Consider the following 53,520-nt stretch of genomic DNA (forward strand, 5'->3'; position numbering starts at 1 on the left):
CCGCGCACCGCGACGGCGCTCGCGCGGCCCGTCTCGTCGGGACACACGGCGTCGAGGTGGCGCGCGGCCGGGACCTGGTGGCGGCGGCGGCCCGAGCGGGGGCCGCCGAGGCGGATGTCGAGGCGGCGCGGGACCGCGTCGGGCGCGAGGTCGTCGACGAGCCACAGCTCCCCGGCGCACTGGTAGACGATCCGCTCGCCGTCGCTCGCCGCGTTGCGGGCGTAGAAGGCGTCGTGGTCGGTGTGGCGGCGCAGGTCGGAGCCGTCCGGGCGGCAGGAGTAGACGTTGCCGACGCCCTCGTGGTCGGAGAGGAAGGCGACGCGGTCGCCGACGAACAGGGGGCAGTCGAGGTGCCCGTCGAGGTCGGCGAGGAGGCGTTCGCCGTGCAGCCACAGGCGGCCGGTGGCGCCGCCCCGGTAGCGCTTCCAGGCGGCCGGTTCGTGCGGGGGCGTACCGGTGAGCAGGAGGGTGCGTTCCTCGCTCTCGTGGCCGCGCTGCGCGAACGCGGCGACGGGACCCCAGGGCAGGGGGCCGCCGGGGGAGCCGTCGGTGGGGACCTTGTAGGCCCACGAGAAGTACGAGAACGGCTGGGCCTGCGAGGAGACGGCGAGGATGTCGCTGCGCCCGTCCGCGTCGGGCGGGCTCCAGCCGCACACACGGGTGTCGCGCCCGGCCCAGTAGGTGAGCTGGCGCACCGGGGTGTCGCCCGCGACCTCGGCGAGGTGGATCTCGGGGTCGAGACTGCGCCAGGAGACGAAGGCGAGGTGCGAGCCGTCCGGGGAGAACCGGGGATGGCTCAGCTTCGTGCGGTCCGCCGTGAGCCGGCGGGCGAGGGAGGGTTCCGTCGCGCTGGGGGCCGGGAGCGGGGCGAGCCACAGGTCGTCCTCGGCGACGAAGCAGAGGAGGTCGGCGTGGAGGGCGGGATGGCGGAGGTAGGCCGCTCCGCCCCGCGAGTACGGGTCCCTCGGGTGCGCGGTCACCTCTCCCATGCTCTACGCGCGACGGCACGTGGCAACTCGGGAACGGGCGGGGGTGGGGCGGGACGGGGCCGTACGGGGACGGGCGCGCCCCGTGCTCGTCCCCGTCCCCGTACGCCTACGGCCGGTCGCCGCCCCCGGTCGTCCGCCACCACCCGTACCGGCGCGCGAGGAGCGTCAGGCACGTGCCGCACACGACGCCGATCGCGAGGTTGTGCGTCGCGACGACGACGGCGACCGTCAGGACCATGACGGCGCTCTCGCCGACGGGCGCGCGGCGCAGCGTGCCGGGGGCGATCGAGCGCCAGTCGAAGGTGGTCAGGGAGACCATGACCATGATCGCGACGAGCGCCGCCATGGGGATGTCCGAGACGACGGGCCCGAGCGCGAGGCACAGCGCCATGAGGAAGGAGCCCGCGAGGAAGGTCGAGACGCGGGTGCGGGCCCCGGAGACCTTCACGTTGATCATCGTCTGGCCGATCATCGCGCAGCCGCCCATGCCACCGAGGAAACCGGAGACGACGTTGGCGATGCCCTGGCCGACCGACTCGCGCTTCTTCGACGACGGCGTCCCGGTCAGCTCGTCCACGAGGCGCGCGGTCATGAGCGATTCCATGAGCCCGACGAGCGCCATGGCGAGGGCGTACGGGAGGACGATCCGCAGCGTCTCGGCCGTGAACGGCACGTCGGGCAGCCCCGGCGTCGGCAGCGAGGACGGCAGCGCGCCCTTGTCGCCCACGGTCGGCACGGCGAGGCCCGCGCCCACCGTGAGCGCGGTGAGCACGGCGATCGACACGAGCGGCGCGGGGACGATCCGGCTCAGCCTCGGCAGCAGCACCATGAGCGCGAGCCCGCCGCCGAAGAGCGCGTACACCGCCCACGGCACGTGCCGCAGCTCGGGCAACTGCGCCAGGAAGATGAGGATCGCGAGCGCGTTGACGAAGCCGGTCATCACCGTGCGCGGCACGAACCGCATGAGCTTCGCGACGCCGAGCGCGCCGAGGACGACCTGGAGGAGCCCGGCGAGGATCACGCCCGCCACGAGGTAGCCGAAGCCGTGCTCGCGGTTGAGCGGGGCGGTCACGAGGGCGACGGCGCCGGTCGCGGCGGAGATCATCGCGCGGCGCCCGCCGACGAGCGCGAGCGTCACGGCCATCGTGAAGGACGTGGTGAGGCCCACGGCCGGGTCGACGCCCGCGATGACGGAGAAGGAGATCGCCTCGGGGATGAGCGCGAGCGCGACGACGAGCCCGGCGAGCACCTCGGTGCGCCACACGCGCGGGTCGGAGCACCAGGCGGGGAGGAACCGGCGGGGGCCGGGACGGGGAGCGGGTCCGGGTTCCAGGCCGGAGGGAGCGGGGCCGGGAGGGGAGGCGGGCGGGGCTGCGGGTGCGGCGGCGAACGCGGCTGCGGGGTCGTCGGGGTGCGCGTCCGCGAGGCCGGGCGAGGAGGTCACGAGGGGGAGGTACCTGTCGGGGACGAGGGGACGGGTGAGCCTCCACACTCTACCCTTACGTAAGGGTAGGGATGATCGGGCGGAGGGGCGCCGGTGCGACAATGCCCGCGTGACGGGCGAACACATGCGGATCGGTGAGGTGGCGGAGCGTACGGAGTTGTCGCTGCGCACGATCAGGCACTACGAGGAGACCGGTCTCGTCATTCCCTCGGCCCGCTCCCAGGGCGGCTTCCGCCTCTACACCGAGGCCGACGTCGCCCGGCTGATGGTGATCCGGCGCATGAAACCGCTCGGCTTCACCCTGGAACAGATGCGCGAGCTGCTCGCCGCGACCGACCGCCTCGACGCGGGCGCCGGGGCCCTGCCGCCGGAGGAGCGCGAGGTGCTGCTCGGGCGCGTACGGGCCTACGAACGCGAGGCGAGCGCGCAGGTCGAGCGGCTGCGGGTGCAGCTCGCGCGGGCCGAGGAGTTCGCCGAGACCCTGCGCGGCAGGCTCCCCGGCCCGGCCGCCGAAGGGTGAGTGGCACGGAGCCCGCGCGGCCCCTGCCCCGTACCGCCCGCCCCCGTACCGTCCGCGTCGCCCCGTCGCAGGCCAGCGTGTACGCGCCGGATAAATAAGCCCTGCGCAGCACGCGTGGTCCACCTCACGTACGAAACTGTTTCGTTTCGCTTGACGGGCGGGTAGGCTCAGAGCGTGCGAGAGCGCATCCGGCTCCTCCATCGGGGGCTAGGGTGCGTGGACCGACGTGTGTCGTTCGCCCGTCCCTGCCCGGGACGGGACAGGCGCGCGGGAGCGAGCAGGAGGTGGGCCGGATGGCTGGAGCAGCGGGCGCGACGACGCGTCGCAGCCGTCTGACGCCGGAGCGCGAGGCCGAGTTGTACGGCGCCGTGCTCGACCTGCTCCGCGAGGTCGGCTACGAGGCGCTCACCATGGACGCCGTGGCTTCCCGCACCCGGTCCAGCAAGGCCACCCTCTACCGCCAGTGGGGGAGCAAGCCCGAGCTGGTCGTGAAGGCGCTGCGCCATCACAAACCGCACTCGATCGCCGACATCGACACCGGCAGCCTGCGTGGGGACCTCCACGCGGTAGTGGGCGACCAGGACGATTGCCGCATGGCGGAGGACGCCGCGCTGATGCGCGGGATCGCCATGGAGATGAAGAGCAACCCCGATCTGCACCGTGCCTTCCGCGAGCTGCTGATCGAGCCCGAGATCACGGGGCTCGGCCAGGTGCTGCGGCGTGCGGTGGAGCGCGGCGAGCTGGACGCGGACAGACCCGCGATCGACTTCGTCGTGCACATGATGGTCGGCGCTTTCGTCGCGCGGCAGATGATCGACGCGCGGCCCTTGGACCGGGACTTCCTCATTCGCTACCTCGACGCCGTGGTGCTCCCCGCCCTCGGCGTCTGACTCCGCACGACCCTCGCACGACCCGCGCAGACTGACGCGCGCCCCTCGATTCCCCCTCCCCACCGGGCCAGGACGCCCTGCGACGCGTACCCCGCGCCGCCGGACCGGCCTGCCCGGACCAGGGTGAGCCGGGCGGGCACCGGTCCGCGCACCGCGCCCCCGTACCGCCGCGTACGAGCCGCCGCGACCCGTACCACCTGACGTGACCGCCTCCCGTCAGGGCCGGACGCACCGCGAAGCCTTGTCCCTTTTCCGCCCCTGATCGAACGGGAGTTCCACCCCCGTGGCCACATTCCTCTACCGGCTCGGCCGGTTCGCCTTCAGGCGGCGCCGCGTCGTCGCCCTCATCTGGGTCGCGCTGCTCGCGCTCGTCGGCTTCGGCGCCGCCACCGCGAGCAGCCCGGGACCGACGCAGTTCTCCATACCCGGCGTCGAGGCCCAGAAGGCCTTCGACCTCCTCGACCAGCGCAACCCGGGGGGCAACGCCGACGGGGCGAGCGCCCGCGTCGTCTTCAAGGCGCCCGAGGGCCAGAAGATCACCGACCCGGCGAACAAGGCCGAGGTCACCAAGACGATCTCCGCGATCGAGCACGGCTCGAAGGAGGTCGCCCACGCGGCGAACCCCTTCGAGAACAACGCGGCCGTCTCCAAGGACGGCACGATCGCCTACTCCACCGTGAGCTACAAGGTCAGCTCGATGGAGCTGAAGGACGCCACCCAGGACTCGCTGGAGCACTCCGCCGAGCAGGCCCAGGACAAGGGCCTCACCGTCGAGATCGGCGGTGACGCGCTCCAGGCCGAGGCGGAGTCGGGCTCCACGGAGGTCGTCGGCATCGTCATCGCGGCCGTCGTCCTCGTCATCACCTTCGGCGCGATCGTCGCGGCCGGGCTCCCGCTGCTCACGGCGATCATCGGCGTCGGCATCGGCGTCGCCTCGATCACCGCGCTCGCCTCGGCCCTGAACCTCGACTCGACGACCTCGACCCTCGCGATGATGATCGGCCTCGCGGTCGGCATCGACTACGCGCTCTTCATCGTCTCCCGCTACCGCGCCGAACGCGCCGAGGGCAAACTGCCCGAGGAGGCCGCCGGACGCGCGACGGGCACGGCGGGCTCCGCCGTCGTCTTCGCCGGGCTCACCGTGATCATCGCCCTGTGCGGACTCGCGGTCGTCAACATCCCGATGCTCACCAAGATGGGCGTCGCCGCCGCCGGTACGGTCGCGGTCGCGGTGATCGTCGCGCTCAGCCTCATCCCCGCGCTGCTCGGCTTCGCGGGCGACAAGGTGCTCGGCCGCAAGGCCCGCAAGGCCGCCAAGGCCGTCAAGGACCAGGGCCCCGAGGCGCAGGCCCGCGCCGTCGCCGCCGCCTCCCGCGGCGCGGACGGGGAGCACAAGGTCAACGGCGGCACCCGCTGGGCCCGCTTCGTGCTCCACCGCCCCGTGCTCGTCCTCGTCCTCGGCGTCCTCGGCCTCGGTGTCATCGCCGTCCCGGCCACCCAGCTCGAACTCGGCCTGCCCGACGACGGCTCGCAGCCGACCGACACGACGCAGCGCCGGGCCTACGACCTGCTCTCGGACGGCTTCGGCCCCGGCTTCAACGGCCCGCTCATGCTCGTCTACGACGGCAAGGGCATCGCCGACCCGCAGGCGGAGGCGGCCCACGTCGCCGCCGAGGTCAAGAAGCTCCCGGACGTGGCCGCGGTCTCCCCGGCCAACTTCAACAAGGCCGGCGACACGGCGACCATCAGCGTCGTCCCGGGCTCCAAGCCGTCCTCCAAGCAGACCGAGGACCTCGTCCACTCCATCCGCGACCTCGGCAAGGACATCAAGGCCGGCAAGGACGGCGAGGTGCTCGTCACCGGCACGACGGCGATGAACATCGACGTCTCGCAGAAGATGAACGACGCCCTGCTGCCGTACCTGGTGCTCGTCGTCGGCCTCGCCTTCCTGCTCCTGATGCTCGTCTTCCGCTCGATCCTCGTGCCCCTCAAGGCGGCGCTCGGCTTCCTCCTCTCGGTGGTCGCGGCGCTCGGCGCGGTCGTCGCGGTCTACCAGTGGGGCTGGCTCGGCTCGCTCTTCGGCGTCGAACAGACCGGCCCGATCATGAGCATGATGCCGATCTTCATGGTGGGCGTGGTCTTCGGTCTCGCGATGGACTACGAGGTGTTCCTCGTGACCCGGATGCGGGAGGCGTACGTCCACGGCGAGAGCCCCCGGCAGTCGATCGAGACCGGCTTCCGGCACGGGGCGCGGGTCGTCACGGCCGCCGCCGTCATCATGATGGCCGTCTTCGGCGGCTTCATCGGCTCCAGCGAGCAGATGGTCAAGATGATCGGCTTCGCCCTCGCGATCGCCGTCCTCTTCGACGCCTTCGTGGTGCGCATGACGATCGTCCCGGCGGTACTCGCCCTGCTCGGCCGCCGCGCCTGGTGGCTGCCGAAGTGGCTCGACCGGATTCTGCCGAACGTCGACGTCGAGGGCGAGAAGCTCCACAAGGCGCTGGGGGACACCTCGTCCTCCGGTGAAGGACCCCAGGACCCGGACGCGGAACGGGAGTTGACCCGCGTCTGAGCAGTCCTGGCCCCGGGCGGGGCGAGCGGCCCCAGGGCCGTGTCCCGCCCGGTGACCGGGTGGCCGGCTTCGCGCCGCGCACCACCCGGCAACCGTGCCGAGGTCCGTGGGGACGGGGCCGGCACGGCGGGCCCGGCGAGAGGGCAAGGCTCTCGCCGGGCCCCTTCCCGTGTACGGCAGGGCCGGTCTCCGCATGGCGCGGAGACCGGCCCTGCCGTTCGTGGCGCGCCGCGCGATGAGTTTTCGCCGCCGCACCGGTCTTCAGTGCGGGCGGACCGCCACGCGGCTTCGGGGGACGTGGCGGCCCGCCCGTCCCGGCACCGCCACGGATCACGACCCCAGGGGACCCTTTCGATGCGCACGCTCATCAGCACCGCCTTCGTCTCGCTCGACGGCGTCATGGAGGCCCCCGGCGGCGAGACCGGCTACCGCAACGCCGGCTGGACCTTCGAGGACGTGGAGTTCCTCCCCGAGGCGTACGCGATCAAGGGCCGCGAGCAGGAGGAGGCCGGCGCCCTGCTCCTCGGCCGCCGCAGCTACGAGGCGTTCAGCGCCGTGTGGCCGGGCAGGGCGGAGTTCGCCACGTACAACGCGCTGCCCAAGTACGTCGTCTCGACCACGCTCGGCGAGGACGCCCTCGTCCCCGGCTGGGGCCCGACGACGCTCCTGCGCTCGCTCGACGAGGTCGCCGCCCTCAAGGAGGGCGAGGGCGGCCCGCTCCTCGTCCAGGGCAGCGCCCGCCTCCACCACGCCCTCGCCGACGCGGGCCTCGTGGACCGCTACCACCTGCTCGTCTTCCCGCTGCTGCTCGGCGCGGGTCTGCGCCTCTTCCCCGCCACCGACGCGGACACCCGCAAGCTCCGCCTCGTCGAGCACGCGGCGTACGCGAACGGCGTCCAGCTCAACGTCTTCGACGTGGTGCGGTGAGACGGGGTGCGCTGAGCGGGGGCTGGGGGCTGGGGGCCGGGGGCTCCACCTGCGAGAAACGCCCCGTGACCAGCACCCCGTCCCCGCCCCCCGCCGCCCGCGACCGCCTCCGCGCCGCCGTCGCGCTCCGCGAGGCCGGTAACGCCGAGGACGCGCGCACCGCGCTGCTCGCGCTGAGTGCCGCGTACCCGCGCGATCCCGAGATCGCGTACCAGACCGCGTGGGCGCACGACGTGCTCGGCCGGGAGGCCGCCGCCGTGCCCTTCTACGAAACCGCGCTCGCGGGCGCCGACGCGCTCGGCGCCGAGGACCGGCACGGTGTGTACCTCGGGCTCGGCAGCACGTACCGGATTCTCGGGCGGTACGAGGACGCCGTCGCGACCCTGGAGGCCGGTCTCACCGCCCACCCCGGGGACGGCGCGCTCACCGTCTTCCTCGCCATGGCCCGCCACAACACCGGCGCCCACCACGAGGCCCTGAGCGCCCTGCTCACGCTCCTCGCCGACACGAGCACCGACCCGGGCGTGCGCGCCTTCCGCAAGGCCATCGCGTACTACGCCGAGGACCTCGACCGCGTCGAGACCGGCGAACCGGACGAGCCGGGCGGAACCGTCGGCTGACCCCCGGCCTCCGGCCGTCCTGCCGCTTCCGCCCCCGCCCCCTCCACCGCCCTCGGCGCCTCCCGCACCGGTCCCGTGAGCCCCGCCTCGTAGTGGGCCGCCGCCGTGTACGTGCGGCGCAGGAAGCGGATCAGGTCCGTGCTGTCGAACTGGAGGATCAGGAGGTGCCCCGCCGCGCGGCGCAGTTCGAGGACCGTCTGCGCGCGCCCGCAGGGCCAGATCCGCAGGGCCGCCGTCTCGGCCGGGCTGCGCAGGCCCTCCTCCAGGAGAGCGCGCGCGAAGACGTGGTCGTGCGCGCCTTCCGTACCGGGGAAGCCGAGGCCGACGAGCGTCGCGTCGGTGGCGGGGTCGTACCGCAGGAGCACGGGCAGCGTCTCCGCCTCGTCGGGGCCGCTCGCGCACACCCGTACCCGTACGTACTGCTCGATGCCTGTCACGGTCGCAGACTCGCACGAATGCGGGGAATCCGCCCGGCGGGGGACGCGGCCTGGGAGCAGCTGCGAGGCATGCACTCTTGCAAGTCGCTCGCAACTGGGCACTATGATCGTACGGTTTTGCGACAACCCAGCTCTGTGATCACCGTCCCCGCCGCGTCCCCGCCCCCGCAGGAAGCGAAGTCCCCGCCATGCATGTCCCTGACGGATTCATCAACGCCCCCGTCTCCGCCGCGACCGGCGTCCTCGCCGCCGCGGCCGTCGCCGTCTCGCTGCGTGGCGCCCGCCGGGAACTCGGCGCCGCCGGTGCCGAGCGCACCGCGCCGCTCGCCGGTCTCGTCGCCGCGTTCATCTTCGCGGTGCAGATGCTCAACTTCCCGGTCGCGGCGGGCACGAGCGGGCACCTGCTCGGCGGCGCGCTCGCCGCGATACTCGTCGGCCCGTACACCGGCGTGCTGTGCGTGTCCGTCGTCCTGCTCATGCAGGGCGTCCTCTTCGCGGACGGCGGCCTCACCGCGCTCGGCGTCAACATCACCGACATGGCGATCGTGACGACCGTCGTCGCGTACGCCCTCTTCCGCGGCCTCGTGAAGGTCCTGCCACGCCGCCGCTCCTCGATCACGGCCGCCTCCTTCGTCGCCGCGCTGATCTCCGTGCCGGCCGCGGCGGTCGCGTTCACGCTCATGTACTGGATCGGCGGCACGACGGACATCTCGATCGGCAAGGTCGCGAGCGCCATGATCGGCGTGCACGTCCTCATCGGGATCGGCGAGGCGGTCATCACCGCGCTGACGGTCGGCGCCGTCGTCGCCGTACGCCCCGACCTCGTGCACGGCGCGCGCGGCCTCGAAGCGCCGCTCAAGCTGCGCGTGAACGGCGAACTCGTCGACGCCGCCCCGAAGACGCCCGCCCCGGCCCCCGTCGCCGCCCGCTCCACCCGCAAGATCTGGATCACCGGCATCGTCGCCTCCCTCGTCCTCGCCGGTTTCGTCAGCTTCTACGCCTCCGCGAACCCCGACGGGCTGGAGAAGGTCGCGCACGACAAGGGCATCGACAAGCAGGAGAAGGACCACGCCTCGAAGGACTCCCCGCTCGCCGACTACGGTGTCAAGGACATCGCCAACGCCCGGATCTCCGGCGGCCTCGCCGGCGTGATCGGTGTCGGCGCGACGATCGTCGTCGGCTCGGGCGTCTTCTGGGCCGTACGCAAGCGCCGCACCGACGAGGACCACGGCACCACTACTTCCGCAGGGACCGTTTAAGCACATGGGAGCGGGCCACGCCCATCGCCTTTACCGGCACGGGCACTCCGTCGTGCACCGGCTGCCGCCGCACACGAAACTCGCCGCCGCCTTCGCCTTCGTCGTGGTCGTCGTCTCGACCCCGCGCGAGGCGCTGTGGGCCTTCGGCGTGTACGCGCTGCTGCTCGCCGCCGTCGCGACGGCGGCCCGCGTCCCGGCCGGGTACCTGCTGAAACGGCTGCTCATCGAGGTGCCCTTCGTGGCCTTCGCGGTGCTCATGCCGTTCGTCGCGGAGGGCCCGCGCACCGACTTCCTCGGCCTGTCCCTCTCGGTCAACGGCCTGTGGGGCGCCTTCAACGTCCTCGCGAAGGGCACGCTCGGCGTCGCCGCCTCCGTCCTGCTCGCCTCCACGACGGAACTGCGCGCCCTGCTCCTGGGCCTGCAACGGCTCCGGCTGCCCTCGATGCTCGTCCAGATCGCCTCGTTCATGATCCGCTACGGGGACGTCATCACGGACGAGATGCGCCGCATGAAGATCGCCCGCGAGTCGCGCGGCTTCGAGGCGAAGGGCGTACGGCAGTGGGGCGTCCTCGCGAAATCCGCGGGCGCGCTCTTCATCCGCTCCTACGAACGCGGCGAGCGCGTCCACCTCGCGATGCTCAGCCGCGGCTACACGGGCAGCATGCCCGTCATCGACGAGATCACCGCGACGGGCACGCAGTGGGCGCACGCGCTCACCCTGCCCGCCGCGGCGCTCGTGATCTGCCTGTTGGGATGGACCCTGTGACGAACTCAGCCACCGACCCGGTACCGACGAGCCCGGCCACCGACCCCGTACCGGCGAAACCCGCCACCGACCCCGTACGCGGCGACAGCGGGGCCGGAACGCCGCCGCCCTCGCTCGACGTGAGCGGCCTCGCCTACGCCTACCCGGACGGCCACCAGGCGCTCTTCGGCGTCGACCTCCGGATCGGCAAGGGCGAACGCGTCGCGCTCCTCGGCCCCAACGGCGCGGGCAAGACGACGCTCGTCCTCCACCTCAACGGCATCCTCGAAGCCGGCGCGGGCAGCGTCACCGTCGCGGGACTGCCGGTCGGCAAGAAGCACATGGCGGAGATCCGCCGCCGCGTCGGCCTCGTCTTCCAGGACCCCGACGACCAGCTCTTCATGCCCACCGTCCGCGAGGACGTCGCCTTCGGCCCGGCGGCGGCCGGACTGCGGGGCGCGGAGCTGGAGGCGCGGGTACGGGAGGCGCTCGACGAGGTCGGCATGGGCGAGTACCTCGACCGTCCCCCGCACCACCTCTCCTTCGGCCAGCGCCGCCGCGTCGCCGTCGCCACCGTCCTCGCGATGAAGCCCGAGATCCTGGTCCTGGACGAGCCCTCCTCGAACCTGGACCCGGCTTCGCGCCGCGAACTCGCCGACATCCTCCAGCGCCTCGACGTGACCGTCCTGATGGTCACCCACGACCTCCCCTACGCCCTCGAACTGTGCCCGCGCGCGGCGATCCTGAGCGAGGGCGTCATCGCGGCGGACGGCCCGACCGGCGAGCTGCTGAGCGACGCCGCCCTCATGCGCGCCCACCGTCTCGAACTGCCCTTCGGCTTCGATCCGCGGTCTGTGACCATGGAGAGGTGAACGAGAGTGTGCGGCAAGCCGGGGACGTGACGGTCGAAGGACTCGTCGCCCCGGGATACGAGCAGGTCAGGGACGCCTTCGTCGGGAACTTCACCCGGCTCGGGGAGCGCGGCGCCGCCGTCGCCGTCTACCACGACGGGCGCAAGGTCGTGGACCTGTGGGGCGGTACGAGGGACGGGGACGCCCCCGCCGCGGGCGGCGAGCCCTGGCGCCGGGGCACGGCGCAGATCGTCCGCTCCGCGACGAAGGGCGTCGCGGCGAGCGTCCTGCTCCTGCTGCACCAGCGCGGCGCCCTCGACCTGGAGGCCCCGGTCGCGACGTACTGGCCCGCGTACAAGGCACACGGCAAGGACGCCACGCGCGTCCGCCACCTCCTCGGCCACCGCGCGGGCGTGCCCGCGCTCGACACGCCGCTCACCCCCGAGGCCGCCCGCGACCTCGACCGCGCCGCCGCCGCGGTCGCCGCGCAGACCCCCTTCTGGGAGCCCGGCACCGACCACGGCTACCACGCGCAGACGTACGGCTTCCTCACCGGCGAACTCGTGCGCCGCCTCACCGGCCGCACGCTCGGCTCCTGGGTCGCCGAGCACCTGGAACGGCCCCTCGGCCTCGACCTGTGGATAGGACTGCCCGAGGACGAGGAGTGGCGCGTCGGCCGGATCACGCCGCTCGCCCCGCCGCCCGCGGCGAACGGCCTGCGCCTGCGCCCGCGCAGGGACATCGCCGCCGCGTACGCCGACCCGGACTCGCTCACGAGCCGCGCCTTCGCCGCCGTGCGCCCCGAGGCCGACGAGAACACGCGCGCCCACCGCGCCGCCGAACTCCCCGCCGCGAACGGCATCGCGACCGCGCGCGGCCTCGCCCGCTTCTACGCGGCGCTCATCGGCGAGGTCGACGGCGGCCGCCGCCTGTTCACCCCCGCGACCCTCGCGATGGCCCGGACCCAGGAGTCCGAGGGCCCCGACCGCGTCCTCGTCGCCCGCACCCGCTTCGGCGCCGGCTTCATGCTCCACGGCCCCGCGAGCCCCCTCCTCGCCCCGGGCTCCTTCGGCCACCCGGGCCGCGGCGGCTCCCTCGGCTTCGCCGACCCCGAGTCGGCCATCGCCTTCGGTTACGTGACGAACGGCCTGCGCAAGGGCGTCACGGCCGACCCACGGGCGCAGGCGCTGGTGAAGGCGGTGCGGGCGGTGGTGGGGGACTGAGGTGGGCCGAGGCGGACCGAGGCGGGCGGTCCCACCTCTGTACCCACCCGCCGTCCCCCCGGTAGCTTCCGCGCCATGACACAGCGATTCGAGGGTCACGTCGTCCTGATCACCGGTGCCGCGCGCGGGATCGGGGCCGCGAGCGCGCGGCGGCTCGCCGCCGAGGGGGCGCGGGTGCTGCTCACCGACGCGGACGAGGTGGCCGCGCGCGCGACCGCCGCAGGGATACCGGGCGCGGAACCGTACCGCCTCGACGTGCGGATACGGGCCGAGGCCGAAGCCGCCGTCGCGTACGCGGTGGAACGCTTCGGGCGCCTCGACGTGCTCGTCAACAACGCCTACGCGGCGGGCGAGGACGCGGACCTCTTCGAGGACGAGAGCGACGAGGTCTGGGAGCGGGACATCGACGTGTGCCTCGGCGGCGCCTTCCGCTGCTCGCGCGCCGCGCTCCCGCACCTCGTCGCCTCCGGCCGGGGCGCGATCGTGACGATCGGCTCGGTCAACGCCGAGGCCGACTTCGGCGGCCACGCCTACAGCGCCGCCAAGGCCGCGCTCACCTCCCTGACCCGTACGCTCGCCGGTCACGCGGGGCCGCGCGGCGTCCGCGTCAACCTCGTCGAGCCCGGCACGGTCCGCACGACCGCCTGGGCCGACCGCCCCGCCCACCTCGAAGCCCTCGCCGGCCTCTACCCGCTCGGCCGCGTCGGCGAACCGGAGGACATCGCGGCGGCCGTCGCCTACCTCGCCTCGGCCGACGCGGCCTGGGTCACGGGCACGACACTGCGGGTGGACGGCGGCATCCTGGCGGTCCAGTCGGGATTCCGGCAGCGGAAGGCGGAGGTGGACGCGGCGGAGGCGGACGCGGCGGCTGACGGGGCGGCTGACGGGGCGGCTGACGGGGCGTAGGCGGACCCGCCCCGCCGCCCCCTCTACAGCTCCAGCAGGTCCAGCGCCTGGTCCATGTTGCGGCGGACGAGGGCCTGGCGCGTCGGGTCGAGGCCGGGGTCGGCGTAGCGGACCGCGGACTGTTCGAGGTACCACTCGACGCGCCAGACCCGCAGCCAGGCGAGCGCCCAGCGCTCGGCGGAGAGGCCCGCGCGGCGGTCGAGCGTCGCGGCGGGGCCGCCGAGGTCCACGTACCTCTCCAGGAACGCGCGCGCCTCGCGGGGGCGCGGGCGGTCGAGGCCGTCGCCCCAGGAGACGAGGTCGAAGAGGACGGGGCCGACGTAGGAGCGCGCGAAGTCGATGAGGCGGATGCCCTTCGGCCCGACGTGCACGCCGTTGCCCGCGATCTCGGTGTGCACCCAGCCGAAGGGCTCCTGGTCGGCGCCCGCGCACCGTTCCTCGGAGACCTTCCGCACCTTGTCGAGGTCGTCGCCGAGCCTGCCCGCCAGTGCGGTCCAGCGCCCCGCCTCCTGGAGCCGGTCCAGGTGCCAGCGCGCCCGGTCGGGCAGCGTGATCATCGTGGACTCGGTGAGCGAGGGGCTGCCGTGCGGCGCGGGCGTCCGGTGGAGGACGAGGAGCAGTTCGAGCACCTCGTCCTCGGTGGCGGGGCGTTCGGGCTCGCCCAGGTCCTCCATGACGATCGTCATGTGCTTGTCGCGCACCTCGCTGGAGTGCAGCGTCGCCACCGGCACCCCGGCGGCCTGGAACACCCGGTGCGTCGCCGCCTCCTGCGTGAGCGGCGCGTGCCCGTACTTGTGGATGAGCGTCAGGCCGTCCGCGAAGACCAGCCGCTCGACCCCGCCGTGCGTCCAGGCGCGCACCTTCTCGCGCCGGGGCTCCGGGGCGAGCCCCAGCCGGTCCAGGTGCTCCGCGAGGACCGTATTCAGGAGAGCGAAGTCGAGCACGGGACGTCCCGGGGGGAGGCGGTACGGGGTACGGACCGCCACATCGTGGCCCACACCCCCGTACCACCCCAAGCCCGCGACCGATCGCGACCGCTATCGACTCGACGGGTCCGGACGGCGGCTGTTCCCGCGCGGAGTTGGCCGTACGGGTCCGCCGGCCGATCGGCAACGGTCGGCGTCCGGGTCCGTCACCCCGTCGCGCGCAGCACCGCCGCCACGATCGGGCCCGCCACGTCGCCCCCGTGCCCGCCCTGCTCGGCGTACGCGGCGGCCGTGAAGTCGCCCCGGTAGCCGGCGAACCAGCTGTTCGACTGCGTCTGCCCGTCGACCTCCGCCGAGCCGGTCTTCGCGCCGACGTCGGGGCCGAGCCCGCTCATCGCCGTCGCCGCCGTGCCGCTCGTCGCGGTGAGGTTCATCATCTGCCGCAGCTGCGCCGACGTGCTGGGGCTCAGCCCGGCGGCCGTGGCCAGCGGCCTCTTGTCGAAGGACGCGGGGACGAGGACGGGCTGGTGGAAGGCCCCGTTGCGGATCGTCGCGACGACGGAGGCGAGGTTGAGCGGGTTGAGCTGCACCTTGCCCTGCCCGATGAGCGAGACGCCCTTGTCGTCGCCCTCGGCGACCGGCACCTTCCCGTCCGCCGAGGCGATGCCCGTCTTCCAGTTGTCGCGCCCGAGCCCGAACTTCTCGCTCGCCTCGCTACCGAGGTCGCCGGGCTGGAGCTTCGGCGCGAACGAGACGAAGGAGGTGTTGCACGAGATCGCGAAGGCCCGCGCGAGCGTCGCGCCCGGATCGGCCTTCATCCCCGTCAGGTTGTGCACGGTCTGCCCGCCCGACAGCGCCGTGTCCGGACAGGGCGCGGGCCCGTTCGCGCTGGTCAGGCCCTTGTCGATGAGCATCGCCGCCGTGATCATCTTCATCGTGGAGCCGGGTGCCACGGTCCCCTGGAACGCGGCGTTGAACTGGTCGTCGCGGTGGTTGGCGACGGCGAGTATCTCGCCCGTCCCGGCCCGCTCGACGACGACGGAGGCGTTCGCGTACGCCGCCACGGCCTTCTCGGCGGCGGCCTGCACCCCCGCGCTGAGCGTCGTCGGCACCCGCCCCGGCTTGCCCTTCTCCAGCGTGAGCAGCGTCGTGTCCGGCGTGTCGTCGGAGTGCTTGATCATCAGCTCGACGGCCCCCGAACCGCCCGCCTGCTCCCCGTACCGCTCCCTGAGCTGGGCGAGGACCGGCGCGAGCGAGGGGTAGTCCTCAGCGTCGAGCGTCTTGCCGTCGCGGTCGACGAGCGCGACGGGCGGCGCGTCGGCGTCCCCGGTGACGAGCAGGTCGCCGTCCTTCATCCGCGGATGCACGAGCGTGGGCGTCCACTTGACGACCGGCTGACCGGTCGTCTCCGAGCGGACGACCTTCAGTTCCGTGTCGTACGCGAGCGACTTGCCGCGCACGGCGAGCTTCACGTGGTACGGCAGCCGCGTACCCGCCGCGGTGCCGGGCGTCAGCGTCACCTTGCTGACGTGCGCCTTGTCCCGTACGCCCTGGAGCGCGACCCCCGCCGGGGCGGGCTGGCTGGTCAGCGCGGCGGCCGCGGTGACGCGCCCGGCGCCCCACGTACGGAGGAACTTCTCCCCCGTCTCCCGTACGTCCTTCGCCGTCAGGGGCGTGTCGAGGCGCTTGGCGACCGCCTCGGCCGAATTCTCGTCCGCCGTGCCCGAGGTGACGGCGTGCACGAGGTTGTACGCCCCGTACCCGCCGCCACCGAGCAGCACGACGAGCGCCCCCGACACCACCGATACCTTCACCCCGGTGCGCATGACAGCACTCCCCCCTCCGCACGTGTGGTCGTCGGGAGCCTATGCGGCGGACGGGACTTGTGGAGATCCCGTTACGGGATTGCGACGATCATGCGACCGACGGTAGCCCTCGCCGCGGTCGGGGGAGGGCCGCTTGGGGGTGGTCAGCTCAGGTGGCGTTCCGCCTCGGCCTGGTCGAGGAGTTCGGGGTACGCCTCCCGCGCCTCCTGGGTGGAGAGGCCGAGCAGCATCGCCGACCAGGGGACGGGGCAGGGCGGGGCGTGGCCGGGATCGGGGCACAGCAGGTGCTCGATCCGCCGCTTGATCTCCTCGGCCCGCGCCGGGGTGGCGTACAGGCCCAGGCGCAGTTCCTGGACGCTTCGCTCTTCGGTCATCGCTCACCTTTCCCGCAGTTCGGCTTCGCCGCGCTTCCGGCCGTACTCCCGCGCTCAGATCCAGGAATTGAGCCACATCCGGTCGTGCCAGGACCCGTAGGGAATCGCCGTGCCCGTGTAGAGGGGCCAGAAATACACGAAGTTCCACGCGATGAGGAGGAAAAGCACGCCCGCCGCCGTCGCCCCGACCGTCCTGCGTCGCTCCGTGGCCCCCGCCGGGCCGAGCACGGCCCCGACGAGCATGGTCAGCGCGAGGCACAGGAAGGGCACGAAGACGACCGCGTAGAAGTAGAAGATCGTGCGCTCCTGGTAGTGGAGCCAGGGCAGCCAGCCGACGGCCACCGCGCCGAGGATCGCGCCCGCGCGCCAGTCGCGGCGGAAGACCCACCGCCACAGCACGTAGACGAGCGCGGCGCACGCCGCCCACCACAGCGCGGGCGTGCCGAGCGCGAGCACCTCGCGGGCGCAGTCGCCCGTCGTAGCGCGCGGGCAGCCGTCGCTGCCGGGCGGCGGGGACTCGTAGAAGTACGAGACGGGACGGCCGTCGACCATCCAGCTCCACGCGTTCGACTGGTAGCGGTGGCCGTCCGTGAGGCCGACGTGGAACTTGTAGACCTCGTGCTCGTAGTGCCACAGGCTGCGCAGCCAGTCGGGCAGCCAGGTGAAGTGGCCGCCCTGCCCGGCCGTCTTCGCCCAGTCGCGCAGGTAGCCGCCCTTGCCGTTGTCGGGCGAGGCGATCCAGGCGCTCCAGGAGGCCAGGTAGACGGCGAGGGCGACCGGGACGAGGGAGAGGAAGGCGAGAGGCGAGTCGCGCAGCAGCATGCCGCGCCAGGCACGCCCCGGGCGCGCGCCCGCGACCTTGCGCGCGCCGACGTCCCACAGCACCGTCATGACGCCGAACGCGGCGAGTACGAAGAGCCCGTTCCACTTCGTGCCGAGAGCGAGACCGAGGCAGATCCCGGCGGCCCAGCGCCAGGGCCGCCAGCCGAGGAACGCGGTCTCGGCGACCGCGGCATCCGCCCGTACGATCCCGTCCGCGTCGACCGGGAGCGCGGCGAGCAGCCGGGCGCGGGCGCGGTCGCGGTCCAGGAGCAGGCAGCCGAAGGCGGCGAGCACGAAGAACATCAGCACGAGGTCGAGGAGCGCGGTGCGGCTCATCACGAGGTGCAGGCCGTCGATCGTGAGCAGCGCGCCCGCGAAGCAGCCGAGGAACGTCGAGCGGAACATGCGCCGCCCGATCCGGCACAGCATCCACACGGACGCGGTGCCGAGCACGGCCGTCATGAAGCGCCAGCCGAAGGGCGTGAGGCCGAAGAGCCACTCGCCGATCCCGATGACGTACTTGCCGACCGGCGGGTGCACGACGTACGCGGCCTGCGTCGGGATGTCGACCGTGGACGGGTCGGCGAGGATCTGCTTGTTGGCCTGCTCGCCCCAGCTCACCTCGTAGCCGCGGTGGATGAGCGCCCAGGCGTCCTTCGCGTAGTACGTCTCGTCGAATATCACCGCCTTCGGCGAGCCGAGGTGCCAGAAACGGGTGACCCCGGCGACGAGCGTGATCAGCAGCGGGCCGAGCCAGCTCGCGGAGCGCACGAGGAAGGCGGAGAGGCGGTACGGGAGACCGATCGCCGTCCACAGCCCCGGGTCGGCGGGCCCCGCCCACGGCGGGTCGAGCCGCTCAGCGACGCTCGCCTCGCGGCGCCGGGGGACGTAGCCGAAGCGGCGCAGCCGCCGCTGCCAGGGCGGCGGGGCCTGGGGATCGGCGGCTTGCCCCTGGCTGGCCTCGGTCGAGGACGCGGTACTGGTCACCGGGTCATCGTAGGGAACGGTCATGTGGGCGGGAGCGAATGCTTCCCGTTCTCGCGGCCGGCGTCGCGGGGCTCCGCCCCTCACCCCGCTCCTCAATCTCCCCCAGCCTCCGGCCGGGAGGTCCCCCCGGAGGGGCTTGATTTTCGGGCCGGTGCGGGTGGGGCGTCATCATGGTGGGGTGACTTCCGAGACCTCCCCCGCCCCGTCCGCCGCCCCTGCCTCCGCCGGGCTGCTCGTCCTCGCCGGTACCCCCATCGGGGACGTGGCGGACGCGCCGCCCCGGCTCGCCCGCGAGCTGGAGACGGCCGACATCGTGGCGGCCGAGGACACGCGGCGGCTGCGGCGGCTCACGCAGGCGCTCGGGGTGCGGGTGGGGGGCCGGGTCGTGTCGTACTTCGAGGGCAACGAGGCGGCCCGTACGCTGGAACTCGCCGACGCGCTCGCGGGCGGCGCGCGGGTGCTGCTCGTCACGGACGCCGGGATGCCCTCGGTCTCCGACCCGGGCTACCGGCTGGTCGCGGCGGCGGTGGAGCGCGACGTCCGCGTCACGGCCGTGCCGGGGCCCTCCGCCGTGCTCACCGCGCTCGCCGTGTCGGGGCTCCCCGTCGACCGCTTCTGCTTCGAGGGCTTCCTGCCGCGCAAGGCGGGCGAACGCCGCGCGCGCCTGACCGAGGTCGCCGAGGAGCGCCGCACCCTCGTCTACTTCGAGGCCCCGCACCGCATCGACGACACCCTCGCCGCGATGGCGGAGGTCTTCGGCGCCGGGCGCCGCGCTGCCGTGTGCCGCGAACTGACGAAGACGTACGAGGAAGTGCGGCGCGGCCCGCTCGCGGAGCTGGCTGCGTGGGCGGCGGAGGGCGTACGGGGCGAGATCACGGTCGTCGTCGAGGGCGCCCCGGAGCCGGACCCGGCCGGTCTGGACGCGGCCGAGCTGGTGCGCAGGGTGCGGGTGCGGGAGGAGGCGGGGGAGCGGCGCAAGGAGGCCATCGCGGCGGTGGCGGCGGAGGCGGGGCTGCCGAAGCGGGAGGTGTTCGACGCGGTGGTGGCGGCGAAGAACGCGGAGAAGGGCGGGGCCTGAGGCGGGGCCCGCGGCGGGGCGTGGGGCGGGGCGGGGCGGGGCGTGGCGCGGCTTGCGGCGGACCGTGGGCGCCGCGCGGCACGTCACCGTTTCCTCGCGCCAAACGCGGGCAAAGTGTCCCGGGCTTTCGGCAAAGTCCGGGTCGCGGTGAAGGGCCCGAAGTGCACGGGTTCGCCAAATCCGGTCCAACGTTCGGCAGCCCCCATGGTGCGGGCCGCCGGGCGGGCGCGGGTGCGGGGCGTCGTCACGACGCACTGGGCGGGGCGCGTACGGGCGGGGGAGTCGGCGCGGGTGCGGGAGGCGGGGGTCGCGGCGCAGAGCGTGGACGTGTGGCTCGACGGGCGCGGACGGCTCGTGAAGCGGGTCGAGTCGGGGCGCGGGAAGGCGGGACTGGTGCGGGTCACGACGTACTGGAGCGGGTTCGGGACGGCGGTGGAGGTGCCCGAGGTGCCGGGTGGGCGGAACTGAATCGGGTGCGGGAGTGTCCTACCCCTCGGGTAAAGTGCGGCAAAAATCGGGGGCACGCACAGTGTCGGCATGGGGTGGGGAAATGAACAGGACAGCTTGGAGCCGGGGGCGTACGGGGCGCGTCGTGGGCGCGGCGATCACGGTGGCGCTCCTGGGCGGGGCGGCGACGGCTTGTGGCGGGGACGACGACAAGAAGAGCGACGCGCAGCCGGCGGCGGAGAAGTCGGCGCCCGCGAAGAGTGGTCTCACGCCCGCCGCGGCGATCAAGGAGGCCGTCGGCAAGAGCGGGAAGCTGACGTCCTTCCGGTACACGATGGACGTCAAGGTGCCCGGCGAGGAGACGATGCAGGGCGAGGCGGCCATGAGCGTCGACCCGCGGGCCCTGTCCATCACGATGGAGCAGGACGGCCAGCCGGTCGAGTTCCGCGTGGTCGGGAACTCGATCTACATCAACGGCGGGCCCGAGGCGAAGATCGAGGGCAAGCACTGGATGGCGCTGCCCATGGAGGAGCTGAACGAGGCCGCCAAGGACATCCCCGTGGGCGGCTCCGCGGCGACCTTCGCCGAGCAGAGCCCCGCCGACCAGACCGGCATGCTGCTGGGCTCCGAGGACGTCAAGAAGGTCGGTACGGAGAAGATCGACGGCGTCGAGACGACCCACTACCAGGGCACCGTCTCGCTCGACGAACTGACCAAGTCCTCGGCCCTCGACAAGGCGCAGCAGGACGAGGCGGTCAAGCAGTTCAAGGCCCTCGGGATCAAGAACGATCTGACGATGGACCTGTACCTGGACGCCGACCAGCTCACCAAGCGCATGCGCATGCAGTCGAAGACGTCCACGGGCGACCTCGACATGACCATCACCTTCAAGGACTACAACAAGCCCGTCACGGTGAAGAAGCCGGCCGCTTCGGACACCGCGGACTTCGGGAAGATGATGGAACAGCTCAAGGGGCTCGGGGACGACGCGGGCGCCGAGATGAGCGACGAGGACATGAAGGACCTGGAGGACGCGCTCGGCGACATGTGAGCGCGAGCGGTTCCGCGGGCCCGTCCCGGGGCGATTTGCTCCGGGCGGGTCCGCTCCCGTACTCTCCCTTTCGTAGCCGAAGACCGCTGGTCGCCCCTGTGCCGCAAGGCGCGGTGGCCGAAGGACTCGCAGATACGCGAGCGACCCGCGCAGGTGCGAATGAGGACCGCAGCTCCCGGACGTCCAGTCCGGTCGAGCCACGCCCCGAGCGCCCTGCGCCGGGGCGTTTCGTTTGTTCTCCACTCTCCTTCCGAGCCCGGTGGTCCACGGCTCGTCTGCGGCTGATCGCGAGGTCAGTCGAAGCTCATCACCCCGGAAGGAGGCCGAGGCACATGGCGACCGCTGACAAGGTCGATGCCGTTGAGGAGATCACGGAGAAGCTCCGTAACTCCAACGCTGCCGTCGTTACCGCGTACACGGGTCTGTCCGTCGCGCAGCTCAAGCAGCTGCGCCGTTCTCTCGGCGAGAACGCTCAGTACCGTGTGGTGAAGAACACGCTGACCAAGATCGCGGCCAAGGAGGCCGGGTTCTCGGAGCTGGACGAGCACCTCAAGGGCTCGACGGCCGTCGCTTTCGTCACCGGTGACCCGGTCGAGGCGGCGAAGGGTCTCCGTGACTTCGCCAAGGACAACCCCGCGCTTGTCATCAAGGGCGGTGTTCTCGACGGCAAGGCGCTCTCCGCCGACGAGATCAAGAAGCTTGCGGACCTCGAGTCCCGCGAGGTTCTGCTGGCCAAGCTGGCGGGCGCCATGAAGGGCAAGCAGTCGCAGGCTGCCGCGCTCTTCCAGGCGCTTCCCTCGAAGTTCGTCCGCACCGCGGAGGCGCTTCGTGCCAAGAAGGCCGAGCAGGGCGGTGCCGAGTAATTCGGCTCGTTTTCTGACCCGAGCCCGCTGAGCGGGCAGAGGTCGACGCGGGCCGTACGTACGCCCGCCGACATGTACATCCGGCACCAGCCGAAGAGTGGAAGGACCGCCATCATGGCGAAGCTCAGCCAGGAAGAACTCCTCGCCCAGTTCGAGGAGCTGACCCTCATCGAGCTCTCCGAGTTCGTGAAGGCCTTCGAGGAGAAGTTCGACGTCACCGCCGCCGCGCCCGTCGCCGCCGCTGTCGCGGGCCCGGGTGCCCCGGCCGCCGAGGCCGCCGAGGAGCAGGACGAGTTCGACGTCATCCTCACGGGCGCCGGCGACAAGAAGATCCAGGTCATCAAGGTCGTGCGTGAGCTGACCTCGCTGGGTCTGAAGGAGGCCAAGGACCTCGTCGACGGCACCCCGAAGCCCGTCCTGGAGAAGGTCGACAAGGCCGCCGCCGACAAGGCCGCCGAGTCCCTCAAGGGCGCCGGCGCCTCGGTCGAGGTCAAGTGATTCGAGGTCCGCGAGGACCTTTCGTACGCGCCCTGTGCGCGGCCCTGAGGGGCCCGCACGGGCACGTACGTACGAAGGCTGCCCCGGCCGGATGACGGCCGTGGCAACCTCTCCACGACGTTTTCACCCTGGGGTGTAACGCCGAGGGGCTGAAGGGCGATCACCCAACCGGGTGGTCGCCCTTTGGCGTTGCCGTGGCGGGTGCTGCGGGCGTTCCGCCCCTGCGGGTAGGGTGATCTTCGTTGTGCGCCCGGTCCCGGGCCCCGGCCTCCTGTGGTCCCCACGGCGGCCGAGCGGCGGGACGCGGGGGCCTTGACGAACGGCACGCAGCGCGCAATTCTCAGGACGCGTCGTCACAACGATCCTCAATCCGAGGCATGGATCGGTGGCGGAGAGGGCAGTATCGGAGTGCGTCGCCAGGCGCACGGAACGCGCAGGAGTTGTGATCAGCGAGAGTCTCGCGCATCCGGGAGTAAACCCGGACTGGACATCAGTGGGCCATATGGCTACACTGTCCCTTTGCGCTGCCTGTTAGCTGCCTCCTGCCCGTCACCAGGGGCATCCCCGAGCCGAGCACCGATCGAAGAAACAGGCCCTGACCAGGGCTTTCACTCGGTGCGTCCAGCCCGGGACCGGTACGCGCGTAGTGAGTCCGAGCCCTCGGAAGGACCCCCTCTTGGCCGCCTCGCGCACTGCCTCGACCGCACAAACGAACAACGGTGCCAGCACCGCCCCGCTGCGCATTTCTTTCGCAAAGATCCGGGAGCCCCTTGAGGTTCCCAACCTGCTCGCCCTTCAGACCGAGAGCTTCGACTGGCTGCTCGGCAACGACGCCTGGAAGTCCCGCGTCGAGGCGGCCCTCGCGGGCGGCATGTCCGTCCCCACCAAGTCCGGTCTGGAGGAGATCTTCGAGGAGATCTCGCCGATCGAGGACTTCTCCGGGTCGATGTCGCTGACGTTCCGTGACCACCGCTTCGAGCCGCCGAAGAACTCCATCGACGAGTGCAAGGACCGCGACTTCACGTACGCGGCGCCGCTCTTCGTCACCGCCGAGTTCACCAACAACGAGACCGGCGAGATCAAGTCCCAGACGGTCTTCATGGGCGACTTCCCGCTCATGACCAACAAGGGCACCTTCGTCATCAACGGCACCGAGCGTGTCGTGGTCTCCCAGCTGGTCCGCTCGCCGGGCGTCTACTTCGATTCCTCGATCGACAAGACCTCCGACAAGGACATCTACTCCGCCAAGATCATCCCCTCCCGGGGTGCCTGGCTGGAGATGGAGATCGACAAGCGCGACATGGTCGGTGTCCGCATCGACCGCAAGCGCAAGCAGTCGGTGACCGTACTGCTCAAGGCGCTCGGCTGGACGACCGAGCAGATCCTTGAGGAGTTCGGCCAGTACGAGTCGATGCGCGCCACCCTGGAGAAGGACCACACCCAGGGCCAGGACGACGCGCTCCTCGACATCTACCGCAAGCTGCGCCCGGGCGAGCCGCCCACCCGTGAGGCCGCCCAGAACCTGCTGGAGAACCTCTACTTCAACCCGAAGCGCTACGACCTCGCGAAGGTCGGCCGCTACAAGGTCAACAAGAAGCTCGGTTCGGAAGCGCCGCTGGACGCCGGCGTGCTCACCACCGACGACATCCTCGCCACGATCAAGTACCTCGTGCAGCTGCACGCGGGCGAGACCGAGGCGGCCGTCGGTGACGAGGGCAAGACGATCGTCGTCGAGACCGACGACATCGACCACTTCGGCAACCGCCGCCTGCGCAACGTGGGCGAGCTGATCCAGAACCAGGTCCGCACGGGTCTCGCCCGTATGGAGCGCGTCGTGCGCGAGCGCATGACGACCCAGGACGTCGAGGCGATCACGCCGCAGACGCTCATCAACATCCGGCCGGTCGTCGCCTCCATCAAGGAGTTCTTCGGCACCAGCCAGCTGTCCCAGTTCATGGACCAGAACAACCCGCTGTCCGGGCTGACGCACAAGCGTCGTCTGTCCGCGCTCGGCCCGGGTGGTCTCTCCCGTGAGCGGGCCGGCTTCGAGGTCCGCGACGTGCACCCGTCCCACTACGGACGCATGTGCCCGATCGAGACCCCGGAAGGCCCGAACATCGGCCTGATCGGCTCGCTCGCCTCCTACGGCCGCGTCAACGCCTTCGGCTTCGTCGAGACCCCGTACCGCAAGGTCGTCGAGGGTGTCGTCACCGACGACGTGGACTACCTGACGGCCGACGAGGAGGACCGCTTCGTCATCGCCCAGGCGAACGCGCCGCTCACCGACGACCTCCACTTCGAGGAGGCCCGCGTCCTGGTGCGCCGCCGCGGCGGCGAGGTCGACTACGTCCCCGGGGACGATGTCGACTACATGGACGTCTCGCCGCGCCAGATGGTGTCCGTCGCGACCGCGATGATCCCGTTCCTGGAGCACGACGACGCCAACCGTGCCCTCATGGGCGCGAACATGATGCGCCAGGCCGTACCGCTGATCAAGTCCGAGGCGCCCATCGTCGGCACCGGCATGGAGTACCGCTCCGCGACCGACGCCGGTGACGTGCTCAAGGCCGACAAGGACGGTGTGGTCCAGGAGGTCTCCGCGGACTACATCACGACCGCGAACGACGACGGCACGTACACCACGTACCGCCTCGCGAAGTTCTCGCGCTCCAACCAGGGCACCTCGGTCAACCAGAAGGTGATCGTCAACGAGAACGACCGGGTCATCGTCGGCCAGGTCCTCGCGGACGGTCCCGCGACCGAGAACGGCGAGATGGCGCTCGGCAAGAACCTTCTTGTCGCCTTCATGCCGTGGGAGGGTCACAACTACGAGGACGCGATCATCCTGTCGCAGCGCCTCGTGCAGGACGACGTCCTCTCCTCGATCCACATCGAGGAGCACGAGGTCGACGCCCGTGACACCAAGCTCGGCCCCGAGGAGATCACCCGGGACATCCCGAACGTCTCCGAGGAGGTCCTCGCCGACCTCGACGAGCGCGGCATCATCCGTATCGGTGCCGAGGTCATCGCCGGCGACATCCTCGTCGGCAAGGTCACGCCCAAGGGCGAGACCGAGCTGACCCCCGAGGAGCGCCTGCTGCGCGCGATCTTCGGCGAGAAGGCCCGTGAGGTCCGTGACACCTCGCTCAAGGTCCCGCACGGCGAGATCGGCAAGGTCATCGGCGTCCGCGTCTTCGACCGCGAGGAGGGCGACGAGCTTCCCCCGGGCGTGAACCAGCTGGTCCGCGTCTACGTCGCCCAGAAGCGCAAGATCACCGACGGTGACAAGCTCGCCGGGCGTCACGGCAACAAGGGCGTCATCTCCAAGATCCTCCCGATCGAGGACATGCCCTTCCTCGAGGACGGCACCCCGGTCGACATCATCCTGAACCCGCTCGGCGTGCCCTCGCGCATGAACCCGGGCCAGGTCATGGAGGTCCACCTCGGCTGGCTCGCCAGCCAGGGCTGGGACGTGTCGCAGGTCCCCGAGCAGTGGGCGCAGCGCCTCCAGGCGATCAGCGCCGACCAGGTCGCCCCCGGCACCAACGTCGCGACCCCGGTCTTCGACGGTGCCCGCGAGGACGAGCTGACCGGTCTGCTCCAGCACACCATCCCCAACCGGGACGGTGAGCGCATGGTGCAGCCCACCGGCAAGGCACGGCTCTTCGACGGCCGCTCCGGCGAGCCGTTCCCGGACCCGATCGCCCTCGGCTACATGTACATCCTCAAGCTCCACCACCTCGTGGACGACAAGCTCCACGCGCGCTCCACCGGCCCGTACTCGATGATCACGCAGCAGCCGCTGGGTGGTAAGGCGCAGTTCGGTGGCCAGCGCTTCGGTGAGATGGAGGTGTGGGCGCTGGAAGCGTACGGCGCCGCCTACGCCCTCCAGGAGCTGCTGACGATCAAGTCCGACGACGTGACCGGCCGCGTGAAGGTCTACGAGGCCATCGTCAAGGGCGAGAACATCCCCGAGCCCGGCATTCCCGAGTCCTTCAAGGTGCTCATCAAGGAAATGCAGTCGCTCTGCCTGAACGTGGAGGTGCTGTCCTCGGACGGCATGTCCATCGAGATGCGTGACACGGACGAGGACGTCTTCCGTGCCGCGGAAGAGCTCGGTATCGACCTGTCCCGGCGCGAGCCGAGCAGCGTCGAAGAGGTCTGACGGGCCCACCCGGTCCCGCCGGACACCCTGGGAGGGGTGCCGGCGGGCCGGGTGGTGACCCCAGCCCCGTACGACCGGGGCGCAGGACCCCGTACAGACCACCTTTGACACAACCCTGAGAGGGATTGACGCATAGTGCTCGACGTCAACTTCTTCGACGAGCTGCGGATCGGCCTCGCCACCGCGGACGACATCCGGACCTGGTCGCACGGCGAGGTCAAGAAGCCGGAGACCATCAACTACCGCACCCTCAAGCCGGAAAAGGACGGGCTCTTCTGCGAGAAGATCTTCGGCCCCACCCGGGACTGGGAGTGCTACTGCGGCAAGTACAAGCGTGTCCGCTTCAAGGGCATCATCTGTGAGCGCTGCGGCGTCGAGGTCACTCGCGCCAAGGTGCGCCGGGAGCGCATGGGCCACATCGAGCTCGCCGCTCCGGTCACGCACATCTGGTACTTCAAGGGCGTGCCCTCGCGCCTGGGGTACCTGCTCGACCTGGCGCCGAAGGACCTGGAGAAGGTCATCTACTTCGCCGCGTACATGATCACGTACGTGGACGAGGAGCGCCGTACCCGCGACCTGCCCTCCCTGGAGGCGCAGGTGCAGGTCGAGCGCCAGCAGGTCGAGAACCGGCGCGACTCCGATCTGGAGAACCGTGCCAAGAAGCTGGAGAACGACCTCGCCGAGCTGGAGGCCGAGGGCGCCAAGGCCGACGCGCGCCGCAAGGTGCGCGAGGGTGCCGAGCGCGAGATGAAGCAGCTCCGTGACCGCGCCCAGCGCGAGATCGACCGCCTCGACGAGGTGTGGAGCCGCTTCAAGAACCTCAAGGTCCAGGACCTGGAGGGCGACGAGCTGCTCTACCGCGAGCTGCGCGACCGCTTCGGCACGTACTTCGACGGCTCGATGGGCGCCGCCGCGCTCCAGAAGCGCCTGGAGTCCTTCGACCTGGAGGAGGAGGCCGAGCGCCTCCGCGAGATCATCCGCACCGGCAAGGGCCAGAAGAAGACCCGTGCCCTCAAGCGGCTCAAGGTCGTCTCGCCGTTCCTCCAGACCGCCAACAGCCCCAAGGGCATGGTCCTGGACTGCGTCCCGGTCATCCCGCCGGACCTGCGTCCGATGGTGCAGCTCGACGGTGGCCGCTTCGCGACCTCCGACCTCAACGACCTGTACCGCCGTGTCATCAACCGCAACAACCGCCTGAAGCGGCTTCTCGACCTCGGCGCGCCCGAGATCATCGTGAACAACGAGAAGCGCATGCTCCAGGAGGCCGTCGACGCGCTCTTCGACAACGGCCGCCGCGGCCGCCCGGTCACGGGCCCCGGCAACCGTCCGCTGAAGTCGCTCTCCGACATGCTCAAGGGCAAGCAGGGCCGCTTCCGCCAGAACCTCCTCGGCAAGCGCGTGGACTACTCCGCGCGTTCCGTGATCGTCGTCGGTCCGCAGCTCAAGCTGCACCAGTGCGGTCTGCCGAAGGCGATGGCGCTGGAGCTGTTCAAGCCGTTCGTGATGAAGCGCCTGGTGGACCTGAACCACGCGCAGAACATCAAGTCGGCCAAGCGCATGGTCGAGCGCGGCCGCACCGTCGTGTACGACGTCCTCGAAGAGGTCATCGCCGAGCACCCGGTGCTGCTCAACCGTGCCCCGACCCTGCACCGCCTGGGCATCCAGGCCTTCGAGCCGCAGCTCGTCGAGGGCAAGGCCATCCAGATCCACCCGCTCGTCTGCACCGCCTTCAACGCGGACTTCGACGGTGACCAGATGGCCGTGCACCTGCCGCTCTCCGCGGAGGCGCAGGCCGAGGCCCGCATCCTGATGCTGTCCTCGAACAATATCCTCAAGCCGGCCGACGGTCGGCCGGTCACCATGCCGACCCAGGACATGGTGCTCGGCCTCTTCTTCCTCACCACGGACGAGGAGGAGCGCAAGGTCATCGGTGAGGGCCGGTCCTTCGGCTCGACCGCCGAGGCGATCATGGCCTTCGACGCCGGTGAGCTCTCGCTCCAGGCGAAGGTGGACATCCGCTTCCCGGTCGGCACCATGCCGCCGCGCGGCTGGACCCCGCCGGAGCCCGCCGAGGGCGAGGAGGACTTCGGTACCGCCGAGTACCAGCCGGGGGACTCCTTCCGGCTGCGTACGACGCTGGGCCGGGCGCTCTTCAACGAGCTCCTCCCCGAGGACTACCCCTTCGTCGACTACTCGGTCGGCAAGAAGCAGCTCTCGGAGATCGTCAACGACCTCGCCGAGCGCTACCCCAAGGTGATCGTCGCCGCGACGCTGGACAACCTCAAGGCGTCCGGCTTCTTCTGGGCGACCCGTTCCGGTGTCACCGTCGCCATCTCGGACGTCGTCGTCCCCGAGGCGAAGAAGGGCATCGTTGCCCAGTACGAGGCCGAGGACGAGAAGGTTCAGAAGCAGTACGAGCGCGGTCTCATCACCAAGGACGAGCGCACCGGTGAGCTGATCCGGATCTGGACCCGCGCGACCAACGAGGTCGCCGAGGCGATGAACGAGAACTTCCCGAAGACGAACCCGATCGCCATGATGGTGAACTCGGGCGCCCGAGGGAACATGATGCAGCTCCGTCAGATCGCCGGTATGCGTGGTCTGGTGTCGAACGCCAAGAACGAGACGATTCCCCGTCCCATCAAGGCGTCCTTCCGCGAGGGCCTGTCCGTGCTGGAGTACTTCATCTCCACGCACGGTGCCCGTAAGGGTCTCGCCGACACCGCCCTGCGTACCGCCGACTCCGGCTACCTCACGCGTCGACTCGTCGACGTCTCGCAGGACGTCATCATTCGCGAGGAGGACTGCGGCACCGACCGCGGTCTGCGCCTCAAGATCGCCGAGCGCGGGGCGGACAACGTCCTGCGCAAGACGGAGGACGTCGAGACCAGCGTGTACGCGCGCTGCCTCGCCGAGGACGTCGTCGTCGGGGACGTCGTACTGGCCCCGGCCGGTACCGACCTCGGTGACGTGCTCATCGACGAGCTGGTCCGCCACGGCATCGAGGAGGTCAAGACCCGTTCGGTCCTGACCTGCGAGTCCGCCGTCGGTACCTGCGCGATGTGCTACGGGCGTTCGCTCGCCACCGGCAAGCTCGTCGACATCGGTGAGGCGGTCGGCATCATCGCCGCCCAGTCCATCGGTGAGCCGGGCACCCAGCTCACGATGCGTACCTTCCACACCGGTGGTGTGGCCGGTGACGACATCACGCAGGGTCTGCCGCGTGTCGTCGAGCTCTTCGAGGCGCGTACCCCGAAGGGTGTCGCCCCGATCTCCGAGGCCGCGGGCCGTGTCCGCATCGAGGAGACCGAGAAGACCAAGAAGATCGTCGTCACCCCGGACGACGGCAGCGAGGAGACTCCTTACCCGATCTCCAAGCGCGCCCGTCTGGAGGTCGCCGAGGGCGACCACGTCGAGGTGGGCCAGAAGCTCACCGTGGGTGCCACCAACCCGCACGACGTGCTCCGCATCCTCGGTCAGCGCGCGGTGCAGGTGCACCTCGTGGGCGAGGTCCAGAAGGTCTACAACTCGCAGGGTGTGTCGATCCACGACAAGCACATCGAGATCATCATCCGGCAGATGCTCCGCCGGGTGACGATCATCGAGTCGGGCGATGCCGAGCTGCTGCCCGGTGAGCTGGTCGAGCGCTCGAAGTTCGAGACGGAGAACCGGCGGGTCGTCACCGAGGGCGGTCACCCCGCCTCCGGCCGTCCGCAGCTCATGGGTATCACCAAGGCCTCGCTCGCGACCGAGTCGTGGCTGTCGGCGGCGTCCTTCCAGGAGACGACCAGGGTCCTCACCGACGCGGCGATCAACGCCAAGTCGGACTCCCTGATCGGCCTCAAGGAGAACGTCATCATCGGTAAGCTCATCCCGGCCGGTACGGGTCTGTCCCGCTACCGCAACATCCGGGTCGAGCCGACCGAGGAGGCCAAGGCCGCGATGTACTCGGCCGTCGGCTACGACGACATCGACTACTCGCCCTTCGGTACGGGTTCCGGCCAGGCCGTCCCGCTGGAGGACTACGACTACGGGCCCTACAACCAGTAGGACCTGCCGGTTGGTGTGACAACGGCCGCCTCGCTCCCTTCGGGGATGCGGGGCGGCCGTTTTTCGTGCGCGTCGGGGGGCTTTTCGGCGGGCCGGGGCGGGGCGTTTCCGGCGGCTCACGGGGCCGGTGGCAGCGGCGGGGTGGGCGGGGCCTCGTGGGGCTCGGTGGGCGCGATGCGGAGTGTCCAGCCGGTGCGGGACTGGATCTGGAGGTAGCCGGTGGGGGAGGGGAGGGTGAGGCGGGCCTCGCCCATGCCCTCGGCGAGGACCTCGGCCGGGCGCAGCGTGGGGGTGAGGCGGCGGAGCTGGTACGGGCCGTGGCCGGTGTGCCGGAAGGAGAGGCGCTGCGACTTCGGCGTCTCCAGGGCGAGGACGTCGCCGCCGTAGCCGCTCAGGCGCGGCGCGTCGGGGGTGAGGCGGCGGATGACGTGGGCGCCGAGGACGGCGAGGCGCCAGGCGCCTTCGAGGCGCAGTTCGAGCTGTACGGAGTCCTCCTCACGGGCCGGGAGCGGCAGGCGGGCGCAGACGGGGCCTCCGGCCTCGTACAGCCGTGCCCAGGGTCCGCGTCCGCCCCTGGTCCGCACCCGGACGAGTCCGAGCGCCGGGCTCGTGAGGGCGAGGACCGCCATGGTGCCGGGCTCGGGGCGCGGCAGCCGCAGCACGGCGTCGCCCTCGCCGTGGTTCCACTCGGCGTTGGGGGCCTGGAGGCGGGTCAGTGCCGACCAGCCCTCGGCGAGTACGTCGTCGAGGTCCTCGCTCTCCGCGGTGCGGCTCTTGTCGTAGACGTCCAGGGCGAGTTGGTAGTCGGCGAGGTCGTCCTCGGTGGAGCCGGGGCCGGGTTGGTAGTCGAGCGCCTGGATCGCCCGGGCGTAGTCGAGGACTTCGGGGGCGGTGCGGGTGCCGCGGGGGAGGGGCGGGGGGAGGGGACGCCGGGCGTAGTGGTGGGCGGTGAGGGCCGGGGGCAGCACGAGGCCGGCGAAGAAGAGGAGGGCGAAGGGGACTTCGCCGAGCAGGCTCATGAAGAGCGTGAGGACCAGGACGAGCACGAAGGCGCTGGTGAGGCCGTGGGTGAGGGCGCGGGGCCAGCTCACGGGGTGGGGTTCTTTGCGGGTGGGGTGGGGGTTTTGGGGGCGGTGGGAAGGGTGGGGGCTGTGTGGGCCGTGCGCGTCGTCGTCGGGGCGCGGGGACGGGGTGGGGTCGGGGTCGTAGGGCATGGCGTTCCCCCCGGGGACTCGTCCGGCTTCCCATGGTGCGCTTTCCCGCGCGGGGGCGACAGAGGGCACCCGATTGGCGGGATGTCCGGGGCGGGGGTGGGGCGTTGGGCTTGTGACGGATGGCAAGCGCGTGCGGAATGCGTGGAGTTGGGCCCGAAGTGGTGGCGAAGGCGACCGGGGCGTGGCTAAGTTCGTCGTACGTCTGGATGTGTTCCCGCCTTTTGGAGTTCGACTGTGAAGCGTCAGCGCACCTTGACCGCTTGTGCCGCACTTGTGGCGGCTTCTGTTCTGGTGGCCGGGTGCGGGGGTGACGACGGCGAGTCGGACAAGGCGGACGGCGGAAAGATCGCGGGGGCGGAGACGACGCCGTCGGAAAAGCCGAGCCCGAGTGCGTCGCCGAGTGCGACGAGGGAAGGCGGGCCGGATCTGAGCTTGCCGAAGGACGTGAAGATCGTCGCGGATTGGGACGAGCCGTCTGGGGCGGAGGAGGCCGCCGTCCTGCGGGACGCGCGTGACTTCACGATCGCCTTTTACCGTGCCATCACGCAGCAGGACGCACGCGACCCTGCCTACCTGTCGTACACGTACCCGGGCGGGAACGCGCGGCGGATCACGGAGAAGAACGTGCGGGATCACGTGGCGAAGAAGTACTCGGTGAGCGGTACGGAACGCCTGACGCGGCCCAGCGTCGAGATCGTTCACAAGGGCAGCTCAGCGGTTGCGACGTATTGCGCTGACGATACGCATTTCTACACGAAAGACTTGAAGGCTGGTAAGCCGATGCTCACCACGCCCAGCCCGGACGATCACATCCTCTTCGAACTGGGGATGAGTGCGGTCGGGGACAAGGGGCGGTGGGTGGTCAAAGAACTCCGCGCCGACGTTGGCGCTCAGCAATGCCAGTGAACTGATGGATACGGGGAGCAGCGATGCTGGTCAAGCGGAAGAGATTTCCTGTCGCAGGAGCTGGGGCGGTGGCATTGGCGACCGGGCTCGTGTTCGTTACGGCGGGTGCTGCCACTGCGGGCCAAGGAGAGCCGGGACTGGGGACGGACGCCTCAACCCATCAGGAGGGCAACTCCGACTCGGGCAGCCACCAGATCAGCTCCACCGTCCGCATCACCTTTAGCCAGCGCGGCGGAGCCGCCGGTGGCAGTGGGCCCGTCGCCGTCGCCGACTGGGATCCGCCCGGGTGTTGGTATGCGCCTGAGTACGATCCCGAGGCGTTTCAGGAGTCCCGGCAGAACTTGTACTACGCCGCCGTCCACGACCCCGGTGCGAACGACATCGTGCACGAGATCTCGGAGCAGAACGAGGGCTACGCCAAGGACGAGTATCACAAGGACGACAAGGGCAAGGGCATGTACTGGACCGCCCAGTACCGTGACGACGCCTCGCTCGCCGAGATGATGGAGTGCGACCGGCCGCCGTTCTGGGCGGACAACGCCGACCCCCCGGACATCCCGCACGCCATTTCGCCCGAGATCCTCGCCGGGCTCGCGTACGAGCGGATGAAGGTGCCGAGTCTGAAGGCGAAGCTCGCGCCCGCCGGGGCGAGCAAGGTGAATCTGCCGACGTGGGTGTGGCTGGACAGGTCGCAGCTCGAACCCGTGTCCGTGACGGCGACCCTCGCGGTGGGCGGGTTCGCGATGTCGGCGACGACGACGGCGAAGCCGGTCCGGCTCGCGATCCAGCCCGGTACGGCGGACGCCCGCACGCTGCCCGGGAGCGGCACGTGCCCGGTGGGCGAGGGCGGCGCGATCGGGGAGCCGTTCGCGGCGGGCAAGGCGGACCGTACGCCCCCGTGCGGGGTCACGTACCTGAGGTCGTCCGGCGACGCCACGTACCGCCTCCAGACCGCTGTGACATGGGACACGGCCTGGACGGGGACGGGCGGGGCCGGCGGGGACCTTCCCGACGGGACGTACGGGCAGCCGCAGGACGTACAGGTGCGGGAGATCCAGTCCGTCAACCGCTGAGAGCGGCTCCCACGCATTTGTTTTGACCCAGGTCCATACGGTAGGTACGCTCTGACCTCGTGCCTGGGGTGTGCCCGGGTCCCTGTGCGTGCCTACACACCGCACCAAGGACCCACACAACGGCCGCCTGATCCGCTCCTTCCGCGCGATGCGTCACGCCTCGCGACGGAGTCCCGGTTCCGACACACCCGACCGCGTGGGTCGGGGGTGTTCCAGGTTAGCTTTACCATTCGGCACACAGAAACCGGAGTAGTAGTGCCTACGATCCAGCAGCTTGTCCGCAAGGGCAGGCAGGACAAGGTCGAGAAGAACAAGACGCCCGCACTGGACGGTTCGCCCCAGCGCCGCGGCGTCTGCACGCGCGTGTTCACGACCACCCCGAAGAAGCCGAACTCGGCCCTGCGGAAGGTCGCGCGTGTGCGTCTGACCTCCGGCATCGAGGTCACGGCCTACATCCCGGGTGAGGGACACAACCTGCAGGAGCACTCCATCGTGCTCGTGCGTGGTGGCCGTGTGAAGGACCTGCCGGGTGTTCGCTACAAGATCATCCGAGGCTCGCTCGACACCCAGGGTGTCAAGAACCGCAAGCAGGCCCGCAGCCGCTACGGCGCCAAGAAGGAGAAGTAAGAATGCCTCGTAAGGGCCCCGCCCCGAAGCGCCCGGTCATCATCGACCCGGTTTACGGCTCCCCCCTGGTGACCTCCCTCATCAACAAGGTGCTGCTCAACGGCAAGCGCTCCACCGCCGAGCGGATCGTGTACGGCGCCATGGAGGGTCTTCGCGAGAAGACCAACGCCGACCCGGTCGTGACGCTCAAGCGCGCGCTGGAGAACATCAAGCCGACCCTGGAGGTCAAGTCCCGCCGCGTCGGTGGTGCGACCTACCAGGTGCCGATCGAGGTCAAGCCGGGCCGCGCGAACACGCTCGCCCTGCGCTGGCTCGTCGGGTACTCCCGCGCCCGTCGCGAGAAGACCATGACCGAGCGCCTCACCAACGAGCTTCTCGACGCGTCCAACGGCCTCGGTGCCGCTGTGAAGAAGCGCGAGGACACGCACAAGATGGCCGAGTCCAACAAGGCCTTCGCGCACTACCGCTGGTAGTCGCAGACCCCATCGAGACCGAGAGAAGACTGAAGCCTTATGGCTACCACTTCGCTTGACCTGGGCCGGGTCCGCAACATCGGGATCATGGCCCACATCGACGCGGGCAAGACGACGACGACCGAGCGGATCCTGTACTACACCGGTGTTTCGTACAAGATCGGTGAAGTGCACGACGGCGCCGCGACCATGGACTGGATGGAGCAGGAGCAGGAGCGTGGCATCACGATCACCTCTGCCGCCACCACCTGTCACTGGCCGCTGAACGACGTCGACCACACCATCAACATCATCGACACCCCGGGCCACGTCGACTTCACCGTCGAGGTGGAGCGCTCGCTGCGCGTCCTCGACGGTGCCGTCACGGTGTTCGACGGTGTCGCCGGCGTGGAGCCGCAGTCCGAGACCGTGTGGCGACAGGCGGACCGCTACGGCGTGCCGCGTATCTGCTTCGTCAACAAGCTCGACCGCACCGGCGCCGACTTCCACCGCTGCGTCGAGATGATCATCGACCGCCTCGGTGCGACCCCGCTCGTCATGCAGCTCCCCATCGGGGCCGAGGCCGGCTTCCAGGGTGTCGTCGACCTCGTCCGCATGAAGGCGCTCGTCTGGTCCGCCGAGACGGCGCTCGGCGAGGCGTACGACGTCATCGACATCCCGGCCGACATGGTCGAGACCGCCGATGAGTGGCGCGCCAAGCTCGTCGAGGGCGTCGCCGAGAACGACGAAGAGATGATGGAGCTGTTCCTGGAGGGCACCGAGCCCACCGAGGACCAGCTCTACGCGGCGGTCCGCCGTATCACCATCGCTTCGGGCAAGAGCAGCGACACCACGGTCACCCCGGTGTTCTGCGGCACCGCGTTCAAGAACAAGGGCGTGCAGCCCCTGCTCGACGCCGTTGTCCGCTACCTCCCCTCGCCCCTCGACATCGAGGCGATCGAGGGCCAGGCGGTGAACAACCCCGAGGAGATCGTGAAGCGTCGTCCCTCCGAGGACGAGCCGCTCGCCGCGCTCGCGTTCAAGATCGCCAGCGACCCGCACCTCGGGAAGCTGACCTTCGTCCGCGTGTACTCCGGGCGTCTGGAGTCGGGTTCTTCGGTTCAGAACTCGGTGAAGGGCAAGAAGGAGCGCATCGGCAAGATCTACCGGATGCACGCCAACAAGCGTGAGGAGATCGAGTCGGTGGGTGCCGGTGACATCGTCGCCGTCATGGGTCTCAAGCAGACCACCACCGGTGAGACCCTCTGCGACCCGGCGAACCCGGTGATCCTGGAGTCGATGGACTTCCCGGCCCCGGTCATCGAGGTCGCCATCGAGCCGAAGTCCAAGGGCGACCAGGAGAAGCTGGGCATCGCGATCCAGCGCCTGGCCGAGGAGGACCCGTCCTTCCGCGTCAAGACCGACGAGGAGACCGGCCAGACGATCATCGCCGGTATGGGCGAGCTCCACCTGGACGTGCTCGTCGACCGCATGCGGCGCGAGTTCCGCGTGGAGGCCAACGTCGGCAAGCCGCAGGTCGCGTACCGCGAGACCCTGCGCAAGGCCGTCGAGCGCCTCGACTACACGCACAAGAAGCAGACCGGTGGTTCCGGCCAGTTCGCGAAGGTGCAGATCGCGCTGGAGCCGCTGGAGGGCGACGGGTACGAGTTCGTCAACAAGGTCACCGGTGGCCGCATCCCCCGGGAGTACATCCCCTCGGTGGACGCGGGCGCGCAGGAGGCCATGGAGTTCGGCGTGCTCGCCGGCTACCCGCTCACGGGTGTCCGGGTCATCCTGCTCGACGGTGCCTACCACGACGTCGACTCCTCGGAGATGGCGTTCAAGATCGCCGGTTCGATGGCCTTCAAGGAGGCTGCCCGCAAGGCCAGCCCGGCCCTGCTCGAACCGATGATGAAGGTCGAGGTGACGACGCCCGAGGACTACATGGGTGACGTCATCGGCGACATCAACTCCCGTCGCGGTCAGATCCAGTCCATGGAGGACCGCTCGGCCGCCAAGCTCGTCACGGGCCTGGTGCCGCTGTCGGAGATGTTCGGCTACGTCGGCGACCTCCGCAGCAAGACCTCGGGTCGCGCAAGCTACTCGATGCAGTTCGACTCCTACGCCGAGGTTCCGCGGAACGTCGCCGAGGAGATCATCGCGAAGGCCAAGGGCGAGTAACTCACCCGAGTTCACGCCGTAGGCTTGACACCGGACCCCCGTACGGGGCGCCCCCGCTCACCAGTGGGGACGCCCCCGGGGGACCCGGCACCCCAGCAAAGATCATCCCTGGCGCCGATGAAGCAAGGCGTACAGAACCACTCCACAGGAGGAACCCAGTGGCGAAGGCGAAGTTCGAGCGGACTAAGCCGCACGTCAACATCGGCACCATCGGTCACATCGACCACGGTAAGACGACCCTCACGGCCGCCATTACCAAGGTGCTGCACGACGCGTACCCGGACCTGAACGAGGCCTCGGCCTTCGACCAGATCGACAAGGCTCCTGAGGAGCGCCAGCGCGGTATCACCATCTCCATCGCGCACGTCGAGTACCAGACCGAGACGCGCCACTACGCGCACGTCGACTGCCCCGGTCACGCGGACTACATCAAGAACATGATCACCGGTGCCGCCCAGATGGACGGCGCGATCCTCGTGGTCGCCGCGACCGACGGTCCGATGCCGCAGACGAAGGAGCACGTCCTCCTGGCCCGCCAGGTCGGCGTCCCCTACATCGTTGTCGCCCTGAACAAGGCCGACATGGTGGACGACGAGGAGATCCTTGAGCTCGTCGAGCTCGAGGTCCGCGAGCTGCTCTCCGAGTACGAGTTCCCGGGCGACGACCTTCCGGTCGTCAAGGTCTCGGCGCTCAAGGCCCTTGAGGGCGACGCCGAGTGGGGCAAGTCCGTTCTCGACCTCATGAAGGCCGTGGACGAGTCCATCCCCGAGCCCGAGCGTGACATCGACAAGCCGTTCCTCATGCCGATCGAGGACGTCTTCACGATCACCGGTCGCGGTACGGTCGTCACCGGCCGTATCGAGCGTGGTGTCCTGAAGGTCAACGAGACCGTCGACATCATCGGCATCAAGCAGGAGAAGGCGACCACCACGGTCACCGGCATCGAGATGTTCCGCAAGCTGCTCGACGAGGGCCAGGCGGGCGAGAACGTCGGTCTGCTCCTCCGCGGCATCAAGCGCGAGGACGTCGAGCGCGGCCAGGTCATCATCAAGCCGGGCTCGGTCACGCCGCACACCTCCTTCGAGGCGCAGGCGTACATCCTGTCGAAGGACGAGGGTGGCCGTCACACCCCCTTCTTCAACAACTACCGTCCGCAGTTCTACTTCCGCACCACGGACGTGACCGGCGTCGTGACCCTCCCCGAGGGCACCGAGATGGTCATGCCGGGCGACAACACCGAGATGAGCGTCGAGCTCATCCAGCCCGTCGCCATGGAAGAGGGCCTCAAGTTCGCCATCCGTGAGGGTGGCCGGACCGTCGGCGCCGGTCAGGTCACCAAGATCAACAAGTGAGTTGATGCCCGGGACGGTTCCGTCCCGGGCGGTGATCTGAGGGCGCGCGTCCCTTCGGGGGCGCAGGCGACTCGGACCTGAGAGGGCCCGTACGACTTCGGTCGTACGGGCCCTTTCGTGCGTGCGGGCTCTGGTGCGTGCGGGCTTCCGCATGGGCGCGCTCTGGTGCGTGCGGGCTTTCGTGTGGGCGGGCTCTGGTGCGTGCGGGCTTTCGTGTGGGCGGGCGGGAACGTGTGCGCGGGGCCCGGCGGGGCACCCGCACGGGCGGGAACGGGGGTGGACACATGACGGTCATGTGGACGACGGCGACGGAGCAACTGGCGCGCGGGCGCTTCGAGGTCTGGGGACTCACCGGTGACGGGGCCAAGGACTGGCCGCTCACGATCGCCGGGTACCTCTTCCTGATCGCGGTCCTGTGGTGGCTCGGAGCGGGGATACGGGAGCGGGTCAGAGGGCTGCGCGGGCAGCTGGAACACCTGCTGGAGCACGGCAAGGACCTCGACGAGAACAGCCCGGGGGGCCGCTGGCTGCTCGCCGCGATCGCCCTCGTCTGCGCGCTGGTCTACGTGGGGATCGGCGTGAGCGAGCCGCCGGGGCCGGTGCTGTGGACGGGGCTCGCCGGGCTGGGCCTGTGGGTGCCGCTCGGCCTCTTCCTGCGCCCGCCGGGGAAGCGGGAGTGGCGGCGGACCGTGCGGGAGGTCGTGGACGCGAGGGACCGGCGTCTGCTCGCGCAGGACGGCGCGGAGGACCGGGCCTCTTCGTAGCGGGAGCGTCCCCGGGATGCGGGCTTGCGCGAAGGGGAGGAACGTGGAAGGAGGCCCTGAAGTGTCCGGGCGGCAAAGGGCCCGGGCGGGCGACGATGCGCGGCGAGACGCGCAGTGAAGAGGTGCTGCCCATGATGGTCATCGGCCTTCTGCTGGCAGCGGCGGCAGCGGCGTTCACCGCCCTGCTGATCGCGTTCAACACGTCGGGAGGGCCCGAGTACACGGTGTCCCTCTTCGGGAGCGATCCGTTCACCATCAGTACCCTGGGGGCTTTCGCGGGCGGACTCGGCCTCGCGCTGGTCTTCGCACTGGGGATGTGGCTGATGCGTGAGGGGCTGGGGCTCCACCACCGGCACTCGGTGCAGCGCAAGGAGGGCGGCGAGGCGGTCGGTGAACGAGACCGGCTGCGGCGTCAGCTCGACGCCGAGCACCGCAGCGGAGGCACCGGCGCCTCCGCGGGCACGGCGAACGCCGAGGACTCCGGTCAACCGGCACCGCAACCCCTCCAGACCTCCGGCCACCACGGCCGGCGGCGGATGCACCTGCACGGGAGCCACTGACTCCCGGTCTCCCTCGGCGGTGTGCCCCACGGGTAGCGAAAGCGACCCCGTCGGGCATGCCGCCGAGCCGTGTCCGGGTACGGGGGGCGGGGCACCGAGCCGTGCCCGGGTACGGGGGAGCGGGGTGCCGAGCCGTGCCCGGGGCCCGTCCTCCCCTACGCCGGACGCTGTCGGGCGGTACGGGTGGGGCAGGCGCGAAGCGTGTGCCGGGTGGGTCCGACCTGGTCTCGCGTACGGCTGGGGAAAGCGCGCCGCCCTATGTCGCCGCGCCCCCGACTCCCTTAATCTGAGCGCGCGCCGGACCTTGGGTCCCCACGGGAAGCGGGTGTGCCGACGCGTCACAGGTAGCCCCTGCCGTCCTTCACGACGGCCCGAGCAAGGGAGAACCGCCATGGTCAAGCACTACCTCAAGTACGCCTACAGCACCCTCGCCGCCGCGATGTTCGCCAGCATGGCCTGACCGGACCGAGGCCCGGCCTGGACCGGGACGCAGACCCGGTCCAGGCTTTCAGGAGGCTCCGTGTTCGGCACCGCGTTCAGCCAGCTCCGCTACACCTCCGCGATTCTGCGCAACCGGCCCATCCGGCCGAGGGACTTGGAACGCATCGCCCGCGACCTCGTCGCCACACTCGCCGAGTTCGGCGAGCCGGGCGAGGACTCGGCGCTGCTGCCGGGGCAGGCAGGGCAGACCGACCCCGAGATCCGCCGCACGGTCGCGGTACGGGGCCTGCGGGCCACCGCCCGCGCCGCCGCCCGGCACACCGCGTACTACCAGCGCCTCTTCGCCGAACACGGCCTCGATCCAGAGACGTTGACCCCCGAGACGTGGGAGCGGGTGCCCGTCACGGAGAAGTCCGCGCTGCGCGCCCTTCCCGCCGCGTTCGTCTCGGCCCGGGCCCGCCCCGCGCTGATGGCGCTCACCACGGGCACGAGCGGCACCCCCACCGCCGTGTGGTACTCGCGGGCCGAGACCGAGATCGTGGTGGCACTCAGCACGGTCTCCGCCGTGCTCGGCGTCGGCCTGCGCCCGCACCACACGATGGCGTACGGCGGTTGCTCGCGGGCCACGCTGCCGCTGCTGAGCACCGAGGAGTCGGTGACCCGCGTCGGCGCCGCCTTCGTGCAGATCGGCACGGTGGACCCCGTCCTCGCGCTCGACCGCCTCGCCGCCCCGCTCAACCTGCCGGGGAAGGCGGCGCAGATCACCCATCTCAACGTGTCCGCCTCCTACCTCGCCGCCCTCGTCCAGACGGCCGAGCGGGACGGCTGGCGGCCCACCGACTTCGGCCTAGAACACCTCGCGGTGGGCGGCGAAGTCCTCTCCGCGCCGCTGCGCGAGCGCGCCGAGGCGGCCTTCGGGGCCCGCATCTCCGCCGGGTACATGATGACCGAGACCCTGCCTTCGGGCGGTACGCCCTGCACGGCCGGACACCTGCACCACAGCACGGAGTTCGGCTGGACGGAGATCCGCGACCCGCTCACGTACGAGCCGACTCCGCCCGGCGGTACGGGAGTTCTCGTCCACACCCCGTACGTCCCCTACCGCGAGTGCACGTTGCTCCTGCGGTACGCGACCGGGGACCTCGTACGGGTACCCGAGGAACAACCGGACTGCGAGCTGGCGCACTTGCCCGCCACGAGCCCCGTGCTCGGCCGCTGGACCGGGCAGTTGAGCCAGGCCGTCACGACCCGTGACCTGCTGGACCTGATCGAGGCCGAGCCCGAGGTGCCGCTGCCCGCGCGGTACGCGCTCGTCGAGGCCACGCGCGGTCCCGAACTGCACCTCCGCGTATCCCGGTTGCCCGCGCACGCCCTGCTCGGGCGGCTGGAGGACCGGGCGACCGCCGCCCGGCTCCCGCTGGAAGGCATCGTGCTGCACGACGACCCCGGGGACATGCCGCCGACCGGCCCCGTCCGCGCCGACCTGCGCGAGCACACCTTCGAGGCGATCCGCCCCGCCGCCGTCCGCGTCGCGAGCCCGGCATGAACGCCGCGCTGCTCGGCCTCAACGTCTGCGTGGCCGTGATCACGCTGCTCGGGCTCGGGTACGTCGCGCGGGTGCGGATGCCGAGGCCACCGGTGGGGAAGTACGAGGCGGCGGACGTGCTGGTGGCCATGGTCGTGGTGATGGTGGCGCCGCTGCTCTACCTGGAGCTGCCCCGTACCGCCGTGGCCGTCGTCTTCGGCCTCGTCCTGTGCGCGGCGCTCCAGTTCACGCTGGCGCCTCTGCTCGGGGGCCTGCGGGCGGCGGTCCTCGCGGTGGTCGCCGTCGCCGCGACCGGGGGGCTGGCCCTGGCGGACCGGACGCTCGCCGTGCTGGTGCTGACCGACGTGCTGCTCGCCGTAGCCGTCGTGGGGGTCGCGGCGATGTGGGCGCAGAGCGGGTTCCGCTCGGTGCACGCGGCGTGGTTCGCGGGGCTGCTCGCCGTGTACGACCTGGTGGCCACGGGACTCACCTCGGTGATGGACCGCTTCGCGACGCAGGTCATGGGCCTGCCCTTCGCGCCGCTCCTCGCCGTCACGCGCGGCGACCCGCCGGTGGCCCTCGGACTCGGAGACCTGCTGCTGATCGTGCTCTTCCCGATGGTCGCGGCGAAGGCGTTCGGCCGCGCGGCGGCCCTGCTCGCCGGCGCGCTCGGCGTCCTCGCCTCCAGCGCGGTCAGCGTCCTCTTCGCGACGGGCACGCTCACGGGGGCCTTCCCGCTGATGGTGGTACTGGGCCCGGTGATCGTGGCCCAGCACCTCTACTGGATACGGCGCACGGGCCGCGAACGGACCACGGCGCAATGGCGCGCGGGCGCCATCGCCACGCCCCCCGCGCCGACCGCCCCGCCCCCGCTGCACGCCGCGCTCGGCCCGCTCACCGACCCGGCGCACCTCCGTGACCAGGCACGGACGACGGGCGGCTGGCTCGCCGTACTGGACGGCGAGATCGTCGGCACGGGCCCGACCCCAGGAACCGCCCGCAAGGACGCGGCCCGCCGCGGCACGGGGGCGGTTCCGCTCGTCCGGCGGGCGTGAGGGGAGCGGGGGCGGGCGAGGGGAGTGGCGACGAAGGAGCCAACTTGACCTCCGGGGCGCTGAGTTGCTTGTGTGCATGAACGGACGCCTCGGGAGGGTGCGGCTCCGGATCAGTACCGGTGTCGGTGGGAGCGTGAGCCGATCAAGGCTGGGGAGGGCGCCCGGAAGGGACGCGGATGCCGATCAGCGGATGCGGTGTGATCGTGGGGAGAGGGCGGTGGTGGAGGGCTCCGCGGCGGGTTCACGCGTGAGGAGGGCTGGCGGAGCGGGCTCGTCCCGCCGGGGCTCTCGGCGCTGTCGTCATGGTGCTCTCCGGGTTGTTCTGCGCGTGGTACTTCGGGTGGCGGGATGAGGCGCGGGGAGTGGTGGGAGCCGGGGACCGCTGGGACCTTGGACCGGGTGTTGCCGCGCTCGTCCTCGCACGACTTCCAGGGGCGGGTGTATGACGTCGATCCGGCGTCGCGGGACTATCAGACGGTGTGCGTCGTCGCGGACGACGAGCGCAGGGAACTTCTCCGGGCGACCGTGGACACATTGGGCAGCCTCGAGCCCTCGGCCCTGGTAGGGCGCGTCTGGCTGGAGGGCGAGCGGGACAAGAACTACGACCGTCCCGAGGCCGGCATCAGCGCCAAGGTCAACTCCTGGACGGGCATGATTCTGGTCCCGTGTAGGCGGGGGGAGAGAGGCGACGGCGAGCCGACGAGTCTCCATGTGAGTCTCCTGCTCGGGCGTCGGCTTCAGGCCGATCCGGAGGCCCGGAGCACGTTGTTGTCCCTGATCGAGGCCCTGGCACGGCAGGCGCATGCCGATGCGAGGTGCGTCCTGCCTTCGAAGGTGCCCGAAGGATGAAGGCACCTGGCTGGTGCCCATGAGCAGCAGGCGCCTCCGTACCGGCGGGGCAGTGGCGGTCGTGGCGTAGGCCGTGGGCTTGTTCTGTGGGTGGTACTTCGGGTGGCGGGACGAGCCGAGGGGGCGGATCATCGCCGGGGACGTGTGCGTGAACATGCCGGACAGGGCTGGGACGGCAAGGACGTTGAACAGAGTGCTGCCTGATTCGCAGCCCTATTCGTTCGTAAAGAGCAGCGAAGTTCTCGAAGAAACGGATTACTACGTGCAGCGCTGCGTCGTCTACAACGAGGCGGGCCGGGTGCTGCTTCTCGCTGAGATGACGCGCTTGAGGGGGCAACCGCCCACGGTTGCCGAACCGCGGTCGGAGTCCGATCTGAAGCATGCGGACAAGGACGCGCATCCGGATCTCGGGCTCGCGGCGACGGTCAATTCGGGGCGGCGATCATTCTCGTTCCGTGTACTCCCGAGGAGAAGGGCGAGGCCGCAGAGTCGGTTCTGCACGTGGGTGTCAGCCTCAATCGGCACTTGCGGGTCTCCGTGGAGGAGACGCGGAAGACGTTGCTTTCGCTGGCCACGGCGCTGGCGCGCAAGCAGTACGCCGACGCGGTGTGTGTGTTGCCCTCGCGGTTGCCCAGGGCGTGAACGGTCTGGTGGTGGGCGCTGTCAGTGGGGAGTGATGGGATCACGAGTATGCGCGTTGATGAAGTGGTGAGTGGGCTGCCGGGGATCGCGGTGGTGCGGGAGCGGTGCCGGGCGATGGCTGTGCTGGATCTTGTGCTGGCGCCGGGGGGCGGGTACTTCGACTTCTTTCCCGGGTGGGGCGGCGATGGCGTCGATCTCGCCTCCATGGACGACGCCAGTGGGAACGAGTACGGGATCGTCTTCACCCCGGAGGGTGTTTGGGCGCGTGGGTTCGATCATGAGTCGCCGCTCAGTCCGTACGGTCGCGATCCGCTCGAAGTCGCTCCCGGTGTTTTCGACGGGCTCCCCGATGTCTTCCGTCCCTTCCTCGGCGAGCCCGCCTTCTGCGATGAGGACGTTCCTGTCGCCACCACCTCCTTCTGGCGGCTCGCCGACGACACCGCCTGGCGCGCCGGTACGGGGGAGGACGTGCTGGGCAGTGCCGCCTGGCTGTTCGAAGTGCTCCTCGGTGGCCCGGATGCCTACCGCGCCCACGCCGAGGACTACTTCGAGACCGAAGTCCCTGCCGCCGCCGTGCGGCACGTCTACGATCTGCGGCCCCTGACCCGCGAGATCGTCACCGCGCTCCGGGCCGACGCCGAACTCGGCGCTCTGCGAGCCGACGTGGTCCGTACCGGCTATCCCCACTGAGATTCCTCGCGGAGCCGGACCTCCGCCCATACCGTCTTCCTTGGGACGGGGCCCCAGTCCACGCCCCAGTCGTCCGCGAAGGCCGCCACGAGGAGGAGGCCGCGGCCCTGTTCCGCGTACCAGGGTGGGGCGGTGGGCTCCAGGTCCTTGTCACCCCGCGTGTCCACCAGCTCGATGCGCAGCCGGGCCGGGGACAGGTCGAGGGCCAGCGCGAAGTCCCGGCCCTTTACGTGGCCGTGGCGTACGGCGTTCGAGGCCAGCTCCGCGATGATCTGGCGCGGTGCCGTCAACCGCACGCCCCACTCGCGCAGTTGCTCGACCGCCAGCAAACGCGCCAGGCGCGCGCCCCTGGGGGTGCTCGACAACTGCAAGCGGAAGTAGTGGTGGGTTGCTTCGGGCGGCTGTGGAGTTTCGTGATTCACGTCACCAAGGCTGATGCCTTCCCCTTACGCTTTCCAGTGATCACGTCCGTACGGGGCGTGACTGTGCGGGTGGCTCGCGGAGCTTGTACGGCCTTGTGCGGACCCGTGCGGAAGAGAGGAGCGCCATGGCGCGTGAGGAGACCGACGGTTCGGGAAACCAGAACTGGGATTCCGTCGAGGAGATCGAGGACGAGGAGGACTCGGTCGCCGTTCTCGAAGCCGTCGGGCGGCAGATCAAGCTCTGGCGGCAGGGTGCGGGGCTCTCGCAGACCGCGTTCGGCTCGGCGATCGGCTACAGCGAGGCGCAGGTCTACAAGGTCGAGGCGGGCAAGCGCATCCCGAAGCCCGACTTCCTGGAGAAGGCCGATGCCGTGCTGAAGGCTGGTGGGAAACTCGCGGAGTTCAAGCGGGACGTCGCCGAGGCCCGGTACCCGAGAAAGCTGCGTCATCTGACGAAGCTGGAGCGGGAGTCGGTCGAGATACTGGTCTACGGGGCCCTCAACATTCCGGGACTGCTCCAGTCCAAGGAGTACGCCACGGCGATGTTCGCCCAGGCCCGGCCCGCCCTGCTGCGTGAACGGTTCGAGCGGCTCGTGGAGGCGAGACTGGCCCGGCAGTCCGTGTTCGACCGGCGCCCGATGGTGACCCTCTCCTTCGTGCTGGAGGAGGTCACGCTCCGGCGGCCGATCGGTGGACGGGTCGTGCTGCGCCGGCAGTTGGAGCATCTGATCGCCGTGAGCGAGCGGCCCAACGTCGAGCTCCAGGTCATGCCGACCGACTCGGAGGAACACGCCGGGCTGGGAGGTGAGTTGCAGGTCCTTCGGCTGGCGGACGGGAAGACCCTCGGCTACTCCGAAGCCCAGATGACCAGCCGGATCATCTCGGACCCGCAAGAGGTTCATGTTCTGGGTGTGCGGTATGGCATCCTGCGCTCGCAGGCCCTCGGGCCCGCCAGGTCGAGGGAATTCATCGAGAAACTGCTAGGAGACACATGACCTCGAAGCCTTCGTCCGAGGCCCGCGCCGAACTGCTGTGGTTCAAGAGCAGCTACAGCGGCGCCAACAACAACGACTGCGTCGAGGTCGCCGTCGAGCCCCGCGTGCTGCACGTGCGTGACTCGAAGAACGCCGCCGGTTCCGTGCTCGGTTTCGCTCCGGCCGCCTGGACGCGTTTCGTCGCGGCGGCGCGCGCCTGACCCGTACCGCCCGGGCGGGTCCGGTGCCCCCGGTACGGGTGGAGGCGGAGACGAGGACCCCGTCTCCGCCCCGCCCGCGAAGCGTCAACTCCGCTGTGAAGGCGCCTCCTTCATGCCTTCGACCAGCGTGCGCCTGGTGACCGCGCTCGTGAAGAGGATCGTCCCGGGCTTGATCAGGCGGTCCTCCGCGTTCGCGTGCCGGGGTACCCGGATCTGGACGGTGCGCTCGCCGAGGAGCGTGAGGGACTTCCGGTCGAAGATCCACTCCTCGCGGATGCCCGCCCTCTCGTCGAGGCGGGCGACGGCGATGCCGTGGCGGCCCGCGGCGTCCACCGCGTCGTCCAGCGTGACGACGCCGGGGATCTTCGCCGCGGCCTGGTAGAGGGCCGCTTCGAGTCCGGCGGGCGGGTACGACTCGCTGATGAGGTCGCCGATCGTCGAGAAGGCGGCCTGGTCGGGGCTGTTTCCCTGGCCCTCGCTCATCGTGTAGACGCGGCGGAGCAGGGCGTCGGGGTCCGTGGGCAGGGTGACGAGCGCGTCGTAGGCCGCGTCCCTGTCCACCTCCGTGTCGAGCGTGAGGCCGCCCTTCGGGGTGTTGCCCGGCTCCACGAGCCAGCCCTTGTGGCCGTCCGGGGACTCCCAGACCTGCCGCCGGTGCAGTTTGTCGCTGACGACCTCGCTGTCGTCGCCTCGGGTGCGGACGTAGGTGTTCGCGGTGACCGACTCGATGTAGATGTACTGGCCGGGCCGGGGGGCCGGGACCGGGGCCTGCTCGGCGGCGGCCGAGGCGCGCCGGAGGAGGCCGTCGGTGCCGTGCGCGGAGGCGGCGGCCACCTGCGTGGTCAGCAGGGGACCGGTGGCGAGGCCCGTGGGCTCGTCGTCGCCCATGAGCGCGTTGCCGCCCACGAGGGCTCCGGCCAACGCGCAGGCGGCCAGGGGCAGTACGAGGACGGGGCGGCGCCACCAAGGGGTACGGGCGGGGGTCTGCCGCGCGGACGGGGCGGACTGCTCTGTCTCGGCGTGGATCTGGGCCATGAGGCGCTCCTTGTGGAACTCGTGGCGTCCTGGCGGGAGTTCCCTGACGACGGGCGGCAACAGGGCGTCCTCGTGCGGCCATTCGGTGGGCCGGCGCTCTGGCGTGGCGTTCATCGGGTACCTCTCCGTGCGAGCCGGGGCATGTGGTCGCCTCTTGTCTGTCGGGCGGGCGGTGCGGGTTCCCGCGTACGGGCGGAGAGTTCGGCGTCGGTGAGGGCGGCGAGCCGCTTGCGGGCGCGGGCGAGCCGGGAGCGGACGGTGCCGAGCGGGATGCCGAGGGCCGCCGCGGCCTCCACGTAGGTGAGGTTCTCCCACAGGCACAGCACGAGGACCTCGCGTTCCGCGCGCCTGAGCGTGCCGAGCGCGGTGAGCATCGCGGCGATGCGGCGCCTGTCGTCCACCTGCCCGGCGATGTTCTCGGCGTGGTCGGGGACGGTGAGCGCCGCCGGTCCCGAGGCCGCGGCGGCCGAGGCGGCGGCACGGTAACGGCGGTTGGTGCGACGGTGGTTGCGGGCCGCGTTCGTGGCGATGCCGAGGAGCCAGGGGCGCAGCGAGCCGCCCTCGGGCGAGACCTTCGCGCGCAGCCGCCAGGCCAGGGCGAAGGTCTCCGCCATCACGTCCTCGGCCAGCGACCAGTCGGCCGTCAGACGGAAGGCGTGGTTGTACACGGAGCGCGCGTACGTCTCGTACAGCTCGGCGAAGGCGTCGGGATCGCCGTCCCGGATGCGGGTTCTCACGTCGGTGGTCACTCCTGGGAACTGTCCGGCACGCGGGGCGGGGTTCCTGTGACGTGGGTCACAGCGCGGGGGGAGTCGCCGCCGCTGGTGGAGCTTGCGCTGAAGTCCACTCCAACTTCTAGGATCGGCCGCCTCGTTGTCGGAGAAGGGGGAGCGGAAACATGAGGTACCGGGTTCTCGGCGGGACGGGCATGCGGGTGAGTACGTACTGTCTCGGCACCATGATGTTCGGCGGGATCGGCAATCCCGACCACGACGACTGTGCCCGCATCACGCACGCGGCGCTGGACGCCGGGGTGAACTTCGTGGACACCGCCGACATGTACTCCGCCGGCGAGTCGGAGATCATCGTCGGCAAGGCGCTCAAGGGGCGGCGCGACGACGTCGTCCTCGCGACGAAGGTGCACTTCCCGATGGGGGACGACCCCAACAGCGGTGGCAACAGCCGCCGTTGGATCGTCAAAGAGGTGGAGGAGAGCCTGCGGCGGCTCGGCACCGACTGGATCGACCTCTACCAGGTGCACCGCCCCGACCACACGACGGACATCGAGGAGACGCTGAGCGCCCTCACCGATCTCGTACGGGCCGGGAAGATCCGCGCGTTCGGCTGCTCCACCTTCCCCGCGCAGGACCTCGTCGAGGCGCACCACGTGGCCGAACGGCGCGGCCTGCTCCGCTTCCGTACCGAGCAGCCGCCGTACTCGCTCCTCGCGCGCGGGATCGAGCGCGATGTGCTGCCGACCGCCGGGCGCCTGGGCATGGGAGTGCTGACCTGGGCGCCGCTCGCCTCGGGCTTCCTCACCGGTCGCTACCGCAAGGGCCGCACGATGGATCTCGCCACCGGCCGCCCCACCATCAACCCCGGGCGGTTCGACCCGGCCGCCGCGCTCACCGCCGCCAAGCTGGACGCGGTGGAAGCGCTCGTGGAGGTGGCCGAGGAGGCGGGACGCACGCTTCCCGAACTGGCCACGGCCTTCCCGCTGGCGCATCCCGCCGTCACCTCGGTGATCATCGGACCGCGCACCGAGGAGCAGGTGCGGGCCACGCTCAAGGGCGCGGACCTCGTGCTGGACGACGCGCTGCTCGACCGTCTCGACGCGATCGTCCCGCCCGGCACGGACGTCTACCCGCCGGACGGGGCCTGGGCTCCGCCGTCCCTCACGGACGCCGCGCGGCGTCGTCGGCCCACGGGGGAGCGGGCGGCGTCGGAGGACTGAGGCGGAGCGAGCGGCGTCGGAGGCTGAGGCGCGCGCGGCGCGGTGGGGTCCGACGGCGGGGCGAGCGCCCAAGCGCGAGCTGAAGATCTCTTCAGGTCGTTTCAGGGCTGCTTCAGGGGCGGTGGGGAAGATGGGGTCTGTCCGGGTCACGCGCGATGCGCGGACTTGTCTTCTTTCTCCGGAGGTTCTGCGTGATGAGGCGTACGTCCGTTCTCGCCGCTGTGGTCGGTGTCGTGCTCGCGGGCGGGGCTGCCGTCGGGTGCGATGACGGGGGGTCCTCGTCCGGGGGCGGCTCCTCGCCGAGCGCCTCCGCGGGAAGCGCCTCGTCGTCCGCCGGGAGCGGCTCGTCCTCCGGGGCGAGTACGAGCGCGAGCCCGTCCCCCGGCGGGTCGTCCACCCTGCCGCCCAAGAAGGGGACCGGGTCCGACGCGGAGGAGCACCGTGCCGAGGCCAAGGCCGCCGCGATGCTCCCGGCCCCCGAGGCGATCGGCAAGGCCCTCGCCCATACGCCAGGGAAGGTCGTCTCGGCCGAGATCGACGACAACGCGCAGGACCGGCTGATCTGGGAGTTCGAGATCCTCGCCGAGGACGGCACGCTCCAGGCCGTCGACGTGAACCCGGCCGGCGGCGCGGTCCTCTCCAGTCATCAGGAGCGCGGCGAGAGCGACGACCTGGCGCGCGGGAAGCGGCTGCTGAAGGGCGGGGCCACGGACGCGGCCGCCGCCGCGAAGGCGGCGGCGGCGAAGGGCACCGTCGTCTCCGTCAAGCTCAAGCCGGAGGGCGGCGGGCACTGGAGCGTCGAGACGGGGCCCGAGGACCGGGACTGGTCGGTCCCGCTGGACTCGGTGAAGGTGAGCCCCGAGCGGCACGACTGAGGCACGGCTGAGGGGCGAGCGCGGTACGGGGCGGCGCCGGACTCGTACGTCCTCGTCGCCCCGTACGCGTACCCGTACCGCCCCCGTACCTTCCGTCACTCCGCTTCCCGCTGGAACTTCGCTGTGGCCCAGAAGTAGCCCAGCACCGTGAGGCCCACGCACCAGGCCAGCGCGAGCCAGCCGTTGTGGCCGATGCCCGTGCCGAGGAGCAGGCCGCGCAGCGTCTCGATCGCCGGGGTGAAGGGCTGGTACTCGGCGATCGGCCTGATCCACCCCGGCATGCTGTCGAGCGGGACGAACGCGCTCGACAGGAGGGGCAGGAGGATCAGCGGGGTCGCGGTGTTGCTCGCCGCTTCCGCGTTCGGGCTGATCAGGCCCATGCCGACCGCGATCCACGTGAGCGCCGTCGCGAAGAGGACGAGCAGACCCAGCGCCGCCAGCCACTCCAGCGCGCTCGCGTCCGTCGAGCGGAAGCCGATCGCCAGCGCGACGAGCGCGACCAGGACGACGCTCGCGACCGACTGGAGCACGCCGTTGATGACGTGCCCGACGATCACCGCTCCCCGGTGGATCGGCATCGAGCGGAAGCGGGCGATGATCCCCTCGCTCATGTCCATCGCCACCGAGACCGCCGTCCCCACGACCGTGGCGCCGATCGTCATGAGCAGGAGGCCCGGGGTCAGGTACGCGACGTACGCGGAGCGGTCGGCCCCGCCCCCGCCGATGCCCGCGCTCATCGTGTCGCCGAAGACGTACACGAAGAGCAGGAGCAGCATGATCGGGGTGAGGAGGAGGTTGAGCGTGAGGGAGGGGTAGCGGCGGGCGTGGAGGAGGTTGCGGCGGAGCATGGTGAGCGAGTCGCGGAAGGCGGAGCCGCCGGCGGGGGCGGAGGCGGTGGGGGCGGAAGGGATGGCGGTGGTGGTCATCGGGGGGTCTCCTTCGAAGGGGTGGGGACGGTGGCGGGGGCGCTCTCGGTGAGGGCGAAGAACACGTCGTCCAAGTCGGGTGTGTGCACGGTGAGTTCGGCGGCCTCCGCGCCCGCCGCGTCCAGCCGGTCGAGGAGCGTGCGCAGCGCGCGCTGACTGCCGTCGCCGGGGACCCGCAGCGTGAGCGCCGCCTCGTCCCCCACCGCGTCGGGGAGCGCTGCGGCCGCCGCGCCGTACGCCGCCGGGTCGGTGAAGCGCAGCCGCGCGTGGCCGCCGGGGACGAGCCGCTTCAGCTCGTCCGCGGAGCCCTCGGCCGCGATCCGGCCCTCGTGGAGCACCGCGATCCGGTCGGCCAACTCGTCGGCCTCGTCCAGGTATTGCGTGGTGAGGAGGACGGTCGTGCCGCCCGCGACGAGGTCGCGCACGAGCTGCCACATCGCGTGCCGCGAGCGCGGGTCGAGGCCCGTCGTGGGCTCGTCCAGGAACAGGATGCGCGGGCCGCCGACGAGGGTCATGGCGAGGTCGAGGCGGCGCTTCATGCCGCCCGAGTACGTGGAGGCGGGTTTGCGCGCCGCCGCCGTCAGGTCGAACCGTTCCAGCAACTCCGCCGTCACCGTGCGGCGTTCGCGCTTGCCGAGGTGGTGCAGGTCCGCCATCAGGAGCATGTTCTCCTCGCCCGTGATCAGCCCGTCCACGGCCGAGAACTGCCCCGTGACGCCGATCGCGGCGCGTACCGCCTGCGGCTCGCGGGCCAGGTCGTGCCCGCCGACCGTGAGGGCTCCGGAGCCGGCGTCGGGCGTGACGAGCGTGGAGAGGATGCGCACCGTCGTCGTCTTGCCCGCGCCGTTCGGCCCGAGGAGGGCGAAGACGGTGCCCTCCGGGACGGTGAGGTCGATACCGGCGAGGACGGTCTTGTCGCCGTAGGACTTGCGGAGGGCGGTCGCGGAGATGGCGGGGGTCTGGGGCGCGGGAGCGGGGGCGCCGGTCGCGGGAGCGGTGGTGCGGGTGGCGGGATCGGCGGGCGGGGGCGGGGAGTTGGGGGGCTGGTGCGTGGTCATCGGGGTGGGCTCCTTCGGGGCTGCGGGTGAGCGGGGCGGGCCCGGGCCGGGCAGTGGGCGCGGCCCCGGGCGGGCGCGGGCGGTCAGAGGCTGCGGGCCGTGATGTCGCCGTGCGACGTCGTGGCGTGGAGGTGGAGGGCGGGGCGCGCGGCGTTGACGAGGGCGTTGTGGATACGGCCCGCGGGGGTCTGCGCGTCCAGCGCCGCCGCGACGCCCGGGGCCGCGCCGACCTCGATGTCGCCGCTGTCCGTACGGAGCGTGACCTCGCCGCGTACCGCCTCGGCGACGCGGAGCGTGCCCCGGCGGGTGCGCAGCGCGGCGGCGCCGCCGAGCCGGCCGATCGTGAGATCGCCGTCCTGCACGGTGATACGGGCCCCGGCCGTCTCGTCGAGCTTGACGTCGGCGCGCTGCCCCTCGACGGTCACGTCCCCGAGCCTGCCGACCCCGCGCAGACCGGCGCTCGCCGCCTTCGCCTCCAGGTGGGTGCCGCTCGGCACGTGGACGGTGATCTCGACGGCGCCCGAGGTGCCGAGGAGGCGGTGCCGGGGCGCGGCGGGGGCGACCCGGAGGGTTGCCTGCCCGTGCGTGACCTCGAACGTCTCGGCCGCCTTCGTGTCGCGGCTCCGTCCGGCGTCGGCCGGGCGGACCTCCACCGTCGCGTCGGCGCGGTCGGTGGCGATGACCTGGAGGCGGCCGGCGGGGATGTCGACGGTGAGGGTGAGGGCGGGGGGAGCGGTGAGGGTGGCGGGGGCGGTGGGGGTGGGGGCCTGCTCGGTCATGGCGGTGTCCGTTCTCGCTGGTTGGTGTTTGCGATGATGGAAACGCTACGTTGCGTTCGCGGAACCGGCAACGCGTATTTCGTTCAGGAATCGCGAAATGGCAGGCTGAAAGCGGGATTTCGTTGCAACGGAGTTGTGTCTAATGCAACGCGCGACCTCCGGAGGGCGTTGCAATGAAGTGTCGTGAAAGCTATGCTCGTCCCCGCGGGGACACGTCGTACGGACGAGGGAGTGGTGGTCGCGGTGCCGGGAGGCAGGCTCACGCAGCAGGAGCGCAAGCGGATCGCGCAGGGACTCGGCGACGACCTCGCCTACGCCGAGATCGCCCGGCTCATCGGCCGCCCGACCTCGACCGTCACGCGCGAGGTCATGCGCAACGGCGGCCCCGCCGGATACCGCGCCGAACGCGCCCAGCGCGCCACCGAACAGCGCTCCCGGCGCCGTGCCGCACCCGCCGCGGGCCCCGCCGCACCCG

Annotated in this window: 46 protein-coding genes and 2 pseudogenes; 34 read left to right on the forward strand and 14 right to left on the reverse strand. The window is 71.1% G+C overall.

The annotated features are described in order from the left end of the window. Both G3I42_RS31110 and G3I42_RS31115 read right to left on the reverse strand, forming a co-directional pair. Positions 1-989 (reverse strand): annotated as a pseudogene (locus G3I42_RS31110) (PD40 domain-containing protein); the annotation flags it as partial. Between the two features lie 148 nt (positions 990-1,137). After that, positions 1,138-2,322: pseudogene (locus tag G3I42_RS31115) on the reverse strand (SulP family inorganic anion transporter); the annotation flags it as partial. Positions 2,323-2,542: 220 nt separating this feature from the next. On the opposite strand from G3I42_RS31115, the gene G3I42_RS31120 reads away from it, so the two are divergent. From G3I42_RS31120 to G3I42_RS31140, 5 genes are all read left to right on the forward strand, one after another. Beyond that, positions 2,543-2,953, forward strand: a complete 411-nt coding sequence (locus G3I42_RS31120) for a MerR family transcriptional regulator (RefSeq protein WP_164282309.1) — start codon at positions 2,543-2,545, stop codon at positions 2,951-2,953. Positions 2,954-3,246: 293 nt separating this feature from the next. Continuing rightward, positions 3,247-3,843 (forward strand): TetR/AcrR family transcriptional regulator, encoded by a 597-nt coding sequence (locus tag G3I42_RS31125; RefSeq protein ID WP_164282310.1) that lies wholly within the window; start codon positions 3,247-3,249, stop codon positions 3,841-3,843. Positions 3,844-4,126: 283 nt separating this feature from the next. After that, on the forward strand, positions 4,127-6,415 hold the full coding sequence (locus tag G3I42_RS31130) for an MMPL family transporter (RefSeq protein WP_164282311.1): 2,289 nt from the start codon (positions 4,127-4,129) through the stop codon (positions 6,413-6,415). Between the two features lie 354 nt (positions 6,416-6,769). After that, positions 6,770-7,342 carry a dihydrofolate reductase family protein gene (locus G3I42_RS31135; protein ID WP_164282312.1) on the forward strand — a complete coding sequence of 191 codons (573 nt, stop codon included), beginning with the start codon at positions 6,770-6,772 and terminating at the stop codon, positions 7,340-7,342. Positions 7,343-7,407: 65 nt separating this feature from the next. Then, complete coding sequence (locus G3I42_RS31140; RefSeq protein ID WP_164282313.1) at positions 7,408-7,962, forward strand: tetratricopeptide repeat protein; 555 nt, start codon at positions 7,408-7,410, stop codon at positions 7,960-7,962. Here the strand turns inward: G3I42_RS31140 and G3I42_RS31145 are convergent. Further along, positions 7,896-8,399 carry an SsgA family sporulation/cell division regulator gene (locus G3I42_RS31145; protein WP_164282314.1) on the reverse strand — a complete coding sequence of 168 codons (504 nt, stop codon included), beginning with the start codon at positions 8,397-8,399 and terminating at the stop codon, positions 7,896-7,898. The two genes, G3I42_RS31140 and G3I42_RS31145, sit on opposite strands and share 67 nt — an antisense overlap. 188 nt (positions 8,400-8,587) lie before the next feature. Here G3I42_RS31145 and G3I42_RS31150 point away from each other — a divergent pair, with 188 nt between their 5' ends. The 5 genes from G3I42_RS31150 to G3I42_RS31170 all read left to right on the forward strand — a co-directional run bounded on the left by G3I42_RS31150 (position 8,588) and on the right by G3I42_RS31170 (position 13,383). After that, entirely contained in the window at positions 8,588-9,658 is a 1,071-nt protein-coding gene (locus G3I42_RS31150; protein WP_164282315.1) for an energy-coupling factor ABC transporter permease, read from the forward strand. A gap of 4 nt (positions 9,659-9,662) precedes the next feature. Next, the gene (cbiQ, locus tag G3I42_RS31155) at positions 9,663-10,424 is read left to right on the forward strand and encodes a cobalt ECF transporter T component CbiQ (protein WP_164282316.1); all 762 of its coding nucleotides are present in this window, start codon (positions 9,663-9,665) and stop codon (positions 10,422-10,424) included. Next, positions 10,412-11,275 carry an ABC transporter ATP-binding protein gene (locus tag G3I42_RS31160; protein WP_203606295.1) on the forward strand — a complete coding sequence of 288 codons (864 nt, stop codon included), beginning with the start codon at positions 10,412-10,414 and terminating at the stop codon, positions 11,273-11,275. Before cbiQ ends, G3I42_RS31160 begins: the two co-directional genes overlap by 13 nt. Beyond that, positions 11,272-12,477 carry a serine hydrolase domain-containing protein gene (locus G3I42_RS31165; protein ID WP_343244435.1) on the forward strand — a complete coding sequence of 402 codons (1,206 nt, stop codon included), beginning with the start codon at positions 11,272-11,274 and terminating at the stop codon, positions 12,475-12,477. Before G3I42_RS31160 ends, G3I42_RS31165 begins: the two co-directional genes overlap by 4 nt. 75 nt (positions 12,478-12,552) lie before the next feature. Then, positions 12,553-13,383 carry an SDR family NAD(P)-dependent oxidoreductase gene (locus G3I42_RS31170; protein ID WP_239096231.1) on the forward strand — a complete coding sequence of 277 codons (831 nt, stop codon included), beginning with the start codon at positions 12,553-12,555 and terminating at the stop codon, positions 13,381-13,383. Positions 13,384-13,406: 23 nt separating this feature from the next. On the opposite strand, the gene G3I42_RS31175 is transcribed toward G3I42_RS31170, so the two are convergent. The 4 genes from G3I42_RS31175 to G3I42_RS31190 form a co-directional block, all read right to left on the reverse strand. Further along, positions 13,407-14,327 (reverse strand): phosphotransferase, encoded by a 921-nt coding sequence (locus G3I42_RS31175; protein ID WP_164282317.1) that lies wholly within the window; start codon positions 14,325-14,327, stop codon positions 13,407-13,409. 188 nt (positions 14,328-14,515) lie between these two features. Then, a complete protein-coding gene (locus tag G3I42_RS31180) occupies positions 14,516-16,135 on the reverse strand; it encodes a penicillin-binding transpeptidase domain-containing protein (protein WP_164282318.1) in 1,620 nt (539 codons plus the stop codon). Positions 16,136-16,278: 143 nt separating this feature from the next. Next, on the reverse strand, positions 16,279-16,509 hold the full coding sequence (locus G3I42_RS31185) for a hypothetical protein (RefSeq protein WP_164282319.1): 231 nt from the start codon (positions 16,507-16,509) through the stop codon (positions 16,279-16,281). Between the two features lie 54 nt (positions 16,510-16,563). Continuing rightward, positions 16,564-18,318 (reverse strand): phospholipid carrier-dependent glycosyltransferase, encoded by a 1,755-nt coding sequence (locus G3I42_RS31190; protein ID WP_164282320.1) that lies wholly within the window; start codon positions 18,316-18,318, stop codon positions 16,564-16,566. Positions 18,319-18,496: 178 nt separating this feature from the next. Here G3I42_RS31190 and rsmI point away from each other — a divergent pair, with 178 nt between their 5' ends. From rsmI to G3I42_RS31230, 7 genes are all read left to right on the forward strand, one after another. After that, a complete protein-coding gene (gene rsmI / locus G3I42_RS31195) occupies positions 18,497-19,396 on the forward strand; it encodes a 16S rRNA (cytidine(1402)-2'-O)-methyltransferase (RefSeq protein ID WP_164282321.1) in 900 nt (299 codons plus the stop codon). Between the two features lie 204 nt (positions 19,397-19,600). Beyond that, a complete protein-coding gene (locus tag G3I42_RS31200; protein ID WP_239096795.1) occupies positions 19,601-19,864 on the forward strand; it encodes a hypothetical protein in 264 nt (87 codons plus the stop codon). An 82-nt stretch (positions 19,865-19,946) separates the two neighbouring features. After that, on the forward strand, positions 19,947-20,894 hold the full coding sequence (locus tag G3I42_RS31205; protein WP_164291052.1) for a DUF1396 domain-containing protein: 948 nt from the start codon (positions 19,947-19,949) through the stop codon (positions 20,892-20,894). A 332-nt stretch (positions 20,895-21,226) separates the two neighbouring features. Beyond that, complete coding sequence (rplJ, locus tag G3I42_RS31210; RefSeq protein ID WP_008746149.1) at positions 21,227-21,757, forward strand: 50S ribosomal protein L10; 531 nt, start codon at positions 21,227-21,229, stop codon at positions 21,755-21,757. A 111-nt stretch (positions 21,758-21,868) separates the two neighbouring features. Continuing rightward, positions 21,869-22,255, forward strand: a complete 387-nt coding sequence (rplL, locus tag G3I42_RS31215; protein ID WP_343244714.1) for a 50S ribosomal protein L7/L12 — start codon at positions 21,869-21,871, stop codon at positions 22,253-22,255. Between the two features lie 676 nt (positions 22,256-22,931). After that, the gene (rpoB, locus tag G3I42_RS31225; protein WP_164291054.1) at positions 22,932-26,420 is read left to right on the forward strand and encodes a DNA-directed RNA polymerase subunit beta; all 3,489 of its coding nucleotides are present in this window, start codon (positions 22,932-22,934) and stop codon (positions 26,418-26,420) included. Positions 26,421-26,555: 135 nt separating this feature from the next. Further along, positions 26,556-30,470: a DNA-directed RNA polymerase subunit beta' gene (locus G3I42_RS31230; protein ID WP_164291055.1), complete on the forward strand. Its 3,915-nt coding sequence runs from the start codon at positions 26,556-26,558 to the stop codon at positions 30,468-30,470. A gap of 116 nt (positions 30,471-30,586) precedes the next feature. On the opposite strand, the gene G3I42_RS31235 is transcribed toward G3I42_RS31230, so the two are convergent. Next, positions 30,587-31,561: a cell wall protein gene (locus tag G3I42_RS31235; RefSeq protein ID WP_343244712.1), complete on the reverse strand. Its 975-nt coding sequence runs from the start codon at positions 31,559-31,561 to the stop codon at positions 30,587-30,589. Between the two features lie 357 nt (positions 31,562-31,918). Between G3I42_RS31235 and G3I42_RS31240 the strand changes: the two genes are divergently transcribed. The 12 genes from G3I42_RS31240 (at position 31,919) to G3I42_RS31295 (ending at position 44,801) form a co-directional block, all read left to right on the forward strand. Next, positions 31,919-32,590 carry a hypothetical protein gene (locus G3I42_RS31240; protein WP_164291056.1) on the forward strand — a complete coding sequence of 224 codons (672 nt, stop codon included), beginning with the start codon at positions 31,919-31,921 and terminating at the stop codon, positions 32,588-32,590. 68 nt (positions 32,591-32,658) lie between these two features. Further along, the gene (locus G3I42_RS31245) at positions 32,659-33,663 is read left to right on the forward strand and encodes a hypothetical protein (protein WP_343244713.1); all 1,005 of its coding nucleotides are present in this window, start codon (positions 32,659-32,661) and stop codon (positions 33,661-33,663) included. Positions 33,664-33,918: 255 nt separating this feature from the next. Next, positions 33,919-34,290 (forward strand): 30S ribosomal protein S12, encoded by a 372-nt coding sequence (rpsL, locus tag G3I42_RS31250; RefSeq protein WP_007823146.1) that lies wholly within the window; start codon positions 33,919-33,921, stop codon positions 34,288-34,290. Between the two features lie 2 nt (positions 34,291-34,292). After that, entirely contained in the window at positions 34,293-34,763 is a 471-nt protein-coding gene (gene rpsG / locus G3I42_RS31255; RefSeq protein ID WP_008746138.1) for a 30S ribosomal protein S7, read from the forward strand. Positions 34,764-34,802: 39 nt separating this feature from the next. Beyond that, complete coding sequence (gene fusA, locus G3I42_RS31260; protein WP_164291057.1) at positions 34,803-36,923, forward strand: elongation factor G; 2,121 nt, start codon at positions 34,803-34,805, stop codon at positions 36,921-36,923. Positions 36,924-37,081: 158 nt separating this feature from the next. Continuing rightward, on the forward strand, positions 37,082-38,275 hold the full coding sequence (gene tuf / locus G3I42_RS31265) for an elongation factor Tu (RefSeq protein WP_164291058.1): 1,194 nt from the start codon (positions 37,082-37,084) through the stop codon (positions 38,273-38,275). A 284-nt stretch (positions 38,276-38,559) separates the two neighbouring features. Further along, positions 38,560-39,039, forward strand: a complete 480-nt coding sequence (locus G3I42_RS31270) for a hypothetical protein (protein ID WP_164291059.1) — start codon at positions 38,560-38,562, stop codon at positions 39,037-39,039. A 95-nt stretch (positions 39,040-39,134) separates the two neighbouring features. Continuing rightward, positions 39,135-39,599, forward strand: coding sequence for a hypothetical protein (locus tag G3I42_RS31275; RefSeq protein ID WP_164291060.1), 465 nt, complete (start codon positions 39,135-39,137; stop codon positions 39,597-39,599). A 520-nt stretch (positions 39,600-40,119) separates the two neighbouring features. After that, positions 40,120-41,586 (forward strand): phenylacetate--CoA ligase family protein, encoded by a 1,467-nt coding sequence (locus G3I42_RS31280; RefSeq protein ID WP_164291061.1) that lies wholly within the window; start codon positions 40,120-40,122, stop codon positions 41,584-41,586. Then, on the forward strand, positions 41,583-42,620 hold the full coding sequence (locus G3I42_RS31285; protein ID WP_164291062.1) for a hypothetical protein: 1,038 nt from the start codon (positions 41,583-41,585) through the stop codon (positions 42,618-42,620). Before G3I42_RS31280 ends, G3I42_RS31285 begins: the two co-directional genes overlap by 4 nt. A 399-nt stretch (positions 42,621-43,019) precedes the next feature. Continuing rightward, positions 43,020-43,469 (forward strand): hypothetical protein, encoded by a 450-nt coding sequence (locus G3I42_RS31290; protein WP_164291063.1) that lies wholly within the window; start codon positions 43,020-43,022, stop codon positions 43,467-43,469. Positions 43,470-44,159: 690 nt separating this feature from the next. Beyond that, entirely contained in the window at positions 44,160-44,801 is a 642-nt protein-coding gene (locus tag G3I42_RS31295; protein WP_164291064.1) for a hypothetical protein, read from the forward strand. On the opposite strand, the gene G3I42_RS31300 is transcribed toward G3I42_RS31295, so the two are convergent. Continuing rightward, the gene (locus G3I42_RS31300; protein WP_164291065.1) at positions 44,789-45,223 is read right to left on the reverse strand and encodes an ATP-binding protein; all 435 of its coding nucleotides are present in this window, start codon (positions 45,221-45,223) and stop codon (positions 44,789-44,791) included. The genes G3I42_RS31295 and G3I42_RS31300 overlap by 13 nt on opposite strands. A gap of 125 nt (positions 45,224-45,348) precedes the next feature. On the opposite strand from G3I42_RS31300, the gene G3I42_RS31305 reads away from it, so the two are divergent. Then, complete coding sequence (locus tag G3I42_RS31305) at positions 45,349-46,218, forward strand: helix-turn-helix transcriptional regulator (RefSeq protein WP_164291066.1); 870 nt, start codon at positions 45,349-45,351, stop codon at positions 46,216-46,218. Then, positions 46,215-46,418 (forward strand): DUF397 domain-containing protein, encoded by a 204-nt coding sequence (locus tag G3I42_RS31310; RefSeq protein WP_164291067.1) that lies wholly within the window; start codon positions 46,215-46,217, stop codon positions 46,416-46,418. The genes G3I42_RS31305 and G3I42_RS31310 overlap by 4 nt, the downstream gene beginning before the upstream one ends. Positions 46,419-46,502: 84 nt before the next feature. Here G3I42_RS31310 and G3I42_RS31315 read toward each other — a convergent pair whose 3' ends face one another. Further along, positions 46,503-47,567, reverse strand: coding sequence for a CU044_5270 family protein (locus G3I42_RS31315; RefSeq protein WP_203607592.1), 1,065 nt, complete (start codon positions 47,565-47,567; stop codon positions 46,503-46,505). After that, positions 47,564-48,202, reverse strand: coding sequence for an RNA polymerase sigma factor (locus tag G3I42_RS31320; RefSeq protein ID WP_164291068.1), 639 nt, complete (start codon positions 48,200-48,202; stop codon positions 47,564-47,566). The genes G3I42_RS31315 and G3I42_RS31320 overlap by 4 nt, the downstream gene beginning before the upstream one ends. Positions 48,203-48,351: 149 nt before the next feature. On the opposite strand from G3I42_RS31320, the gene G3I42_RS31325 reads away from it, so the two are divergent. After that, positions 48,352-49,407 (forward strand): aldo/keto reductase, encoded by a 1,056-nt coding sequence (locus G3I42_RS31325; protein WP_164291069.1) that lies wholly within the window; start codon positions 48,352-48,354, stop codon positions 49,405-49,407. Positions 49,408-49,601: 194 nt separating this feature from the next. Continuing rightward, complete coding sequence (locus G3I42_RS31330) at positions 49,602-50,282, forward strand: PepSY domain-containing protein (protein WP_203607593.1); 681 nt, start codon at positions 49,602-49,604, stop codon at positions 50,280-50,282. A gap of 95 nt (positions 50,283-50,377) precedes the next feature. Here the strand turns inward: G3I42_RS31330 and G3I42_RS31335 are convergent, their stop codons facing one another. The 3 genes from G3I42_RS31335 to G3I42_RS31345 all read right to left on the reverse strand — a co-directional run bounded on the left by G3I42_RS31335 (position 50,378) and on the right by G3I42_RS31345 (position 53,045). Next, positions 50,378-51,130: an ABC transporter permease gene (locus G3I42_RS31335; RefSeq protein WP_203607599.1), complete on the reverse strand. Its 753-nt coding sequence runs from the start codon at positions 51,128-51,130 to the stop codon at positions 50,378-50,380. Positions 51,131-51,204: 74 nt separating this feature from the next. Continuing rightward, entirely contained in the window at positions 51,205-52,266 is a 1,062-nt protein-coding gene (locus tag G3I42_RS31340) for an ATP-binding cassette domain-containing protein (RefSeq protein WP_164291070.1), read from the reverse strand. Between the two features lie 83 nt (positions 52,267-52,349). Beyond that, positions 52,350-53,045, reverse strand: coding sequence for a DUF4097 family beta strand repeat-containing protein (locus tag G3I42_RS31345; RefSeq protein WP_164291071.1), 696 nt, complete (start codon positions 53,043-53,045; stop codon positions 52,350-52,352). A 243-nt stretch (positions 53,046-53,288) separates the two neighbouring features. On the opposite strand from G3I42_RS31345, the gene G3I42_RS31350 reads away from it, so the two are divergent. Further along, the coding region (locus G3I42_RS31350) for a helix-turn-helix domain-containing protein (protein ID WP_164291076.1) at positions 53,289-53,520 on the forward strand (232 nt) is incomplete at its 3' end.

The sequence above is a fragment of the Streptomyces sp. SID11385 genome (genome assembly GCF_010548245.1).
Taxonomy (GTDB): Bacteria; Actinomycetota; Actinomycetes; order Streptomycetales; family Streptomycetaceae; genus Streptomyces.

Bases quoted from the DNA above. Each gene is read 5' to 3' on its own strand.
- G3I42_RS31125 (WP_164282310.1), top strand. From the start codon at position 3,247: ATGGCTGGAGCAGCGGGCGCGACGACGCGTCGCAGCCGTCTGACGCCG.
- G3I42_RS31135 (WP_164282312.1), top strand. From the start codon at position 6,770: ATGCGCACGCTCATCAGCACCGCCTTCGTCTCGCTCGACGGCGTCATG.
- G3I42_RS31150 (WP_164282315.1), top strand. From the start codon at position 8,588: ATGCATGTCCCTGACGGATTCATCAACGCCCCCGTCTCCGCCGCGACC.
- cbiQ (WP_164282316.1), top strand. From the start codon at position 9,663: ATGGGAGCGGGCCACGCCCATCGCCTTTACCGGCACGGGCACTCCGTC.
- G3I42_RS31160 (WP_203606295.1), top strand. From the start codon at position 10,412: ATGGACCCTGTGACGAACTCAGCCACCGACCCGGTACCGACGAGCCCG.
- G3I42_RS31170 (WP_239096231.1), top strand. From the start codon at position 12,553: ATGACACAGCGATTCGAGGGTCACGTCGTCCTGATCACCGGTGCCGCG.
- G3I42_RS31180 (WP_164282318.1), bottom strand. From the start codon at position 16,135: ATGCGCACCGGGGTGAAGGTATCGGTGGTGTCGGGGGCGCTCGTCGTG.
- G3I42_RS31185 (WP_164282319.1), bottom strand. From the start codon at position 16,509: ATGACCGAAGAGCGAAGCGTCCAGGAACTGCGCCTGGGCCTGTACGCC.
- G3I42_RS31200 (WP_239096795.1), top strand. From the start codon at position 19,601: ATGGTGCGGGCCGCCGGGCGGGCGCGGGTGCGGGGCGTCGTCACGACG.
- G3I42_RS31205 (WP_164291052.1), top strand. From the start codon at position 19,947: ATGAACAGGACAGCTTGGAGCCGGGGGCGTACGGGGCGCGTCGTGGGC.
- rplJ (WP_008746149.1), top strand. From the start codon at position 21,227: ATGGCGACCGCTGACAAGGTCGATGCCGTTGAGGAGATCACGGAGAAG.
- rpsG (WP_008746138.1), top strand. From the start codon at position 34,293: ATGCCTCGTAAGGGCCCCGCCCCGAAGCGCCCGGTCATCATCGACCCG.
- fusA (WP_164291057.1), top strand. From the start codon at position 34,803: ATGGCTACCACTTCGCTTGACCTGGGCCGGGTCCGCAACATCGGGATC.
- G3I42_RS31270 (WP_164291059.1), top strand. From the start codon at position 38,560: ATGACGGTCATGTGGACGACGGCGACGGAGCAACTGGCGCGCGGGCGC.
- G3I42_RS31275 (WP_164291060.1), top strand. From the start codon at position 39,135: ATGCGCGGCGAGACGCGCAGTGAAGAGGTGCTGCCCATGATGGTCATC.
- G3I42_RS31285 (WP_164291062.1), top strand. From the start codon at position 41,583: ATGAACGCCGCGCTGCTCGGCCTCAACGTCTGCGTGGCCGTGATCACG.
- G3I42_RS31295 (WP_164291064.1), top strand. From the start codon at position 44,160: ATGCGCGTTGATGAAGTGGTGAGTGGGCTGCCGGGGATCGCGGTGGTG.
- G3I42_RS31305 (WP_164291066.1), top strand. From the start codon at position 45,349: ATGGCGCGTGAGGAGACCGACGGTTCGGGAAACCAGAACTGGGATTCC.
- G3I42_RS31310 (WP_164291067.1), top strand. From the start codon at position 46,215: ATGACCTCGAAGCCTTCGTCCGAGGCCCGCGCCGAACTGCTGTGGTTC.
- G3I42_RS31315 (WP_203607592.1), bottom strand. From the start codon at position 47,567: ATGAACGCCACGCCAGAGCGCCGGCCCACCGAATGGCCGCACGAGGAC.
- G3I42_RS31325 (WP_164291069.1), top strand. From the start codon at position 48,352: ATGAGGTACCGGGTTCTCGGCGGGACGGGCATGCGGGTGAGTACGTAC.
- G3I42_RS31330 (WP_203607593.1), top strand. From the start codon at position 49,602: ATGAGGCGTACGTCCGTTCTCGCCGCTGTGGTCGGTGTCGTGCTCGCG.
- G3I42_RS31335 (WP_203607599.1), bottom strand. From the start codon at position 51,130: ATGCTCCGCCGCAACCTCCTCCACGCCCGCCGCTACCCCTCCCTCACG.
- G3I42_RS31340 (WP_164291070.1), bottom strand. From the start codon at position 52,266: ATGACCACGCACCAGCCCCCCAACTCCCCGCCCCCGCCCGCCGATCCC.
- G3I42_RS31345 (WP_164291071.1), bottom strand. From the start codon at position 53,045: ATGACCGAGCAGGCCCCCACCCCCACCGCCCCCGCCACCCTCACCGCT.